58 protein-coding genes, 1 other RNA gene and 1 pseudogene (2 of these 60 cut by a window edge) are annotated in these 54,799 nt (G+C 70.0%); 24 read left to right on the forward strand and 36 right to left on the reverse strand.

All coding sequences use genetic code 11. From position 1 onward, the window contains the following. On the reverse strand, window positions 1–391 hold the 5' portion of the coding sequence (locus ACP56T_RS02095) for a WD40 repeat domain-containing protein (protein ID WP_430910440.1). 620 nt of this gene lie to the left of the window's left edge; only the first 391 of its 1,011 coding nucleotides appear in the window; its start codon is at window positions 389–391; the stop codon falls past the left edge of the window. Between the two features lie 33 nt (window positions 392–424). Further along, window positions 425–1,093, reverse strand: coding sequence for a YoaK family protein (locus ACP56T_RS02100; protein ID WP_430910441.1), 669 nt, complete (start codon window positions 1,091–1,093; stop codon window positions 425–427). A 207-nt stretch (window positions 1,094–1,300) separates the two neighbouring features. Here ACP56T_RS02100 and ACP56T_RS02105 point away from each other — a divergent pair, with 207 nt between their 5' ends. The 3 genes from ACP56T_RS02105 to ACP56T_RS02115 all read left to right on the forward strand — a co-directional run bounded on the left by ACP56T_RS02105 (window position 1,301) and on the right by ACP56T_RS02115 (window position 3,315). Then, window positions 1,301–1,723, forward strand: a complete 423-nt coding sequence (locus ACP56T_RS02105; protein WP_430910442.1) for a response regulator — start codon at window positions 1,301–1,303, stop codon at window positions 1,721–1,723. Between the two features lie 94 nt (window positions 1,724–1,817). Continuing rightward, window positions 1,818–2,177: a photosystem reaction center subunit H gene (locus ACP56T_RS02110; protein WP_430910443.1), complete on the forward strand. Its 360-nt coding sequence runs from the start codon at window positions 1,818–1,820 to the stop codon at window positions 2,175–2,177. Window positions 2,178–2,223: 46 nt separating this feature from the next. Beyond that, entirely contained in the window at window positions 2,224–3,315 is a 1,092-nt protein-coding gene (locus ACP56T_RS02115; protein WP_430910444.1) for an ROK family protein, read from the forward strand. Here the strand turns inward: ACP56T_RS02115 and ACP56T_RS02120 are convergent. The 20 genes and pseudogenes from ACP56T_RS02120 to ACP56T_RS02215 form a co-directional block, all read right to left on the reverse strand. Further along, complete coding sequence (locus ACP56T_RS02120) at window positions 3,273–3,929, reverse strand: DUF2939 domain-containing protein (RefSeq protein ID WP_430910445.1); 657 nt, start codon at window positions 3,927–3,929, stop codon at window positions 3,273–3,275. The two genes, ACP56T_RS02115 and ACP56T_RS02120, sit on opposite strands and share 43 nt — an antisense overlap. Before the next feature lie 29 nt (window positions 3,930–3,958). Then, window positions 3,959–4,504, reverse strand: coding sequence for an RNA pyrophosphohydrolase (locus tag ACP56T_RS02125; protein ID WP_430910446.1), 546 nt, complete (start codon window positions 4,502–4,504; stop codon window positions 3,959–3,961). A 42-nt stretch (window positions 4,505–4,546) separates the two neighbouring features. Beyond that, window positions 4,547–5,791: a divergent polysaccharide deacetylase family protein gene (locus tag ACP56T_RS02130; RefSeq protein ID WP_430910447.1), complete on the reverse strand. Its 1,245-nt coding sequence runs from the start codon at window positions 5,789–5,791 to the stop codon at window positions 4,547–4,549. A gap of 181 nt (window positions 5,792–5,972) precedes the next feature. Continuing rightward, on the reverse strand, window positions 5,973–7,295 hold the full coding sequence (locus tag ACP56T_RS02135; protein WP_430910448.1) for a S41 family peptidase: 1,323 nt from the start codon (window positions 7,293–7,295) through the stop codon (window positions 5,973–5,975). Then, window positions 7,295–8,590 (reverse strand): murein hydrolase activator EnvC family protein, encoded by a 1,296-nt coding sequence (locus ACP56T_RS02140; RefSeq protein ID WP_430910449.1) that lies wholly within the window; start codon window positions 8,588–8,590, stop codon window positions 7,295–7,297. The genes ACP56T_RS02135 and ACP56T_RS02140 overlap by 1 nt, the downstream gene beginning before the upstream one ends. Window positions 8,591–8,694: 104 nt before the next feature. Further along, window positions 8,695–9,204: a 23S rRNA (pseudouridine(1915)-N(3))-methyltransferase RlmH gene (gene rlmH / locus ACP56T_RS02145; RefSeq protein ID WP_430910450.1), complete on the reverse strand. Its 510-nt coding sequence runs from the start codon at window positions 9,202–9,204 to the stop codon at window positions 8,695–8,697. A gap of 19 nt (window positions 9,205–9,223) precedes the next feature. After that, window positions 9,224–9,712 carry a ribosome silencing factor gene (rsfS, locus tag ACP56T_RS02150; protein ID WP_430910451.1) on the reverse strand — a complete coding sequence of 163 codons (489 nt, stop codon included), beginning with the start codon at window positions 9,710–9,712 and terminating at the stop codon, window positions 9,224–9,226. A 4-nt stretch (window positions 9,713–9,716) separates the two neighbouring features. After that, entirely contained in the window at window positions 9,717–10,316 is a 600-nt protein-coding gene (locus ACP56T_RS02155) for a nicotinate-nucleotide adenylyltransferase (protein ID WP_430910452.1), read from the reverse strand. Between the two features lie 27 nt (window positions 10,317–10,343). Further along, complete coding sequence (locus ACP56T_RS02160; protein WP_430910453.1) at window positions 10,344–11,642, reverse strand: glutamate-5-semialdehyde dehydrogenase; 1,299 nt, start codon at window positions 11,640–11,642, stop codon at window positions 10,344–10,346. 109 nt (window positions 11,643–11,751) lie between these two features. Beyond that, window positions 11,752–12,873, reverse strand: coding sequence for a glutamate 5-kinase (gene proB, locus ACP56T_RS02165; protein WP_430910454.1), 1,122 nt, complete (start codon window positions 12,871–12,873; stop codon window positions 11,752–11,754). Next, on the reverse strand, window positions 12,870–13,274 hold the full coding sequence (locus tag ACP56T_RS02170; RefSeq protein ID WP_430910455.1) for a type II toxin-antitoxin system VapC family toxin: 405 nt from the start codon (window positions 13,272–13,274) through the stop codon (window positions 12,870–12,872). Before ACP56T_RS02170 ends, proB begins: the two co-directional genes overlap by 4 nt. Next, a complete protein-coding gene (locus ACP56T_RS02175) occupies window positions 13,271–13,540 on the reverse strand; it encodes a type II toxin-antitoxin system VapB family antitoxin (protein ID WP_430910456.1) in 270 nt (89 codons plus the stop codon). Before ACP56T_RS02175 ends, ACP56T_RS02170 begins: the two co-directional genes overlap by 4 nt. Window positions 13,541–13,601: 61 nt before the next feature. Beyond that, the gene (gene obgE / locus ACP56T_RS02180) at window positions 13,602–14,636 is read right to left on the reverse strand and encodes a GTPase ObgE (RefSeq protein WP_430910457.1); all 1,035 of its coding nucleotides are present in this window, start codon (window positions 14,634–14,636) and stop codon (window positions 13,602–13,604) included. Window positions 14,637–14,655: 19 nt separating this feature from the next. Further along, window positions 14,656–15,159: a hypothetical protein gene (locus ACP56T_RS02185; protein ID WP_430910458.1), complete on the reverse strand. Its 504-nt coding sequence runs from the start codon at window positions 15,157–15,159 to the stop codon at window positions 14,656–14,658. A gap of 73 nt (window positions 15,160–15,232) precedes the next feature. Beyond that, complete coding sequence (locus tag ACP56T_RS02190; protein ID WP_430910459.1) at window positions 15,233–15,841, reverse strand: GNAT family N-acetyltransferase; 609 nt, start codon at window positions 15,839–15,841, stop codon at window positions 15,233–15,235. A 207-nt stretch (window positions 15,842–16,048) separates the two neighbouring features. Next, window positions 16,049–16,315, reverse strand: coding sequence for a 50S ribosomal protein L27 (rpmA, locus tag ACP56T_RS02195; RefSeq protein ID WP_430910460.1), 267 nt, complete (start codon window positions 16,313–16,315; stop codon window positions 16,049–16,051). 140 nt (window positions 16,316–16,455) lie between these two features. Continuing rightward, window positions 16,456–16,767 (reverse strand): annotated as a pseudogene (gene rplU / locus ACP56T_RS02200) (50S ribosomal protein L21); the annotation flags it as partial. A 238-nt stretch (window positions 16,768–17,005) separates the two neighbouring features. After that, window positions 17,006–17,527: a GDSL-type esterase/lipase family protein gene (locus ACP56T_RS02205; protein ID WP_430910461.1), complete on the reverse strand. Its 522-nt coding sequence runs from the start codon at window positions 17,525–17,527 to the stop codon at window positions 17,006–17,008. Between the two features lie 36 nt (window positions 17,528–17,563). Next, entirely contained in the window at window positions 17,564–18,313 is a 750-nt protein-coding gene (locus tag ACP56T_RS02210) for a Stf0 family sulfotransferase (protein WP_430910462.1), read from the reverse strand. A gap of 14 nt (window positions 18,314–18,327) precedes the next feature. Beyond that, window positions 18,328–19,875 carry a helicase HerA-like domain-containing protein gene (locus ACP56T_RS02215; RefSeq protein WP_430910463.1) on the reverse strand — a complete coding sequence of 516 codons (1,548 nt, stop codon included), beginning with the start codon at window positions 19,873–19,875 and terminating at the stop codon, window positions 18,328–18,330. A gap of 139 nt (window positions 19,876–20,014) precedes the next feature. Here ACP56T_RS02215 and ACP56T_RS02220 point away from each other — a divergent pair, with 139 nt between their 5' ends. The 4 genes from ACP56T_RS02220 to ACP56T_RS02235 all read left to right on the forward strand — a co-directional run bounded on the left by ACP56T_RS02220 (window position 20,015) and on the right by ACP56T_RS02235 (window position 23,987). Further along, window positions 20,015–20,401 carry a DUF2780 domain-containing protein gene (locus ACP56T_RS02220; protein ID WP_430910464.1) on the forward strand — a complete coding sequence of 129 codons (387 nt, stop codon included), beginning with the start codon at window positions 20,015–20,017 and terminating at the stop codon, window positions 20,399–20,401. A gap of 189 nt (window positions 20,402–20,590) precedes the next feature. After that, the gene (olsB, locus tag ACP56T_RS02225) at window positions 20,591–21,610 is read left to right on the forward strand and encodes a l-ornithine N(alpha)-acyltransferase (RefSeq protein ID WP_430910465.1); all 1,020 of its coding nucleotides are present in this window, start codon (window positions 20,591–20,593) and stop codon (window positions 21,608–21,610) included. A 98-nt stretch (window positions 21,611–21,708) separates the two neighbouring features. Next, a complete protein-coding gene (locus ACP56T_RS02230) occupies window positions 21,709–22,848 on the forward strand; it encodes an acyltransferase family protein (RefSeq protein ID WP_430910466.1) in 1,140 nt (379 codons plus the stop codon). A 68-nt stretch (window positions 22,849–22,916) separates the two neighbouring features. Next, on the forward strand, window positions 22,917–23,987 hold the full coding sequence (locus ACP56T_RS02235; protein WP_430910467.1) for a RelA/SpoT domain-containing protein: 1,071 nt from the start codon (window positions 22,917–22,919) through the stop codon (window positions 23,985–23,987). A gap of 12 nt (window positions 23,988–23,999) precedes the next feature. On the opposite strand, the gene ACP56T_RS02240 is transcribed toward ACP56T_RS02235, so the two are convergent. From ACP56T_RS02240 to ACP56T_RS02250, 3 genes are read right to left on the reverse strand one after another with little or no spacing between them, the layout of a single operon-like run. Further along, window positions 24,000–24,866 (reverse strand): SDR family oxidoreductase, encoded by an 867-nt coding sequence (locus ACP56T_RS02240; RefSeq protein ID WP_430910468.1) that lies wholly within the window; start codon window positions 24,864–24,866, stop codon window positions 24,000–24,002. Beyond that, window positions 24,863–26,029, reverse strand: a complete 1,167-nt coding sequence (gene queG, locus ACP56T_RS02245) for a tRNA epoxyqueuosine(34) reductase QueG (protein ID WP_430910536.1) — start codon at window positions 26,027–26,029, stop codon at window positions 24,863–24,865. Before queG ends, ACP56T_RS02240 begins: the two co-directional genes overlap by 4 nt. Then, entirely contained in the window at window positions 26,026–26,718 is a 693-nt protein-coding gene (locus tag ACP56T_RS02250; RefSeq protein WP_430910469.1) for a glutathione S-transferase family protein, read from the reverse strand. Before ACP56T_RS02250 ends, queG begins: the two co-directional genes overlap by 4 nt. Window positions 26,719–26,943: 225 nt before the next feature. On the opposite strand from ACP56T_RS02250, the gene ACP56T_RS02255 reads away from it, so the two are divergent. The 5 genes from ACP56T_RS02255 (at window position 26,944) to ACP56T_RS02275 (ending at window position 31,532) form a co-directional block, all read left to right on the forward strand. Beyond that, window positions 26,944–27,747 carry an undecaprenyl-diphosphate phosphatase gene (locus ACP56T_RS02255; RefSeq protein ID WP_430910537.1) on the forward strand — a complete coding sequence of 268 codons (804 nt, stop codon included), beginning with the start codon at window positions 26,944–26,946 and terminating at the stop codon, window positions 27,745–27,747. A gap of 106 nt (window positions 27,748–27,853) precedes the next feature. After that, window positions 27,854–29,713, forward strand: a complete 1,860-nt coding sequence (locus ACP56T_RS02260; protein WP_430910470.1) for a methylmalonyl-CoA mutase family protein — start codon at window positions 27,854–27,856, stop codon at window positions 29,711–29,713. A 91-nt stretch (window positions 29,714–29,804) separates the two neighbouring features. Further along, window positions 29,805–30,179: a hypothetical protein gene (locus ACP56T_RS02265; protein ID WP_430910471.1), complete on the forward strand. Its 375-nt coding sequence runs from the start codon at window positions 29,805–29,807 to the stop codon at window positions 30,177–30,179. Window positions 30,180–30,316: 137 nt separating this feature from the next. After that, window positions 30,317–30,748, forward strand: a complete 432-nt coding sequence (locus ACP56T_RS02270; RefSeq protein WP_430910472.1) for a hypothetical protein — start codon at window positions 30,317–30,319, stop codon at window positions 30,746–30,748. Window positions 30,749–30,812: 64 nt separating this feature from the next. After that, window positions 30,813–31,532, forward strand: a complete 720-nt coding sequence (locus tag ACP56T_RS02275) for a glutathione S-transferase (RefSeq protein WP_430910473.1) — start codon at window positions 30,813–30,815, stop codon at window positions 31,530–31,532. A gap of 1 nt (window position 31,533) precedes the next feature. On the opposite strand, the gene ACP56T_RS02280 is transcribed toward ACP56T_RS02275, so the two are convergent. After that, window positions 31,534–33,072 carry a YifB family Mg chelatase-like AAA ATPase gene (locus ACP56T_RS02280; protein WP_430910474.1) on the reverse strand — a complete coding sequence of 513 codons (1,539 nt, stop codon included), beginning with the start codon at window positions 33,070–33,072 and terminating at the stop codon, window positions 31,534–31,536. Between the two features lie 132 nt (window positions 33,073–33,204). Here ACP56T_RS02280 and ACP56T_RS02285 point away from each other — a divergent pair, with 132 nt between their 5' ends. From ACP56T_RS02285 to ACP56T_RS02305, 5 genes are all read left to right on the forward strand, one after another. Further along, window positions 33,205–33,465 (forward strand): PepSY domain-containing protein, encoded by a 261-nt coding sequence (locus ACP56T_RS02285; RefSeq protein WP_430910475.1) that lies wholly within the window; start codon window positions 33,205–33,207, stop codon window positions 33,463–33,465. Window positions 33,466–33,522: 57 nt separating this feature from the next. Then, window positions 33,523–33,619: signal recognition particle sRNA small type (gene ffs, locus ACP56T_RS02290), an RNA gene on the forward strand. A 56-nt stretch (window positions 33,620–33,675) separates the two neighbouring features. Next, window positions 33,676–35,499 (forward strand): DNA polymerase III subunit gamma/tau, encoded by a 1,824-nt coding sequence (locus ACP56T_RS02295; RefSeq protein ID WP_430910476.1) that lies wholly within the window; start codon window positions 33,676–33,678, stop codon window positions 35,497–35,499. Between the two features lie 87 nt (window positions 35,500–35,586). Then, on the forward strand, window positions 35,587–35,910 hold the full coding sequence (locus tag ACP56T_RS02300; RefSeq protein WP_430910477.1) for a YbaB/EbfC family nucleoid-associated protein: 324 nt from the start codon (window positions 35,587–35,589) through the stop codon (window positions 35,908–35,910). A gap of 192 nt (window positions 35,911–36,102) precedes the next feature. Continuing rightward, a complete protein-coding gene (locus ACP56T_RS02305) occupies window positions 36,103–38,004 on the forward strand; it encodes a CHASE3 domain-containing protein (RefSeq protein WP_430910478.1) in 1,902 nt (633 codons plus the stop codon). A gap of 24 nt (window positions 38,005–38,028) precedes the next feature. Here the strand turns inward: ACP56T_RS02305 and ACP56T_RS02310 are convergent, their stop codons facing one another. Then, a complete protein-coding gene (locus tag ACP56T_RS02310) occupies window positions 38,029–39,645 on the reverse strand; it encodes a phosphoenolpyruvate carboxykinase (RefSeq protein ID WP_430910479.1) in 1,617 nt (538 codons plus the stop codon). A 413-nt stretch (window positions 39,646–40,058) separates the two neighbouring features. Here ACP56T_RS02310 and recR point away from each other — a divergent pair, with 413 nt between their 5' ends. Beyond that, window positions 40,059–40,664, forward strand: a complete 606-nt coding sequence (recR, locus tag ACP56T_RS02315) for a recombination mediator RecR (RefSeq protein ID WP_430910480.1) — start codon at window positions 40,059–40,061, stop codon at window positions 40,662–40,664. 5 nt (window positions 40,665–40,669) lie between these two features. Here recR and ACP56T_RS02320 read toward each other — a convergent pair whose 3' ends face one another. Next, a complete protein-coding gene (locus tag ACP56T_RS02320) occupies window positions 40,670–41,122 on the reverse strand; it encodes a GAF domain-containing protein (RefSeq protein ID WP_430910481.1) in 453 nt (150 codons plus the stop codon). Window positions 41,123–41,391: 269 nt separating this feature from the next. Between ACP56T_RS02320 and ACP56T_RS02325 the strand changes: the two genes are divergently transcribed. Genes ACP56T_RS02325 through truA form a run of 3 tightly spaced genes read left to right on the forward strand, consistent with a single transcriptional unit; the run spans window position 41,392 to window position 43,645 of the window. Continuing rightward, window positions 41,392–41,910, forward strand: coding sequence for a peptide deformylase (locus tag ACP56T_RS02325; protein WP_430910482.1), 519 nt, complete (start codon window positions 41,392–41,394; stop codon window positions 41,908–41,910). Between the two features lie 35 nt (window positions 41,911–41,945). Beyond that, on the forward strand, window positions 41,946–42,878 hold the full coding sequence (gene fmt, locus ACP56T_RS02330) for a methionyl-tRNA formyltransferase (protein ID WP_430910483.1): 933 nt from the start codon (window positions 41,946–41,948) through the stop codon (window positions 42,876–42,878). After that, on the forward strand, window positions 42,878–43,645 hold the full coding sequence (gene truA, locus ACP56T_RS02335) for a tRNA pseudouridine(38-40) synthase TruA (RefSeq protein WP_430910484.1): 768 nt from the start codon (window positions 42,878–42,880) through the stop codon (window positions 43,643–43,645). The genes fmt and truA overlap by 1 nt, the downstream gene beginning before the upstream one ends. Here truA and dapE read toward each other — a convergent pair. Further along, on the reverse strand, window positions 43,621–44,793 hold the full coding sequence (gene dapE / locus ACP56T_RS02340) for a succinyl-diaminopimelate desuccinylase (RefSeq protein ID WP_430910485.1): 1,173 nt from the start codon (window positions 44,791–44,793) through the stop codon (window positions 43,621–43,623). The genes truA and dapE overlap by 25 nt on opposite strands. 104 nt (window positions 44,794–44,897) lie before the next feature. Between dapE and ACP56T_RS02345 the strand changes: the two genes are divergently transcribed. Further along, complete coding sequence (locus ACP56T_RS02345; RefSeq protein WP_430910486.1) at window positions 44,898–45,677, forward strand: HesA/MoeB/ThiF family protein; 780 nt, start codon at window positions 44,898–44,900, stop codon at window positions 45,675–45,677. Between the two features lie 15 nt (window positions 45,678–45,692). On the opposite strand, the gene ACP56T_RS02350 is transcribed toward ACP56T_RS02345, so the two are convergent. The 7 genes from ACP56T_RS02350 to rpmI all read right to left on the reverse strand — a co-directional run bounded on the left by ACP56T_RS02350 (window position 45,693) and on the right by rpmI (window position 51,663). Further along, window positions 45,693–46,532, reverse strand: a complete 840-nt coding sequence (locus ACP56T_RS02350; RefSeq protein ID WP_430910487.1) for a DUF1186 domain-containing protein — start codon at window positions 46,530–46,532, stop codon at window positions 45,693–45,695. After that, window positions 46,529–48,949 carry a phenylalanine--tRNA ligase subunit beta gene (pheT, locus tag ACP56T_RS02355; protein ID WP_430910488.1) on the reverse strand — a complete coding sequence of 807 codons (2,421 nt, stop codon included), beginning with the start codon at window positions 48,947–48,949 and terminating at the stop codon, window positions 46,529–46,531. The genes ACP56T_RS02350 and pheT overlap by 4 nt, the downstream gene beginning before the upstream one ends. A gap of 17 nt (window positions 48,950–48,966) precedes the next feature. Then, window positions 48,967–49,431, reverse strand: a complete 465-nt coding sequence (locus tag ACP56T_RS02360; RefSeq protein WP_430910489.1) for a hypothetical protein — start codon at window positions 49,429–49,431, stop codon at window positions 48,967–48,969. Further along, a complete protein-coding gene (locus ACP56T_RS02365) occupies window positions 49,432–49,728 on the reverse strand; it encodes a hypothetical protein (protein WP_430910490.1) in 297 nt (98 codons plus the stop codon). Window positions 49,729–49,765: 37 nt separating this feature from the next. Next, window positions 49,766–50,848, reverse strand: a complete 1,083-nt coding sequence (gene pheS / locus ACP56T_RS02370; protein ID WP_430910491.1) for a phenylalanine--tRNA ligase subunit alpha — start codon at window positions 50,846–50,848, stop codon at window positions 49,766–49,768. Between the two features lie 188 nt (window positions 50,849–51,036). Then, window positions 51,037–51,408 carry a 50S ribosomal protein L20 gene (gene rplT, locus ACP56T_RS02375; RefSeq protein ID WP_430910492.1) on the reverse strand — a complete coding sequence of 124 codons (372 nt, stop codon included), beginning with the start codon at window positions 51,406–51,408 and terminating at the stop codon, window positions 51,037–51,039. 51 nt (window positions 51,409–51,459) lie between these two features. Next, window positions 51,460–51,663, reverse strand: coding sequence for a 50S ribosomal protein L35 (gene rpmI / locus ACP56T_RS02380; protein WP_056244427.1), 204 nt, complete (start codon window positions 51,661–51,663; stop codon window positions 51,460–51,462). Window positions 51,664–52,049: 386 nt separating this feature from the next. Between rpmI and ACP56T_RS02385 the strand changes: the two genes are divergently transcribed. After that, a complete protein-coding gene (locus ACP56T_RS02385; RefSeq protein ID WP_430910493.1) occupies window positions 52,050–53,186 on the forward strand; it encodes a glycosyltransferase family 4 protein in 1,137 nt (378 codons plus the stop codon). 159 nt (window positions 53,187–53,345) lie between these two features. Continuing rightward, window positions 53,346–54,799: the 5' portion of an amylo-alpha-1,6-glucosidase gene (locus ACP56T_RS02390; protein WP_430910494.1), read on the forward strand. 886 nt of this gene lie beyond the right edge of the window; the window shows 1,454 of its 2,340 coding nt (coding positions 1–1,454); its start codon is at window positions 53,346–53,348; the stop codon falls past the right edge of the window.

Here is a 54,799-nt window from a genome sequence, read left to right on the forward strand (position 1 = left end):
GCACCCGCTCGCGGCCCTTGGCGTCGTGCGCGACGACGTTGCGACCGGCGGAGAAGGCGAAGCCGCCATCCGGGTGGACGGCCAGCGCGTCGATCCAGGCGCCCCCCTTGGCGGCGGCGAGCTCGGTCGCGGTGCCGTCGGCCGCCACGGAGACCACGCGCCCGTCGTCGCCCCCAGTGACGATGCGGGTGCCGTCGCCGGCGGCCACGAGGATGCCCGCCTCCGGGTGGGCCGCCACGCGCAGCGGCGGGGCGGCGTCGCGGGACAGCACCACGCTGCCGTCGCCGAGCGCCAGGGCCAGGACCCCGCCCATCCAGTGGGCGGCCGTCACATGCGCGCCCGCCTCCAGCGGCGCGACATGCTGGGTGAGGGAGGGCTGGCTCGAACTCATGCGGACTTGCCTTCGTAACGCTCTAAGCCGGACTCACGGCGTGCTCGACAGGACGGGCCGGTCGACCGCCGCGAAGACGCCCGCGACCACCGCGAGGATCGCGGCCAGCACGGCCGGCCCGACCAGGGCATAGAGCGCGAAGGCCCCATAGGCCAATGCCCCGAGGAAGGCGCCGACCGTCAGCGCGAGCCAGACGGCGCCGTCGCCGACCCAGCCGTAGGCCGACCCGCGCCCGGCGAGCGCCTGGGCGAATTTCTGGCCGAAGCTGAACAGCGCTCCGGTGACGAAGGTGGCGCCCGCGCGAAACCCCTGCACCTGCGCGAGGACCGCGTTCTGCATCCCCATCGCCAGCGCCATGAACAGCGAGGCGACGGCGTGGTCGGGCGCCGACAGGCCCATGCTGAGCGCGGCGAGGAGAAGCAGGGTCTCGAAGGCGAGCAGCGTCATGGTCTTGAAGCGCGGGGGCGTCAGCGCCGAGAGCCCCCCGCCGAGGATGGCGCCCAGCGCGAAGGTGAGCAGCAGCGTTCCAGGCAGCACCGCGTGCGCGAAGGCCCCCTGCCCCAGCGCGACGGAGAGCTGGGTCGTGTTGCCGCTCATGAACGACGTGTACAGGCCGCCGAGCCTGATGAAGCCCAGCGCGTCGACGTATCCGGCAAGCCCCGTGAGCGCGAGGCCGAAGGCCAACTGCCAGCGCCGGTTCATGAAATCGCAATGCCGCCGGCCGGCGCTAACGCTTCGTTAACCATTCCTGGCGCTCCGTTCATCCCGGATGGGCAGGGTTAAGGCTTCGCTCACCAAACCCGAGCAATTCGAATGAACCAGGGCGAACACCGGCACGAGCGGCCCCGTTGGTCGAGCGATCCGGCATCGGGACCGTCGTCCCCCGCCGGGTGTGTTGGAGTTGCGTCCATGACCGCGTCCGCCTTCGCCCTCGCCTATCCCGCCTTTCTCGATCGCTGCGAAACCGTCCTCGTCGTCGAGGACGAGAGCTTCGTCTGCGAGCTCGCCGCCGAGGCCCTGCTCGACGAGGGCTACCGGGTCCTCACCGCCGCCGACGCCGAGGAGGCCGAGGCCATCCTCGACCGAGAGAGCGTCGACCTGCTGTTCACCGATATCGACCTCGCCCGGAACACCAACGGCATCGCGCTGGCCCGCGTCGCGCGCCGCCGCCTGCCCGACCTGCCCGTGGTCTACACCTCCGGGGGCCGTGCCGCCCTTTCGGGCGAGGACGCGGTCTCGCGCTCGGTCTTCGTGCCGAAGCCCTACCGCCCGAGCGAGCTCGTCGACCTCACGAACGATCTCCTGCGCCGCAGCCATCCCCACCACGCCTGAATCCCCGCTCCCTGCGTTGTCGTCGCGCGGAGCGGAATCCCCTCCGCTCGAACCCGCCTGACGCGGCCGCATCGGGCCGCCGGAGAGTCTCGCCATGCGCGTCATCCTGCCGATCCTCTGCGCCCTCGTCCTCGCCTCCCCCGCAACGGCCGCCTGCGACGTGACAGGCGCCGGCCTCGAGGAGGCCATCGCCGCCAAGGGAGAGCTGCGCGAGAGCGCCAATGCACAGACCGTGCGCGATCTGCGGACGCTCCGCGACGCGGCCATCGTGCTCGACGCCTACAAGCACGAGCCCGAATGCGAGCGCCTCATGGCCATCGTGAAGGGGCTCGTCGCCAACCCGGACAAGGCCATCGAGCAGGGCGGCGACACCGACGAGGACAAGGCCGAGAGCGTCGCCCGCGCCCGCGAGCCCAAGCCCCCGGTGCCGAGCGCCGCCCCCTCCCCTAAGTAGCCGGGCAGGGCGCGCTCCCGCGCCTCCGGGAAAGGATCCCTCGCAGATGGCGGACGGCAACGGCAACGGGCAGAATCCCATCGTCCACGCGGGGCGCGAGCTGCCCTCCGTCACCGTCGACGACTACAATGTCGAATTGTCGAACGAGGACGGCTTCATCGGGGACCGGGTCTCGAAGGGCGCCTTCCGCGACCTCCTGGAGGACGGGCGCGAGAAGCTGCGCCAGCTCGGCGACGATCCCCTGGGCGATGCCCCGAGCCGCGACCTCGGCAAGAAGCGCCTCGACCGCTTCATGCTTTCCGACGATCCGCTGGCCTCCGGGGTGGTGCTCGGCGCGGTGGAGGAGTTCGCGCAGGAGCTCGCCACCGTGGTGCGCCGCTTCCTGCGCCAGAAGGAGTGGAAGGAGACCCGCGCCATCGTCGTCGGCGGCGGCTTCAGCGACAGCAAGGCGGGCCGCTTCGCCATCGGCCGCGCCTCGGTGATCCTGCGGGCGAACGGCCTCGACGTGACCTTGCGCCCGATCCGCAACCACCCCGACGAGGCCGGGCTGATCGGCGCCGCGCATCTGGCGCCCGCCTGGATATTTGCCGGCTACGACAGCCTGCTCGCCGTGGATATCGGCGGCAGCAACATCCGCGCCGGGGTGCTCGTGACCAACCGCAAGCGCGCGCCCGACCTCTCGCGGGCCACCGTCTGGCGCTCGCAGCTCTGGCGGCACCGCAACGAGGAGCCGGCGCCTTCCCGCGACGAGGCGGTGGAGCGCCTCGCCCGGATGCTGCGCGAGCTGATCGAGCGGGCCGAGCGCTCGCGGCTCAAGCTCGCGCCCTTCATCGGGGTCGGCTGCCCTGGCGTCATCGAGAGCGACGGCTCCATCGCGCGCGGCGGCCAGAACCTGCCGGGCAACTGGGAAAGCAGCCGCTTCCACCTGCCGACGAGCCTCGCCGAGGCGATCCCGAGCATCGGCGGCCACGAGACCATGGTGCTGATGCACAACGACGCGGTGGTGCAGGGCCTCAGCGAAGTGCCCAACATGGGCGACTACGAGAGCTGGGGGGTGCTCACCATCGGCACCGGGCTCGGCAACGCCCGCTTCAGCTACCGGGAGCCGCCCAAGGATTCACCCAAGTCCGGGGGCTGAGCGCGGTCGCCGCCGCGGACCCTGGCCAGCGCCTTGGCGAGCTTCTGGGCGACGCGCTCGCGCAGGGCCTCCGTCACCTCGATGTCGATCAGCCGCCAGACCGAGCCGCGCAGCCGCATGCGGACGCGGAGCTGGTCGGCCCGCGCCGCGTCCGGCGGCACGATCATCACGACGGTGCGGAAGCCCCGCATCTCGGAGGCGAGATAATAGGCGAGCAGCCGCCCGAGACCGTCGATCCTCAAGCCCCCGCGCCCGGCCTTGTCCGGTTTGGCGCCTTCCACCCCTTGCGGCCAGCCGTCGTCGAGGAGATCGGTCACGGTCTTGGGCGTCACCATCGATTCGGCCAGCGCGAGCGAGATGCCGAGGGCCGCGTCGTTCAGGCGCTGACGCTCGCGGGAATCGAGGCTCGGATCGGCGGCGATGGCGCTGCGGGCGGTCGCCGTCATCTGGCGGACGATGGACAGGCGCAGCGTGCGGAAATTGACCCGCCGGTCCACCGCCTCGACGTCATGCGCCTGCACCGCGCGGGCGAGGTCGTAGAGCGCGTAGAACGGCGTCAGCGTGTAGACGAACCAGCCTAGGATCGCGAGGACGGGCAGGGTCCACCAGCGCATCGTCCGGCCTCAGGCGCGCAGGAGCGCGCTCACGCGCCGCCCCGCCAGGATGCGAAGGGGGCGAACGCCGTCACCACCGCCTCGTAGACGGGCCGCTTGAAGGGCACGATCAGCCGGCTAAGCCCCTCGAAGGGCTCCCAGCGCCACGCCTCGAACTCGGACTTGTGGGCACCCCCGCCCGGCCGGACCACGTCGATCTCGTCGTCGGAGCCCAGGAAGCCGAAGGCGAACCATTTCTGCTCCTGGCCCCGGTAGCGGCCCTTCCAGGCCTGCTTGATGATCTCGGGCGGCAGGTCGTAGGCGAGCCAGCCGGGGGTCTCGCCGAGGAAGCGCAGCGAGCCCTCCGCGACGTTCGTCTCCTCGTAGAGCTCGCGGATGGCGGCCCGGCGCGGGTCCTCGCCAGGGTCGATCCCCCCCTGCGGCATCTGCCAGGAATAGGGCCCGGCGACATGCTCGGGACCCGCCTCCCGCCGCCGCCGGCCGACGAAGACGCGGCCCGCGCGGTCGACCAAGGTTATCCCGACGCAGGGCCGATAGGGCAGGCCGGAATCGGCGGGCGGGGTCTGGTTCGTCATCGGGCGCGACCATAGGGAGCGGGTCGCCCCGCCGCAACGGCACTACTCGGCCTTGGAGAGGCGCCCCAGCGGCTGCTTGCGCAGGACCGCGCTGGCGGGGACGAGGCGCACGCCCCGCGCATCGAGATCCTTCGCCCAGCGGTTGATGCGGTCGACGGTGAGCGGCAGCGCGCTGGCCGAGGCCAGAACGAATCCCTTCGCGCGCGCCATCGCCTCCAGCCGCGCCAGCTCGCGATCGATGCTGTCCGGGCGCGGCACCGCGTCGAGCACGATCTCGGCGCGGGCGGCGGGAGTCTTGGTGCGGGCGGCCAGCGCCACCGCCTGGGAGCGCGGCGTTGTGCCGTCGTCGATGAAGCCGAGGCCCCGCGCGCCGATCTCGCGCATCACCGGCTCGAGCGCGCCGGGATCGCTCATCAGCTTGCCCCCCATGAAGTTCACGATGCCGGTGAAGCCGGGAAACCGGCTCATCAGCCAGCCGAGGCGGTCGATGTTCTCGGGGGGCCTGAGACCGCTCAGCAGGGTCTGCGGGCCGGGGTCGCTGTCGGGATAGTCGAAGGGCTCCATCGGGGCCTGGAGCATCACCTCGTGTCCGGCCTCGCGGGCGCGGGCGGCGGCGCGCTCCACATCGGCGCCGTAGGGGGCGAAGGCCAGCGTCACGGCCGGCGGCAGGGCAATGGCCCGCGCGGTCGCGGCCTGCCCGATCCCGACGCCGGAAACGACGATGGCGATGCGCGGGCCGGTCCCGTCCTCCTCGGGCCGGGCATAGATGTCGAGGGGGCGGATACGGCCCTCGCCCATCTTCGGGATCGCGCCATGGCGTCCGCGTTCGGTCAGGCGCGCATCGGGGGCGGCGGCAAGGCGCAGGGGCGCGCTCGGCACGCGGATGACCACCGCCTCGCTCGGCGCGGTGGTGCCGGTCGGGCGCACCACGGTCACGCCGGAGGCGGTCTCGACCTCCTCGGCGCTGCGCTGGGCCGATGGCGCCTCCGCCGCGGGCGCGCCCTCGGCCGCCGCAGGAGCCTCCGCGACCGTCTCGCGCGGAGCCGCCGCCGGCGCGGTCTCGCGCAGGGTGACGGCGACGACGACGCGCGGTTCGCCGCCCTGCGGATCGCCGAGCAGGAACAGGAGGGCGATGGACAGGACGAGCGCGCCGGCGATGGCGCCCGCCTGCGCGCGCGGCTGGGCCGCGATCCGGCGCAGGCGCGCGATCCGTCCCTTCAGGCCGGGTTCCGGGGGGGGCGCCACTCCGAGGGGGCGCGTCAGGATGTCGTCGGCGGGCTCGCTCACCGCGTCCTCGGTCGGCGGGCCGACCCGAGGCGCGAGATCGCGCGGCCGCCCGTGACGCCATTGCGGGCCGTCATGGTTAATCTTTCGCTAAGATCGGCGCGGGATGTCCCGAAACGGGAAGCCCCCGCCGGTCGGGGACCGGCGGGGGCTTCGCTTCGAGCGCGCGAACGGTCCGAAAGGGCTAGTTCGGGACGCTCGGCTTCTGCTGGTTGGCGGCGCCCTTCTGGATGCCGTGCAGGAAGTCGACGGCGGCGATGAGCTGCTTGTCCTTGGCCGGGTCCGGCGGGACATAGGCGGAGGAACCGCCGCGCTCCTCGACGTCCTTCTGCTTGAGGTGGCCCTTCAGGCCGGCCTCGCCCTTGGTCTCGTCCTTGCCCTTCAGCTCGTCGGGCACGTCCTGCACCACCTCGATGTCCGGCTCGATGCCCTTGGCCTGGATCGAGCGGCCCGACGGCGTGTAGTAGCGCGCCGTCGTCAGCCGCAGGGCGCCCGAGCCGCCGAGCGGGATGATCGACTGCACGGAGCCCTTGCCGAAGGAGCGCGTGCCGAGCACGGTCGCGCGCTTGTGATCCTGAAGGGCGCCGGCGACGATCTCGGAGGCCGAGGCCGAACCGCCGTTGACGAGCACCACCACGGGCTTGCCCTTGGTGATGTCGCCGGATTTCGCCGAGAAGCGCTGGGTCTCGTCCGGGTTGCGGCCCCGCGTCGAGACGATCTCGCCCCGGTCGAGGAATGCGTCCGAGACCAGCACAGCCTGGTCGAGCAGGCCGCCGGGGTTGTTGCGCAGGTCGACCACGTAGCCCTTGATCTTGTCGTTGCCGATCTCGTTCGAGAGCTTGTCGACGGCGGTGCGCAGGCCGTCGAAGGTCTGCTCGTTGAACTGGGTCAGCCGGACATAGCCGATGTCGCCGCTCTCGGTGCGGGAGCGGACCGGCTTGATCTTGATGACGTCGCGGTTGAGCGTGACCTCGATCGGGTCCTTCGCCTCCTTGCGGCTGATCTTCAGCTTCACCGGCGAGTTCACGGGTCCGCGCATCTTGTCGACGGCCTGGTTGAGGGTCAGGCCCTGCACCTGGTCGTCGTCGATCTGGGTGATGATGTCGTTGGCGAGCAGGCCCGCCTTCGAGGCAGGGGTGTCGTCGATGGGCGTCACCACCTTGATGAGGCCGTCCTCCATCGTGACCTCGATGCCGAGACCGCCGAACTCACCGCGCGTGGTCGTCTGCATGTCGCGGAACGCCTTCGCGTCCATGTAGCTCGAATGCGGATCGAGGGAGGTCAGCATGCCGTTCACGGCCGCCTCGATCAGCTTCGATTCGTCGGGCTTCTCGACATAGTCGGTGCGGACCTTCTCGAAGACGTCGCCGAACAGGCTGAGCTGGCGGTAGGTCTCGGGGGAAGCCGCGACGGCGCTCGGGCCGGACAGAAATTGGGTCTGGGTCGCCACGATCGAGGTGCCGGCGCCGAGGAACGCGCCGAGCAGGATGAGGGACGTCTTGCGCATTATCCGCGAACCTTCTCGCTCGGGGCCTTCGCCCACCATGGCTCCGGATCGATGGAGCCGCCGTCCTTCTTGAACTCGACATACAGCACGGGGTCGGCACGGTCCGCATCGGCGGCGGCGCCGGGCCCTCCCCCGTCGCCCATGTTGCCGACCGGCTCGCCCGCGAGCACGAACTGGCCGACCTCGACGTTGATCTGATCCATCCCGGCCAACAACAGATAGTAGCCGTCGCCCGCATTGATGATCAAGAGACGCCCGTAGGACCGGAACGGCCCGGCGAAGGACACCCAGCCGTCCGCCGGGGACGACACCACCGCCTTCGGACGGGTGGCGAAGGAGAGGCCGCGGCTGGTGCCGCCGTTGCCGTCGGGCTGGTTGTAGCCGCGCATCAGGCGCCCGGCGACGGGGCGCGGCAGGTCGCCGCGCGCCTCCGCGAACCGCACCTTCGGGGCGAGCTTGGCCGGATCGCGCACGCCTGCGGCGGCGAAGCGCTGCTGCGTCTCGCGCAGCTCCTTCAGCTCGGCGTTGCGGGCGTCCTGCTCGGCCCGGCGGGCGCTGGCGACCTCGCCCTCCATGCGGTCGACGAGGTCCTTGAGGGTCTTGGCCTGCGAGGCGAGGTCGGCGGCACGGGCGCGCTCGGCGCCGAGCCCGCTCTCGACCTCGGCGAGACGCGCGCGCCGCGCCGCGACGAGGCCGTTCAGCCGCTGCTGCTCCCTGGCCCAGCCGGCGAGGTCCGTCTGGAGCCCCTGCCGGTCGGAGGCGATCTGCCCGCGCAGGCGCACGAGTTCCTGGAGGTCGCTCGCGAGCGTCTCGGCCTCGCCGCGCAGCTCCGGCACCACGGCCCCGAGCAGCATCGAGGTGCGGATCACGGCGAGCATGTCCTCGGGCTGGACCAGCACGGCGGGCGGCGGGCGGCGGCCCATGCGCTGAAGTGCGGCGAGGATCTCGGCGATGACGCCCCGGCGGGCATTGAGGGACTTGCGGATCGCCGCCTCGCTGTCGTCGAGAGTCTTCAGGCGCTCCTCGAGCCGGCTCATGCGGGTCTCGGTGGCCTGCGACTGCCGGCCGGCATCGAGCAGCGCGGCATCGAGCTTCGCCCGATCCTTGCCGATGGAGGCGAGCTCCGACTCGAACTGGGAGCGGGCGCCCCCGCTGGCGGCCAGCGCCTCCTCGATGCGCTTCAGGTTCTCGGCGCGGCGGTTGCGCTCCTCCACCGCCCGGCGGATGCGGTCCTGATCGGCGGAAGGCTGCTCCGTGGCGGGCGTCTTCGCCGCATCCTGCGCGGATGCCGGCATCGCGCATCCGAGGATGGTGGCGCAAAGGGCGAGGACGCTCCATGCCTGTCTCGCGCAGGAGCGTCCGAACAATCCAAAAAAAACGCCGGGGGGCGGGAGCGGCATCAGGATCCCGAAAGGCCGGCCGGATCGCCCCGGTGATAAGGGTGCCCGGCGAGGATCGTGAGGGAGCGGTAGACCTGCTCCAAGGCGAGAATGCGCACGATCGCGTGCGGCAAGGTGGCGGCGCCGAAGGAGAGCGTGAGGTCGGCCCGCTCGCGGATTCGTGAATCGAGACCGTCCGCGCCGCCGATCACGATCGCGAGGGCGGGCTTGCCCGCGTCCCGCCAGCCGGCGACGCGCGCCGCGATCTCGTCGCTCGACAGGTTCGCCCGCCCGCGCTCGTCATAGGCGATCAGCGCGGCGCCCTCGGGCAGGACGGCGAGCAGCGCGGTGGCCTCCTCGGCGCAGCGGTCGGGAGCGCGGCGCGCCCGGCTCTCGATGATCTCGGCAACGTCGCAGGCGGTCACGCCGAGGCCGCGCCCGATCTGGCCGGCGCGCTCGCGGTATCGCTCCGCGAGGTCGCGCTCGGGCCCCTTCTTCAGGCGCCCGATGGCGGCGAGCACGATGCGCAAGGCGCGGGGAAGCGTCGCGTCAGCCGGCGAGCAGCCCGACCGGGCGGTCGGCGCCCCACATCTTCTCGAGGTTGTAGAAGCCGCGCACCTCCGGTCGGAAGATGTGGACGATGATGTCGCCCGCATCGATCAGCACCCAGTCGCAGGCGGGCATGCCCTCGACGCGGGCGGTGCCGAAGCCGTTGGTCTTCATGTCCTGGATGATCTTGTCGGCGATGGCGCCGACATGGCGCTGCGAGCGGCCGGAGGCGATGATCATCGTATCGGCGAGCGAGGTCTTGCCGGCAAGATCGATAGCGATCGTCTCCTCGGCCTTCATCTCGTCGAGGCACCCGAGCGCGAGGCTCCGCAGGTCTCCGACCTTGGCGAGGGCGGCGGCGTCGGAACTCTCGGTTCCCGGTTTGGCGGTGTCGGACAGCGTCGAATTCCTGGTGGTTACGATGGTCCGCTCGGACTCATCTTGCGAGGCGCGCTCGCGTTCTAGCGCAGATTGGCCTCTTCGGCGCATGTTTTCAATACGCCCGCGCCCTGCGTAGCGCCGTGGAGGACAGCGGAGAGCGCGGCCCGTGCAGGAAAACCCAGGCCGGAGGGGCGAGATCGGCCAGGATCGGCGCGTCGCTCTCGTCGATGCGCCAGTCCGCCAGCGCCCGCGCCGCGCGGCCCGCAGGCGCGGTCAGGGTGAATCCCGGCCTGTCGATGACGGCGACGGGCATGCTCCGCGCGATCTCGCGGAAGCCCTGCCAGCGATGAAATGTCGCGAGGCTGTCGGCCCCCATGATCCAGACGAACCTCACCCCCGGCCTGCGCTGCCTGAGGTAGCGCAGGGTCTGCCGGGTGTAGCGGGCGCCGATATCGGTCTCGAAGGTGGTCACGGCGATGCGCGGATGGGCCGCCACGCCCCTCGCCCAGCCCGCGCGCTCCTCGACCGGGGCGAGCTCGCTGCGCGACTTCAGCGGATTGCCGGGCGTCACCAGCCACCAGACCCGGTCGAGCCGCAGTCGCCGCAGCGCGGTGACGCTCACATGGCGGTGGCCTTCGTGCGCCGGGTTGAACGAGCCGCCGTAGAGGCCGATCCGCATGCCGGGAGCGGTCGGCGGAAGCCGCGCGGGCAAAGGCCGTCCCTCAGCCGGCGGAGAGGGTCACGGACGGGTCTGTCCGCTGCCGTGGACCCGGTACTTGAAGGTGGTGAGCTGCTCCACGCCCACGGGACCGCGCGCGTGCATCCGGCCGGTGGCGATGCCGATCTCGGCGCCGAAGCCGAACTCGCCGCCATCGGCGAACTGGGTCGAGGCGTTGTGGGTCACGATGGCCGAATCGACCTCCGCCAGGAAGCGCGCCGCCTCCTCCGCATCGCCGGTGACGATGGCGTCGGTGTGATGCGAGCCGTTGGTCTCGATATGCTCGATGGCCGCGTCGAGCCCGTCGACCACGCGGGCCGAGATGATCGCGTCGAGATACTCGGTGCGCCAGTCCTGCTCGCTGGCGGGGGTGACGCGGGGATCGACGGCCAGCACGTCGGCGTCGCCGCGCACGGCGCAGCCGGCATCGAGCAGCGCGGTGACGAGGGGGGCCAGATGCGTCGACGCGCAGGCGCGGTCCACCAGCAGCGTCTCGGCCGCGCCGCAGATGCCGGTGCGGCGCAGCTTGCTGTTGAGGAGGAGGGTACGCGCCATGTCGAGATCGGCGCCCTTGGCGACGTAGACGTGGCAGATGCCGTCGAGATGGGCGAAGACGGGCACCTTCGCCTCCGCCTGCACCCGCTCGACGAGGCTGCGGCCGCCGCGCGGCACGATCACGTCGATGCCGCCATCGAGCCCCGCCAGCATGAGGCCCACGGCCGCGCGGTCGCGGGTCGGGACGATCTGGATCGCGTCGGCGGGGAGCCCGCTCGCGGAGAGCCCCTCGCTCATGGCCTCGGCGATGGCCTGCGCGCTGCGGAAGCTGTCGGAGCCGGCCCGCAGGATCGCGGCGTTGCCGGCCTTCAGACAGAGCGCCCCGGCATCGGCGGTGACATTGGGGCGGCTCTCGAAGATGACGCCGATGACGCCGAGCGGCACGGCGATGCGCTCGATGAGGAGGCCGTTCGGCCGCTCGAAGGCCGCGATCTGACGGCCCACGGGATCGGACAGCGCGCCGATCTTCTCCACCGCGTCCGCGATGCCCGCGAGGCGCTTGTCGTCGAGGGTGAGGCGGTCGATCAGCGCCTGCGTCTGGCCGGCGCTCCTGGCGGCGGCGACGTCGCGGGCGTTCTCGCGCAGGATATGCGCGGCGTTGGCCCGGATGCGGTCGGCGATGGCGCGCAGCGCCACGTCCTTGGTCTGGGCGGAGGCGAGCGCCATCTTGCGGGCGGCGGCGCGGGCGCGCCGGCCGATCCCGCGCATCTGCTCGGCGAGGTCGTCCGCCTCGGCGAAGCCGGACTTGAGATTGAGGACGGGCACGGTCGCGTTTCCCCGAAGGCCCTGTCTCCGGCGGGCCGCCTGTGTCTTCCTGCGATCGTATGTGCCTCCCTTCGCGCCCCGATACAAGCGCGGGAGGTGCGCCGGCGCACTATTCGGCGAACAACGCAAGGTCGTCGCGATGCACCATCTCGGATCGGCCGGGATGGGTCAGCAGATCGGCGATATGGCTGCTCGGCCGCCCGATGATGAGCGCCGCCTCCGCGCTGTCGTAGGCCACGAGCCCGCGCCCGAGGGGGCGCCCCTCGAGGGAGCGGATCAGCACCGCGTCGCCCCGCCCGAAGCTGCCCTCGATGCCGCGCACGCCCACCGGCAGCAGGCTGGCGCCGCCCTGGAGCGCGCGCACGGCGCCGTCGTCGATGACGAGGCTGCCGCGCGGCTCCAGCGAGCCGGCGATCCAGGTTTTTCTGGCGGCGACGGGGGTCGAGCCGGAGAGGAACCAGGTGCAGCGCCCGCCCTCCACGATGGCGCGGAGCGGGTTCTTCTCGCGCCCGTCGGCGATGATCATGTGGGTGCCGCCGCCGGCCGCGATCTTGGCCGCCTCGATCTTGGTGCGCATGCCCCCGCGCGACAATTCGGAGGCCGGACCGCCCGCCATCGCCTCGATCTCCGGCGTCACCCGCTCGACCACGGGCAGGTGCTCGGCGCTCGGGTCCTGATGCGGGGGGGCCGTGTAGAGCCCGTCGATGTCGGAGAACAGCACCAGCACCTCGGCGCCGATCATGGTGGCGACGCGGGCGGCGAGGCGGTCGTTGTCGCCGTAGCGGATCTCGCTGGTGGCCACCGTATCGTTCTCGTTGACCACCGGCACGGCGCGGACGTCGAGCAGCTTCAGCACGGTGGCCCGCGCGTTGAGGTAGCGGCGGCGCTCCTCGGTATCGCGCGGCGTCACCAGGATCTGGCCGGCGACGATGCCGTGATGGCCGAGCGCCTCGGCCCAGTGCCGGGCGAGCGCGATCTGCCCGACGGAGGCCGCCGCCTGGCTCTCCTCCAGCCGCAGGGCACCGGGCGGGAAGCCAAGCACGGTGCGCCCCAGCGCGATGCTGCCCGAGGACACCACCAGCACGTCGACGCCGCGCGCATGCAGGTCGGCGATGTCCTCGGCCAGCGCCGCGAGCCACGCATGCCGCAGCCGCCCGCGCGCCCGGTCGACGAGCAGCGCCGAGCCGACCTTGATGACGACGCGGCGGAAATCCTGAAGGGAGGGGGTCATGAGCTGGCGGTGTAGGCGGGGACGACATCCGTGTGAACGAAGTCGTCGCCCTTGAACAAGAGGGGCAGGGAACGGGTCTTCGCGACCGCGTAGGACAGGCAGTCGCCGAAATTGAGCCTCGCCGGATGACCCCGGCCCCTGCCGAACCGGGCGAAGGCCTCCGCCGCGACGGCGTACATCTCATGGGTGAAGGCGGCGGACCGGACGCTTTCGCGCGCGAGCAAGCCGGCGAGGAAGTCGTCGGCGAAGCTCGGGATCAGCGAGCCGAGAACCATGCGCGCCTCGAGCAGGGTCGGCGTACCGACGATCGCGCCCCGTTCGACGATGATCGTATCGAACACTTCGCCTTCCGCTTCCTTGGCGGCGATCGCGATGATCGCCGAGGTATCGAGAGCGATCATACGGGCAGGCCATCCTCGTCGTAGAGGTGGCCGTGGTCGCTGCCGACGCCTGGAACCCGATGCTTCTGGGCTTCCCGAACCAATGCGCGGATGGCGTCGAGATCGGCCTTCTGCGTCGGGTTGAGGCCCTTGTCCGAGGGCATGCGCTGGCCGAGTTCGCGCAACGCGCGGAGCACCGTCTCGCTCACCGGCTCGCCGAGCCGTCCGGCGATCTCGTGGGCGAGCGCATAGGCCTCGTCGTTCCGGACATTCAGTTGCTTCGTCATCGCTCGTCCGTCCCTGTCGGTAGGGGCGGCTGAATGCTAGCCCGCGCCGGCCGGCCCGTCATCACGGCTGCCAGGGGGCCGCCGGCTGCGCCTCGGCCTCGGCGGCCTTCGCTCCCTCGATCTCTGCGAGGATGGCCCGCAGCGCCTCCGGCACCCCGCGCCCCGAGGCGGAGGAGAGCACCAGCGGCGTGCGCTTGGCGGCGCGCTTGAGGCGGGCGACCTGGTTCTTCAGCGTGTCGGGATCGAGCGCGTCGACCTTCGACAGGGCGACGATCTCGGGCTTCTCGGACAGGCCGTGGCCGTAGGCCTCGATCTCGCCGCGCACGAGCTTGTAGGACTTGCCGGCATGCTCGCTGGTGCCGTCCACGAGATGCAGCAGCACCCGGCAGCGCTCCACATGCGCCAGGAACTTGTCGCCGAGCCCGACGCCCTCGTGCGCGCCCTCGATCAGGCCGGGGATGTCGGCGAGCACGAACTCGCGGGCATCCGAGCGCACGACGCCGAGGCCGGGATGCAGCGTGGTGAAAGGATAGTCGGCAATCTTCGGCCTCGCCGCCGTCACGGTGGCAAGGAAGGTGGACTTGCCGGCGTTCGGCAGGCCGACGAGCCCGGCATCGGCGATAAGCTTGAGGCGCAGCCAGATCCACATCTCCTGGCCTTCGAGGCCGGGATTGGCGTGCTTGGGCGCCCGGTTCGTGGAGGTGGTGAAATAGGCGTTGCCGAAGCCGCCGTTGCCGCCCCTGGCGAGGCGCACGCGCTGGCCGACCTCGGTCATGTCGGCGATGATCCGCTCGCCGTCCTCGGCGAGGATCTCGGTTCCGGCCGGCACCTTGAGCACCACGTCCGCCCCATTGGCGCCGTGGCAGTTCGAGCCCATGCCGTGCTCGCCCTTCTTGGCCTTGAAATGCTGCTGGTAGCGGTAGTCGATGAGGGTGTTCAGCCCCTCGACGCACTCCACCCAGACATCGCCGCCGCGCCCGCCGTCGCCCCCGTTGGGGCCGCCGAACTCGATGAATTTCTCGCGCCGGAACGCGACGCAGCCGGGGCCGCCGTCACCCGAGCGGACATAGACCTTGGCTTCGTCGAGGAACTTCACTGGATGTCTCGCTCGATTGTCAGGCGGCGCTGCGCCGGCATTTCCCGTCGAGGTTCAGGTACTGCACGCTACGCAGCCCCGCCTCGAACCATGTGGTGCCCGCCACGGGTTTGTACCCGTAGAGGTTGATCTGGATCGCCTGGTCCGGCGAGCGCAAGGTCGCCGGGCTGTCCGATCCGTCGAAGGCCCATTCGGGACGGGACGCGCCATCCGTTCCGAAATCCGTCTGCGCGCCGTCGCCCTCCCTCTGGAAGACCTGCTCGTAGGCCGGCGACACCCCCTCGTGCGCGATGGTGAAATAGAACCCCACCTTCGGCTTGCGGCCGACGAAGTTGTAGAACTCGCAATACAGCGTCGGCTGCCTGGGCGCGGCCGGCGCCCCCGGCCCGACAGGAACGGCGGAGCCCGCGGTCTCGCGCGCGCCCTGCCGGAACATGCTTGCGAGCACGCCGCCACCGAGAACGAGAGCCGCGACGACGACGGCCGGCAACACGAGCCCCCTGCTTCGGTCCCGACCCGCCATGCGCCCGCGCCGTCCTCTCGTCCGTCAGCGACCGGACAGGGGGCCGCCGGGGCATCCCCCGCCGGCCGATGAATCAGACATGGACCGCGACGAGCCCAGCCGCGGCGTGGGCTCCCCGGCGCTCCCAGACGCGGCGGTCGAGGCGGAAGCGCTCGGTGGGCAGATCGCCCCCGCGCGCCGGGAACGGTCTCAGCGCCGTCCCTTCCGAGGCGAAGCCCAGCTTGGCCAGCACACGCCGCGAGGCCGCGTTCTCGATCCGCGCGGCGGAGGTGAGCACGGTGCCCGGCGTGTAGGCGAAATACGCCTCCACCATCGCCCCGACCGCTTCCGTCGCCAAGCCCCTGCCCCAATGGGGCGTGCCGAGCCAGTAGCCGAGATGCGGGCCGGCCGCGTCAGCGTCGGGAGCGATGCCGACGATGCCGATCAGCGTCTGCGGACGGCTGCGCGCGGCGACCGCCATGGTCAGCGAGCGACCCTCGATGGCGTCCCGCCGGGCGCCGAGGATGAAGCCGTCGACGGTGCCGCGATCAAGCGGATGCGGAATCGCCGCCGTCATCCCGGCCACCGCCTCGTCGCCCGCGAGCTGAACGATGGCGTCGGCGTCCTTGGCGCAGGGCCAGCGCAGCCACAGCCGCCGCGTCTCGATGCGGAAGACGTCGTCTCGGGTCAGGTCGGGGAACATCGTCCTGTCGCTCCGCTTCGGCCCCCGGCGGCGTGCCGCCGGGCGCATCGGGGATTGAGACGAAGAGGGGGGAGGACGGTGCCCCGTCCTCCCCCGCGTTCCGAGCGATCCTTCGCGCCCCCGGAGGGAGCAAACGAGAGAGCTTCAGACGCCGGTTCGGTGTGGGACACCGGCGGGAAGCTCCTTCGTCGGAGAACTTGTCCGCCGTTACTCGGCCGCTTCTTGCAGCGGTACGACCGTCACGAAGGCGCGGCCGCGATGGGTGGCGAACTGCACCTTGCCCTCGACGAGCGCGAACAGGGTGTGGTCCTTGCCCATGCCGACATTGGTGCCGGGATGCCATTTCGTGCCGCGCTGGCGCACGATGATGTTGCCGGGAATGACGGCTTCCGAGCCAAACTTCTTGACGCCGAGGCGCCGGCCTTCCGAGTCGCGACCGTTGCGGGACGAGCCGCCTGCTTTCTTGTGGGCCATCGGGCTACTCCAAATCTCTCAAATGCGTCGGGGGCTGGCGATCAGGCTTCGGCCGAGGCGGTGGCCGGGAGGGCATCCGCCTTCGGGGCCGATGCCGACGACTTGGCCTTGCGCTCGGGAGCCTTGGACGACTTGCCGCCCGCGCTGATCTCGGTGATGCGCACCACGGTGTGATGCTGGCGATGGCCGCGCTTGCGGCGCGAGTTCTGCCGGCGGCGCTTCTTGAAGGCGATGACCTTCTTGTCGCGACCGTGCTCGACGATCTCGCCCGCGACGGTGATGCCTGTGAGCAGCGGCGCGCCGATCTGGGTCTCGCCCTCGCCGTCGGCGAACAGGAGCACGTCGCCGAAGGTGACGGCGGAGCCCTCTTCACCCTCGAGGGTGGCGATGGTGATGGTGTCGTTGGCGGCGACGCGGTACTGCTTGCCGCCCGTCTTGATGACTGCGAACATCGTTCTCTCTCGTGTTCTCGAACGGCCTCCGGGATGGGTTTCATCCGTGGGCCGGCTTCTTGTTTCATGTCATCCGGCCGCTTGGCGGCGCGAACGCAGAACGCGCGGACTTCACCGGGAAGCCGCGCGCCGTGGCCGGTGGATAAGGTCGGGGGCCCCGGCTTGTCAATGGCGAAGGGCTCTCGGCGGTGTCTCGGCGGAAGGCCGAGGGCTGCCGGATTTCACCTCTGCCGGGGTTTCACCGATGAATGGCGCGCTCGACCAGCGGAAGAAGGCGGGCGGCCAGGATCCGATATCCCTCGGCCGTCAGATGGTGCCCGTCGGCCTGCGAATATCCGGCCCTCAGATCGCGCATCAGGCTCGTCTTGAACGGGACGACCTCGATCGACCGCGCCCGCAGGCGATCGACGATCGCCGCGATGTTCTCGTCGTGGCCGTCTTCACGCGCGTCGTTCGTTCCCGTTTGGAGGATGACGAGATCGGTGCCGTCGGGCACGTCGGCGTCCAGGCGTGCGAGCATTCCGGCGCTGGTATCGCCGTTGATGCCGGCATTGACGATCCGAATCGCGTAGCCGCGCGCCGCGAGCATCTGTTGCAACTGCGCGGGATAGGTCGCCTCCGGGGCGACTCCCTTGCCTGCCGTGCTGCTGGCCCCGAGCGCCACGACGCGCGTCTCGGCGGCCCTCGCCGAGACGCCGCCGGCGAGCAGGCATGCCGCCGAGACCATGAGCGCGCATGCCAGCCTGGAAGGATGCTTCAATTCGCCTCTCATCGACGACCGCCCCCCACCCATGGCTCAGACCGGGTCCACGAAGTTCGGATCGCCCTGCTCGGCCACGAATCGCGCGCGCCAGGCGGCGTTGACGTCGTCCCGCTGCATGCGGAACCGCGACTGCGCGATGTCGACATGCAGGTCGCCCGGCAGGTCGAGCCAGCGCGCCACGCCGTTCACCCCCGCATCCGGGTCATCGAGGAAGGTCTCGTAGACGATCTCGATGGCGGGCAGTCCGGTCCGGGCGAAGAACATGTCCCAGCGCGCGCCGCGCTGGCAGATCTGGCGGACGCGAAGGCCGATGGCCTCGGCGTCGTAGACCGGCTCGCCGTGGCCGGGATCGGTGATGCGGAAGCGCTGGGTCTGGGCGGCGCGCACCCAGGAGATCGCCTGTCCGAGGATGTCCCGGCGGCGGAAGCGCACGAATTTCAGGTTCGGCAGCACCTCCGTCCAGCGCAGATGCGGCGCCACCACGTCGTGCAGGCCGGGGAAGATCTTGAGCGCGTAGATGCCGTTCGGCGTCGCCCCCATGGTGAGGATACGGGCGATCTGCTCGTGAGGATCGTCCGGGTAGGTCGGGTCGTCGTAGCCCCGGCGCGCCACGCCGTTGAAATACTCGCGCGGATGCCCGAGCACGCCCGTGCTGCCGAGGACATCGCAGAAGAAGTTGCTGCCCGAGCGCGGCAGCGTGCACACGGCATAGCCGCGCAAGTCCGGTTTGCTCGGCTGCACGGCAGGCGTCGGCCGGCGCAGCAGCCGGGAGAGGAAGGTCATGCCGGCTCCCGCCCTCAGCGCTTCATCAGACCGCCGAGCACGTTCCGCAGGATCGCATGGCCGACCTGGGTGCCCACGGAGCGCGCCATCGAGCGGGCGGCCTGGGTGACGACCTGCTCGGTGAGGCTCTTCGGCGGGCGGCGACCGCCCTTGCCCTGCGGAGCGGGCGACGAGCCGCCGAACAGGCCGCCGAGGCTGCCCAGCAAGCCGCCGAGTCCGCCCTCGCTCTGCTGCGCGGCTTCCGCCGGCGCCGAATCGAGGTTCTTGCGCTTGGCGAGCATCTCGTAGGCGCTCTCGTTGTCGACCGCCGTGTCGTACTTGCCGCGAATCGGGCTCTGGGCGATCAGCGCCGCGCGCTCCTCCGGCTTGAGCGGCCCGACGCGGCCGGCGGGCGGGGCGATCAGCGCGCGTTCGACCACCGAGGGCGTGCCCTTCTCCTCCAGGAAGCTCACCAGCGCCTCGCCGACGCCGAGCTCGGTGATCGCTGATGCGACGTCGAAGCCGGGGTTCTGCCGGAAGGTCTCGGCGGCGGCCTTCACGGCGCGCTGGTCGCGCGGGGTGAAGGCGCGCAGCGCGTGCTGCGCCCGGTTGCCGAGCTGGCCGAGCACGGTCTCGGGCACGTCGAGGGGGTTCTGGGTGACGAAATAGACGCCGACGCCCTTCGAGCGGATCAGGCGCACCACCTGCTCCACGGCGTCGAGCAGCGCCTTCGGCGCATCGTTGAACAGCAGGTGCGCCTCGTCGAAGAAGAACACCAGCTTCGGCTTGTCGAGATCGCCGACCTCGGGAAGGTGCTCGAACAGCTCGGAGAGCATCCAGAGCAGGAACGAGGCGTAGAGCCTCGGCTTCTGCATCAGCTTGTCGGCGGCGAGGATGTTGACGATACCGCGCCCCTCGCGGTCGGTGCGCATGAAGTCGTTGAGGTCGAGCGCCGGCTCGCCGAAGAACTTGTCGGCGCCCTGGTTCTCCAGCATCAGGAGCTGGCGCTGGATCGCGCCCACCGAGGCGCCCGAGACGTTGCCGTACTTTCCCGAGATCTCCTTGAGGTTCTCCGAGCAGAAGGCCAGCAGCGCGCGCAGGTCCTTCAGGTCGATGACCGGCCACTGGTTCTCGTCGGCGACGCGGAAGGCGATGTTGAGCACGCCCTCCTGGGTGTCGTTGAGTTCGAGGAGGCGCGCCAGCAGCAGCGGCCCCATCTCCGTGACGGTGCAGCGGATGGGATGGCCCTGCTCGCCGAACAGGTCCCAGAAGATCGTCGGGAAGCGGTCCGGCTCGTAGGTGAGCCCCAGTTCCTCGGCACGCTTGACGAAGACCGGCTTGCCCTCGCCGTTGGCGGCGAGGCCCGAGAGGTCGCCCTTGATGTCGGCGGCGAAGACCGGGACGCCCGCGTTGGAGAAGCCTTCCGCCATCACCTGCAACGTCACCGTCTTGCCGGTGCCGGTGGCCCCGGCGACGAGGCCGTGGCGGTTGGCGAGCTTGAGGTTGAGCAGTTCCGGCTTGCCGCCCTTCGGCGCGCCCGTGCCCATGCTCTTGCCGACCAGGATCGTGCCGTCGCCCGCCATTTGCCTGCATCCCCGCTTCGCGTCCCGAACGCTTATGCAGGCGGCAGGCCCTGTTAGCCAGCCGGACGCGGCGCGCTTGATTTCCCTGCCGCGAGGCCCGATGCACGGCCATCAGACCCCCGCGAGGAGCCCGCGACCGATGGAAGAACTGATTGCCCGCGTCACCAACCGCACCGGACTCGACGCGGCGACCGCGCAGACCGCCGTCGGGCACATCCTCGCCTTCCTCCAGAAGGAAGGCCCGGCCACCGAGGTGAGCCAGCTCCTGGCGGCCCTGCCGGGCGCCGACACGCTCGTCGCCGAATCAAACGCGGCCGAGGGCGGCGGCGGCCTCATGGGCATGCTCGGCGGCATGATGGGCGGCGGCGTCATGGCGCTCGGCCAGAAGCTGATGTCGGCCGGCGTCCCCATGGGCCAGATGCAGGCGCTCGGCCAGGAGCTCTTCGCGGTCGGCCGCGAGAAGGCCGGCGAGGACGTGATGGGCCCGATCATCGGCGCCATCCCCGGCCTGAACCAGTTCGTCTGAGCGCCTCGGTTAGCCGGCTCGGCACATCCGGGCCGGCGACCGACGATTTCCTTTCCCGGCCGAAGAATCCGGCCGGGCGATGCGCGAAGTGTCATAAAAGCGTGCCCGCTTCGTGATGTTGTCCCAGGATCGCGAGCGGGAGCCGGCTATCCGAGGGATGCGCCGGCCCGCCGCCAGGGACAGGCACCAATGGTCGCCAATTTCGCGCGCGGCGCTTCAGCGGCATGGCTCAGCGGCTGGGAGAAGGGCGTCAACGCCCCCATCGCCAAGCTGAAGCGCAAGTCGGCCGAGGTGGGCCTGCCGGGCTTCGGCGGCCGCACGCTGGTGCCGCCGGGCGCGACCCCGATCCGCTTCGGCGAGCGCTTCCGGATGCCCCTGGCGACGCCCGGCCTCGACCCGAGCCTCGGCCGCATCGGCAATCTCGAGGTGCGGCTCGCCACCAAGAAGTCCGAGGTGCGCCGCGCCCAGCGCCTGCGCTTCCGCGTGTTCTACGAGGAGATGTCGGCGATCCCGACCGGGATGGCGGTGCTCTCGCGCCGCGACGTCGACGAGTACGACGCGGTCTGCGACCATCTCCTCGTCATCGACCATGCCGCGACCGAGGCGAAGCCGTTCCGCAAGGCGCGCCCGAAGGTGGTCGGCACCTACCGGCTCCTGCGCCAGGACGCGGCCGACCGGCATTCCGGCTTCTACACCGCCGGCGAGTACGACATCGCCCCGGTGCTGGCGGCCAATCCCGGCAAGCGCTTTCTCGAGCTCGGCCGCTCCTGCGTGCTCAAGCCCTACCGCACCAAGCGGACGGTGGAGCTGCTCTGGCACGGCATCTACGCCTATGTGCTGCACCACCGGATCGACGCGCTGCTCGGCTGCGCCAGCCTCGAAGGCACGGACCCCGACCGGCTGGCCCTGCCCCTGAGCTTCCTCCACCACCACGCCCGCGCCCCCGACGGCTGGCGCGCCCGCGCCCTGCCCGAGCGCTACGTCTCGATGGACCGCCTCGCGCCCGAGGCCGTCGACCCGAAGGCGGCGCTCCAGGCCCTGCCGCCGCTCATCAAGGGCTATCTGCGCGTCGGCGCCACCTTCGGCGACGGCGCCGTGATCGACCGTCAGTTCGGCACCACGGACGTCTTCGTGGTGCTGCCGGTGACGGCCATTGCCGCGCGCTATCTCGGCCATTTCGGCCCGGCCGCGAACAAGCGGGCCGCCTGACGTCCTCCGTCGCGCTGCCGCCCCAATCGCCGGGCAGAGCGGCGCCGCGCGGCGCCCGATCCTGATCCCGGACGCCGTGGGTGCGGGGAACGGGCGCCATGCGCGGCTATCGGTACGAGGCTCTCGACGGGGTGCGCGCTCTCGCGGCGCAGACCGTGCTCGTGAGCCACGGCCTCGGCATGGCGTATTTCCTCGAGCACAGCCCCGGCGCGGCGGCGGCGGAGTGGTTCGGCCGCCTCTCGGTGATGGTGTTCTTCTCGCTCTCGGGATTCGTCATCGCCACCAGCCTGTCGCGCCTCGTGGCGAGCGAGGGCCACCGCTTCGCGGTGCCCTATGCGGTGCATCGCATCGCCCGGATCTGGCCGCCCCTGGCGCTCGCCATCCTCGTGACCTTCGCGGTCGGCTGGCTCGGCCACAACGGCCTGCCGCTGCTGACCAAGACGGGTGATGCGTACCGGCTCGACCTCGTCGCCTTCCTGCGCGGGCTGACGCTGACCTTCGCGCCGGGGGACGCCACCTTCGTCATCGACCGGGCGCTGTGGTCCCTGCGCCAGGAGGTCTATCTCTATGCCGTCGCCGCCTTCGCGGCATGGGCGATCGTAGGCCGGGGCGTGAGGCGCGGGCTCGGCGCGCTGGCCGTGCTGGCGCTCGTCGGCGTGACGGCCGACCGGTTCTTCTACCTGCAATCCCTGGCGCTGTTCTCGGCCGGCGCGGCGGCGGCGCTCTACGGCACCGCGAACCTGCGCCTGCGCGCCGTCGCGGCCTCGCCCGTCCTGCCGCCGGTGACGCTGCTCCTGCTCGCCGCGCCGCTGGCCTTCGTCGGGGATCCCGGCTTCATCGACGCCATGAGCGAAGGAAAGGTCTTCCTCGCCTATCAGGCGGCGCTCGGCGTACCCGTGGCGCTGTGCCTGCTGCGCCTCGCAACGAGCGAGGGCCCGGCGAGCCGGTTCTTCATGCGCCTGAGCGGCGCGGCGGCCTTCTCCTACACGCTCTACGTGATCCACGTTCCGGTGATGACGCTGGTCTTCTCCCTGCGCGCGCATCTCGGGGTCGCGCCGGGGCTCGCCGGCACCACGGCGACGCTGGTCGCGGCGCTTCTCGCGGCGGAGGCCGCGTCCTGGGCCGCCGCGCTTCTGGTGGAGCGGCCGCGTTTCTTCCGAAAGCTGCTGTTTCGGCTGCTCGGCGCCACGGGCCTCGCCAGGCAAGAAACAAGGTTTCGATCAGCTTCTTCTGTATAAGATTCGCTTGATTTAAATTGCGATTAATCTGATTTTTAGATTTTAGTCTATGTTAATGGAAATTCGAAATGGCATCTCAAAATGAAAAAAAGTATCCGGGAGGATCTAAAGAGCGAGTTCGACGAGCAGGGAATGCGGTCAGGGAAAACAAAGCCACAATAGAAGATTATAACGTAATCGAAGAATGGCGGGCCGCGCACCGAGCTGTGCTAAATACATTTCAGGCAATTTTACGCACTAGAACACGCGGAACTGGGATTGTTGTCGCACAACGACACAAAAGACGAAATACCATATTTGGAAAATTACATCGCCACAAGACAATGCAGCTTCATCGCATGGATGATGTGGCGGGTTGCCGGTTAATTTTTGAAGATATTAAAAAATTATATGAATTTAGAGAAAAATTTCATAAGGCAAAATTTCGTCACAAGCTGCGCAATGAAATTGATAAATATGATTACATAAAAATCCCCAAAGTTGATACTGGATATCGCGGAGTTCACGATGTATACGAATATGACGTAAATTCTCAATATGGTGAGAATTTTAAAGGACTTTATATTGAAATTCAGTACAGAACACGGTATCAGCACGCTTGGGCAACATGCGTTGAAGTAATAGGATTTATCACAGAAAATCAGCCAAAGTTTAATTCTGGCGACAAGCGTTATCAAAAAATACTTGAAATATCTAGCGAAATAATTGCACGTTCTTTTGAAGATAGAACTTCATCTATGGCGGAAGTTAAAGATGACGAATTAATTAAAAATTTCTTGGCGTTAGACAAAGAGTTGGGTTTTATGAACCTTTTGCGAGGACTAAATTCTCAAGAAAAGGAAGTCTCTGAATACAAAAATATGATTTTGATCTTTTCTGAAGGCAGAGCTTTGAATGTAAAACATTTTCGAGATGCTACGGATGCATTGCGAGCACTTTTCGATCTGGAGCGCGAAAATCCTGGACAAGACATTGTGCTAGTGAGAGCTGATACAACTGAAGAAATTCGGATTGCGTTCAAAAATTACTTTTCTGATGCGCAAGATTTTATCCATCTTATTGACGCTGGGTGTGAAAAATTGTCGCATAAAAAGGTTATGCGACCAGCCAAACGTCAAAAACTTGGCAAAGCAATGTAACTTTCTGTTTTATTAATCAGCACCATCCGCGAGCGCCGCCAGCCCCTCGCGATAGGTCGGGTAGGCGAGCGCCACGCCGAGCTCCTCGCGGATCAGCCGGTTCCGCACGCGCTTGTTCTCGCCGTAGAAGCTGCGCGCCATCGGGCTCAGGTCCGCCGTCTCGAAATCGATCTCCGGCGGCACCGGCAGACCGGCGATCCGGGCGGCATGCTCCGTCACCACCTGGGGCGGGGCGGGCTCGTCGTCGGTGACGTTGTAGACCGCGCCGGCACGCGGGCGGTCCAGCGAGGCGGCGAGCGTCGCGGCGATGTCATCCACATGGATGCGGTTGAAGACTTGGCCCGCCTTCACGATGCGCTGGGCCTTGCCGTCGCGCACCTTCACGATGGGGTTGCGGCCGGGGCCGTAGATGCCGGACAGTCGAAAGACCTGCACGGCCTTGCCCGTCTCCGCGCCGAGGGACAGCCATGCCTGCTCGGCGGCGACGCGCTCCTGGGAGCGGGCGCTCTTGGGGGTCGGCGGCGTCTCCTCGTCGATCCAGGCGCCCTGGTGGTCGCCATAGACGCCGATGGTCGAAAGGTAGCCGATCCAGCGGATGCGGCTCTCCCGGATCGCATCGCCATGGCGGGCGAGCACCGTATCGCCGTCGCGGCCGGGAGGGGCCGAGACCAGCAGCATGTCGGTGTCGGCGAGGTCGGCGGCGATGCGGGGATCGTCCGTCTCCGGCCCGAAGGCGCGCATCGCGAAGCCGGTCTCGGAAGCCAGGGATTCCGCCCGTGCCGGCTCGGTGACGGTGGCGCGGACGGTGGCGAACCGGCTCCGCTCACGCTCGGCGAAGCGGCGGCCAGTGAAGCCTAAGCCGAAGACGAACAGGTTCATGCAGGGTCTGTCTCCGTTGCCGGGAAGAGCGCGGCGCGCCATTCGGCGGCGACATGGGCGTCGGTCTCGGTGGCGCCGTGGCGCCCGTACAGCGCGGCGATCTCGGCATCCGTCCGCAGACGCGACGTAGCCCATACCGCCATGCCGCGCACCAGCGGCGACGCATCGGACAGGGCGCGCTCGGCCTCCTCGCCGAGTTCGCGGCTGCCCGAATTGCCGATGGCGACGAGGACGTTGCGCAGGAAGCGGTCGCGGCCGGTGCGCTTCACAGGCGTGCCGGCGAAGAAGGATCGGAAGCCCGCATCGTCGAGCCGCGCGAGGTCTTGCAGGCGCGGCGCTGCGAATTCGGCCTGCGCCATCAGCCGCGTCTCGCTCGCGGCCGCCGCGAAACGGTTCCAGGGGCAGACGGCGAGGCAGTCGTCGCAGCCGAAGACCCGGTTGCCGATCGCCTCCCGGAATTCCAGCGGGATCGGCCCTTCGTGCTCGATGGTGAGATAGGAGATGCAGCGGCGCGCATCGAGCCGGTAGGGCGCCGGGAAGGCGTCGGTCGGGCAGATGTCGAGGCAGCGCCGGCAGGTGCCGCAACGGTCGACGGCCGGCGCGTCGGGCACCAACTCGGCCGAGGTGTAGATCGCGCCGAGGAAGAGCCAGTTGCCGTGCTCGCGCGAGACCAGCACCGTGTGCTTGCCCTGCCAGCCGATGCCGGCAGCCTCCGCCAGCGGCTTCTCCATCACCGGCGCGGTATCGACGAAGACCTTCACCCGGCAGGCGCCCTTGGCCGAGAGGTAGCCGCCGAGTTCCTTGAGCTTGCCCTTCACGACCTCGTGATAATCGCGTCTTTGCGCGTAGACCGCGATGGCCGCGCGGTCGCGAAGCGCCAGCGTGGCGAGGGGGTTCGTCTCCGGCCCGTAATTCATGCCGAGCGTGACGACGCTGCGCACCTCGGGCCAAAGCGTCGCCGGATCGGCGCGCTGGTCGGCGCGGTCCGCCATCCAGACCATGTCGCCATGCTCGCCGGCATCGAGCCAGGATGTCAGGCGCTCAGGCAGCGCCGGCACCGCGTCGGGTCGCGTCACCCGCACGAGATCGAAGCCGAGCTTTTCGGCACGCGCGTCGAGGGCCGCGCGGAGCGTGGCGCCGGAGAGGACTTTGCGGGGCGTCAGAAATCCAGGTCCGCGTAATGGTCGGCCGGGGCCATGCCCGGCACCCGGTCCGCGAGGAGCGCGCGGAAGGACGGGCGCGATTTCATCCGCGCGTACCAGTCCCTCGCGATCTCGTCCTCGTCCCACGGCACGTCACCGAGATAGTCCACGCAGCTCAGATGGGCGGCGGCGGCGAGATCGGCATAGGTCAGATGGTCGCCCGCGATCCAGCGGCGCCGGGCGATCAGATAGCCGATATATTTGAGATGGTAGCGCACGTTGGTGCGCGCGGCGCGGATGGCGTTCATGTCCGGCGGGCCGCCGCCCTCGGAGCTGGTCATGAAGCGCTTCGAGATCTTCTCCGTGACGAGATAGCCCGTCACCTCCGATTCGAACTTCACCAGGAACCAGTCGAGCAGGCGGCGCACCTCGACGCGGTCCGCCGTGGCCTCCGGCAGCAGACGGCGCCCGGAGAGGCCGAGGCCGCGCGTCTCGTCGAGATACTCGGCGATGAGCCCGGCGCCGGGCACGACGAGGCCGCCCTGCTCCAGCAGCACGGGAGTGGTGCCGGCCGGGTTGACCAGCAGGAACTCGTCGCGCCTGTCCCAGGGCCGCTCCTCCACGAGGATCGGCTCCATGCCCATCTCGGCCAGCACGAGCCGGACGAAGCGGGAGTTGGCGCAGAAGGGAAAGTGGTAGAGCGTCGCCATCGAGGCCGTGAGCGGACGGGCGGGGCCGTTTGCCGTTGCGGTGCGGCGCGCGAAAAGAACCCCGGATTTCGCGAGCGGGCGTGGGTTTAGCGTTATTGCCCGATCGTTGCCGCCTCATTAACACGCCGGGCGGATTGCGGTAACCGCCCGTCAACCCCGATCGGCGAAGCCTGCCTCCGGGCTCACTCCCCCCGACGACCATCGACACGAGGAAGCGACGCGATGATGGATGCGATGAGCGTCGCCAAGGCGGTCGTGCTCGCCGTGGTCGAGGGCGCCACGGAGTTCATCCCGGTCTCCTCGACGGGCCATCAGCTCCTCGTCGGGCATTTCATCGGCTTCGAGTCGCCCAACAACACCTTCGAGGTGCTGATCCAGCTCGGCGCGATCCTGGCGATCCTGGCGGTGTATTTCCGGCGGCTGCTCGGCATCGCCACGGCGCTTCCGAGCGACCCGAAGGCGCGCCGCTTCGTGATCGGCATCCTCGTCGCCTTCCTGCCGGCGGCGATCGTCGGCGGCCTCTTCTCGAAGCTGATCAAGGCGTACCTGTTCAACCCGTGGATCGTCTGCGCGACGCTCGTCGCGGGCGGGCTCGTGCTCCTCGTCCTCGACGACACCGATCTCGAGGTGAAGAAGACCGACGTCTACGACTTCACCCTGCCGATGGATCTCAAGATCGGCCTGTTCCAGTGCCTGGCCATGATCCCCGGCGTGTCGCGCTCTGGCGCCACCATCGTCGGCGCCATGCTGATGGGCGCCGACAAGCGCTCGGCCACGGAGTTCTCGTTCTACCTCGCCATGCCGACCATGGCCGGCGCCTTCGCCAAGGACCTCTACGACAACTACAAGCACCTGAAGGCCGACGATGTTGGGCTGATCGTCATCGGCTTCATCGTGGCCTTCGTCTCGGCGCTGATCGTGGTGCGGACCGTGCTCGACTACGTGTCGCGGCACGGGTTCTGGCTGTTCGCGTGGTGGCGCATCATCGTCGGCTCGCTGGGCTTCGCCGGGCTCATCATCCTCGGCTGAGGAGGGTCCGCTTCCACGAGCGGATTGCCACGCCCGGCGGCTCGTGCCAGGGCTGCGCCCCGATGGGGCGGGCACCGGGAAGCCTGCCCGAGCCGGGGCCGATCCGATGGAAGACAGACCGCTCGCCGACCTTTTCGATGAGCCGACCCGCGAGCGCTGGCTCGCCCTCGTGGACGGCGCCCTGAAGGGCGGCGACTTCGAGAAGCGGCTGGTCTCGAAGACGGCGGACGGCATCCGCATCGAGCCCCTCTACGAGGCGGCCGCGCCCGCGACCCAGCCGGTCCGCGCCCCCGGCCCCTGGAAGGTCTCCCAGCGCGTCGACCACCCGGACCTCGAGGTCGCCCACGAGCTGGCGCTCTCCGACCTCGAAGGGGGCGCCGACGCGCTGACCCTGGTCTTCTCCGGCGCGCCGGCCGCGCGCGGCTACGGGCTCACCGCCCGCACCGTGGACGAGCTCGACGCGGCCCTGAACGGCGTGATGCTGCCGCTGATCTCGCTCCGGCTCGATGCCGGCGGCGCGGGTCTGGAGGCGGCGGCCCTCGTCAAGGCGCTTGCCGAAAAGCGCGGCGACGCGCTGGCCGATCTCGACCTCGATCTCGGGATCGACCCGATCGGGACGCTCGCCGCCACCGGCAGCCTGGGAGCGGTCTGGTCCGAGATCGCGCCGAAGCTCGGCGCGCTGCTCTCCGAGTTCGACGCCGCCGGATTCGCGGGTCGCGCGCTGCTCGCCGACGGGCGTCCCTATCACGAGGCCGGCGCGGGCGAGGCGGCCGAGCTCGGCGCGGTGCTCGCGACGGCCGTCGCCTATCTGCGCGCCCTCGAATCCGCCGGGCACGACCTCGCCCGCGCCCGCGACGCGGTGGGCGTCCTGCTGGTGGCGGATTCCGACGAGTTCCTGACCGTCGCCAAGTTCCGCGCCATGCGCCGGCTCTGGGCGCGGATGGAGGCCGCCTGCGGGCTCGACCCGAGGCCGCTGCGCCTCCATGCCGAGACCGCCTGGCGCCCGATGACCAGGCGCGATCCCTTCGTGAACATCCTGCGCGCCACCATGGCGGCCTGCTCGGCGGGGCTCGGGGGCGCCGACGGCGTCACCGCCCTGCCCTACACCCAGACGCTCGGCCTGCCGGACGCCTTCGCCCGCCGCGTGGCGAGGAACAGCCAGATCGTGCTCATCGAGGAATCGAACCTCGCCCGCGTCAGCGACCCGGCCGCCGGGGCCGGCGGTTTCGAGGCGCTGACCGAGCAGCTCGCGGAGGCCGGCTGGGCCGCCTTCCAGGCCATCGAGGCCGAGGGCGGCATCGTGTCGAGCCTCAGCGTCGGCAAGCTCCAGCGCCGCATCGCGGATACCCGCGAGACCCGCGCGCGCAACCTCGCCACCCGCCGGGAGGCGCTCACGGGCGCCACGGAGTTCCCGTTCCTCGCCGAGAAGCCGGTGACGGTGCTCGACGTGGCGCCCATCGGCGACACCTCGGTCTCGGGTTTCGGCTCGGGAGCGGCGGTGGCCTGCGATCCCCTGCCCTCGCAGCGTCTGGCCGTGCCTTTCGAGGCCCTGCGCGACGCTTCCGACGCCTTCCTGGCGAAGGCGGGCAGGCGTCCGCAGGTGTTCCTCGCCAATCTCGGGCCGATGGCCGCCTTCAACACCCGCGCCACCTTCGCCGCCAACGCCTTCGCCGCCGGCGGCATCGAGGCGCTGTCGAACGAGGGGTTTTCCGACGCGGAGGCGGTCGCGCGAGCCTTCACGGCATCGGGCGCGCCGCTCGCCTGCCTGTGCTCGTCGGACGCGGTCTACGAGACCCATGGGGCCGATGCTGCCAGGGCGCTGAAGGCGGCCGGTGCCGGGACGGTCTACCTCGCCGGCAGGCCGTCAGATGCGCTCAAGGAGGCCGGCGTCGACACCTTCCTGTATGCGGGTTGCGACCTGCTGGCGCTGCTCAAGGACGCCCTGCTGCGCGCGACGAAGGGCTGAGTGCGCAACCGAACATCGGTCCCGCGAGTTCTCGGCCAAGCCGGAGCTTCGCCGGCCCCCTGCCGGACAACCCACGGGAAGCGATCCATCGATGAAAACCGCGATCCTCGCCGCCGCCACCCTCTCCCTCGCCTGCCTCGGCACGGCGGAGGCGGCGCAAAAGAAGGTCAACGTGCCCAACGCCTATGACGGCAACTGGAGCATCGAGGTCATCACCACCGCCGGCACCTGCGACCGCGCCTACCGCTACGGCGTGCGCATCGCCAACGGCGAGGCGAGCTATCCGGGCTCGGACTTCACCATCGCCGGGCGCGTCGCCGCCAACGGCGCGGTCCGAGCGACGATCTCGCGCGGCTCGACCAGCGCCAACGTGGTCGGCCGCCTCGGGCGCGAGGGCTTCGGCAACGGCACCTGGAAGGCCGACGGCGGGTGCAGCGGCAACTGGAACGCCGAACGCCGGAGCTGAGATCACGTCCTTGTGATCGGCGGGCGGGGAACCGTTCCGCCGCAGCATGGTGCGGCGCGGCGCGATTCGCCCTCAAGCGGTCGCAATCGTCGGGGAAATTCCAGGGGTCGCCCGGACCTCGCTGGAAGCCCCCTCCGATGAAGGCACTGACCGCCGCTCTTCTCGCCGTCGCCGTCCTGACCACGCTCCCCGCCGAGGCGCGCCGCTCCGTGCGTCCCGATCCGGCCGCCGCCGAGCGCGAGATGGCCCCGCTGCGCGCCGCCGCCACGGATTGCTTCGCCGACACGGTGATGGCGAACCCGGCGGCCATGCGCCATGCCCGCGCCGGCGAGTGGTACGCCGCCGCCGGGGTCATCGGCTTCCTCTGCCGCCCGGAGGTCGACGCGATGGTGCAGACCCATGACCGCCTGTTCGGGCGCGGTACCGGCCAGCGCTACTTCAAGGCGGCCTACGCCAAGCATCTCGACCACGCCCTCGCCGAGCGGTTGCAGCCGCTGCTGGAGCGCAAGGCCGTCGCCAGCGCCGAGCCCCCGGCCGAGAAGACGGCCACGGAAGAGCCGGCGAACTGAGGTCTCTTCGGAGCGAACGAGCGCGGCCGGCCGGCTTTTCCTCGCGGATGACGGAGAGCCGGCGATGGCCTACGAGCTTCTCTACTGGCCGATGATCCAGGGGCGCGGCGAGTTCGTCCGTCTCGCGCTCGAAGCGGCCGGAGCCGCATATGTCGATGTCGCACGCCTGCCCGAAACCGAGGGCGGCGGCGTCCCCGCCCTGAGGCTCTTCCTCGACGACCCGGCGCGACCCCGGCCGCCCTTTGCCTGTCCCGTCCTGAAGGACGGGGACCTCGTGATCGGGCAGACGGCGGCGATCCTCCTGCATCTCGGCGCCCGGCACGGCCTCGACGGCGGCGAGCGCGACCGGCTCTGGACGCATCAGATCCAGCTCACCATCGCCGACATGGTGGCCGAGGCCCACGACACCCACCATCCGGTCGCGGTCGCGCTCACCTACGAGGAGCAGAAGCCGGAGGCCGCGCGGCGGGCGCTGCATTTCCGCGGCGAGCGCATCCCCGCCTATCTCGCCTGGTTCGAGCGGGTGCTCGACGGGAACGGCGGTGGCCATCTCGTCGGCAACGGCCCGACCTATGCCGATCTCTCGCTGTTCCAGCTCGTCGAGGGCCTCTCCCATGCCTTCCCGAAGGCGACGGGGCGGGCGCTCGCCGCGAATCCGAAGATCGCGGCCTTGCGCGACAGGGTCGGCGCGCTGCCGCGCATCGCGGCCTATCTCGCCAGCGAGCGGCGCATCCCGTTCAACGAGCAGGGCATCTTCCGCCGCTACCCGGAGCTCGACGGCTGACTCAGGCCGCCGCCGCCGGAGCGTCCCCGCGCCCGCGATAGGACAGCGCCTCGGCGAGATGGAGCCGGCGCACGCGCGCCTCGCCGTCGAGATCGGCGAGCGTGCGGGCGACGCGCAGGGTCCGGTGGAAGCCGCGCGCGGAGAGCCGCATGCTCTCGGCGGCCGAGCGGATCAGCGCCGCGCCCTCCGCGTCCGGCGCGGCCTCCTCCTCGATCACCGGCGCCGGGCAGGTGGCGTTCGTGGTCGCGGGGGGCAGGCCGCGCGCGGAGAACCGCGCCGTCTGCAACGCCCGCGCCGCCGCCACCCGCGCCGCGACCTCGCGCGAGCCTTCCGCCGGCGGCGGCAGGATCAGGTCGGCGGCCGTCACGGCGGGCACCTCGATGCGCAGGTCCACCCGGTCGAGGAGCGGGCCGGAGATGCGGGCGCCGTATTGCGCCATGCAGCGCTCGTTGGGCCCGCGCCGGCAGGCATAGCCCGGCTCCAGCGCCTGCCCGCAGCGGCAGGGATTCATCGCGGCGACGAGCTGGAAACGGGCCGGATAGGTGACGCGGTGGTTCGCCCGCGCGATCAGCACCTCGCCGGTCTCCATGGGCTGACGCAGGGAATCGAGCACCTGCGGGGCGAACTCAGGCAACTCGTCGAGGAACAGCACGCCCCCATGCGCCAGGGAGACCTCGCCGGGCCGCGCGTTGATGCCGCCCCCGACGAGGGCCGCCATGGAGGCCGAGTGGTGCGGCTGGCGGAACGGCCTGCGGTTCGAGAGCCGCCCGTCCCGCAGCGCCCCGGCGACGGACTGGATCATAGAGACGTCGAGAAGCTCGCGCGGGGTCAGAGGCGGCAGGATCGAGGGCAGGCGCGACGCCAGCATCGACTTGCCCGCGCCGGGAGGCCCGTTCATCAACAGGTTGTGGCCCCCGGCCGCCGCGATCTCGAGGGCGCGCTTGGCGCCCTCCTGGCCCTTGATGTCGGAGAGGTCGGGCATCTCGGCGCCGGGCGCCGCGATCGCCGCCACCGGCCGCGCCATCACCTGGCTGCCCTTGAAGTGGTTGGCGAGCTGGATCAGCGAGCGCGGCGCCAGCACGTCGAGATCGCCCCCGGCCCAGGCGGCCTCCGGGCCGGTGGCGGCGGGGCAGATCAGGCCGAGGCCCCGCGCGCTCGCCGCCATGGCCGCCGGCAGCACGCCGTTCACCGCCGTGATGGAGCCGTCCAGCGCCAGTTCGCCGAGGACGCAGTATCCGGCGAGCGCGTCCGCCGGGATCGCGCCGATGGCCGCCATCACGCCGAGCGCGATGGGCAGGTCGTAATGCGAGCCCTCCTTCGGCAGGTCGGCCGGGGCGAGATTCACGGTGATGCGCTTGGCCGGCAGGGCGAGGCCGGAGGCGATCAGCGCGCCGCGCACCCGCTCGCGCGATTCCGCCACCGCCTTGTCGGCGAGCCCGACCACGTTGAAATGCACCGCGCCGGGGATGATCTGCACCTGCACGTCCACGGCGCGCGCCTCGATCCCCTCGAAGGCGACGGTGGCGACGCGGGTGACCATGGGCGGCGTCCTCGGGGGCATCCGGCGGGTGAACGGCCGAGCCTAGGGCCCCGCTTCGCCGGTTACAATCGCGGAACCGGGATCGGAACCCGTCCGTTCACCGGCCGCCAACACCAGAAGAAGGACACCGCCATGCGCATCGTCACGGCCGCCCTCGCGCTCGCCCTCGCCACCTCGCTCGCCGGCGCGGCCCAGGCCGACCAGAAGCTGCCCGCCGACCAGCAGGCCAAGGTCGAGGAGAAGCTGAAGGCCGAGGGCTTCACCAAGTGGAAGAAGATCGAGCTCGACGACGGGCATATCGAGGTGGACGACGCCATCGATGCCAGCGGCAAGCAGTTCGACCTGCACCTCGACAAGACCACCCTGGCCATCACCAAGCGCAAGCCCGAGTAGCGGCGCGCATGGCCGGCTCGCCTTGCGTTCGCGGGCGGGCCCGGCCATATAGGCGGCGGGAGGTTGGCGAGGGACGTTTCACTCGCCAACCGGGTCAGGTCCGGAAGGAAGCAGCCCTAACGAGACCGAGCGGGTCTTTGTCCAGCCTCCCACCTCTCGCAAGCGCCCGAAAGGGCCCCTTCCCGAGCCGCGAAGGCCGACCGCGACGGCATGGACCCGACCTCCGGCACGCCTGACGACGAGCCGGGATTTCCGGGCCTCTCGCCCTCCGCGGCACCCGCCACGACGCCCTACCGGGTGTTGGCGCGAAAGTACCGCCCGCAGACCTTCGACGATCTGATCGGCCAGGGCGCCATGGTGCGCACCCTGGCGAATGCTTTCGCCAGCAACCGCATCCCGCAGGCCTGGATGCTCACCGGCGTGCGCGGGGTCGGCAAGACCACCACGGCGCGCATCCTCGCGCGCGGCCTCAACTACGCGCTGCCCGACAATCCCGATGCCGGGCCGACCATCACGATGCCGGAACTCGGCGTGCATTGCCGCGCCATCATGGAATCGCGCCATCTCGACGTGATGGAGATGGACGCCGCCTCGCATACCGGCATCGAGGACGTCCGCCAGATCATCGACGGCATCCGCTACGCGCCGGTCTCGGCCCGCTACAAGGTCTATATCGTGGACGAGGTCCACATGCTCTCGGAGAAGGCGTTCAACGCCTTCCTGAAGACCCTCGAGGAGCCGCCGCCCCACGCGAAGTTCGTCTTCGCCACCACCGAGATCAGGAAGGTGCCCGTCACCATCCTGTCGCGCTGCCAGCGCTTCGACCTGCGCCGGGTCGAGGCCGAGACGCTTGCCGCGCATCTGGAGAAGATCTGCCGGGCCGAGCGCGTGGAGGCGGATGCCGAGGCGCTGGCGGCCATCGTGCGCGCCGCCGAGGGCTCGGTGCGCGACGCGCTCTCGCTGCTCGACCAGGCCATCGCCCACGGGGCCGGCGCGGTGACGGCCGAGGGTGTGCGCGACATGCTCGGGCTCGCCGACCGTGCCCGCATCGTCGACCTGTTCGAGGCGGTGATGCGCGGGGACGTGCCGGCCTCCTTCGCCGAGTTGCGCAGCCAGTACGACGCGGGCGCCGACCCGGCGGTGGTGCTCTCGGACCTCGCCGCCTTCACCCATCTCGTCACCCGGCTGAAGCTGGTGCCGGAGGCGGCCGCCGCCGATCCGTCGCTCACCGAGGTCGAGCGCGTGCGCGGCGCGGCCTTCGCCGGCAAGCTCTCCGTGCGCGCCCTGTCGCGGGCCTGGCAGATCCTGCTTAAGGCGATCCCCGAGGTCTCCGCCGCCACCCGCGCGCTGGCCGCCGCCGAGATGGCCCTCGTCCGCCTCGCCTACGCCGCCGACCTGCCCACCCCGGACGAGGCCCTGCGGCGGCTGAAGGCCGAGGCGCTCGACGCGCCCCCGTCCCCGCCGGCGAGCCCGTCCGATCCCGGACCGCGCCCCTCCTTGGCGCAGCGTGCCGGCGCGACGCTCTCGGCCGTCGCCGCGGCGCCCGCCCCGGCCGCACTGCCGCGCGCGGCGGTCGCGGTCGCCGGGCCACGGCTCGGCCGCTTCGAGGACGTGGTGGCGCTCGCCGACGAGAAGCGCGACATCGGCCTGAAGATGGCGCTGGAGCGCGACGTGCATCTCGTGCGCTTCGAGAACGGGCGCATCGAGTTCCGCCTGGCAGAGGGCGGCCGCCCCTCGCTCGCCAACGACCTCGCCCGCGCCCTCGACGCCTGGACGGACCGGCGCTGGATCGTCGCCATCTCGAAGGAGGAAGGCGGCCCGACGCTTGCCGCCATGGCCAGCTCGGCGGCCGCCTCCCGCCACGAGAACGCCGCGAGCCATCCGCTCGTGCGTGAGGTGCTCGCCCGCTTCCCCGGCGCGCAGATCGTCGACGTGCGCGACAAGGCCACCGAGGAGCCGGCGGCGGCCGTCGCCCCCCTACCGCCCGATGCCGAGGGCGGCGGCGCGGATTCCCTGGACGACGACGACGCTTGAGGCGTCGATTTTGTCTCGCCGCCACGACGGCGGCGATCTAGATCACGGCATCGAGCGGCCGATTCTCCTCCAACCGGGACGTGACCCATGCGCGATATCGCCGGCATCATGAAGCAGGCCCAGGCCATGCAGGAACGCATGGCCAACCTTCAGAACGAGCTCGACGACGTCGAGGTCTCGGGCGCCTCGGGCGGGGGCGCCGTGCGCGTCACCATGACCGCGAAGGGGCTGGTGAAGGCCGTCTCCATCGATCCGACCCTGATGGTCGCCGACGAGCGCGAGATCCTCGAGGATCTCGTCCTCGCCGCCGTGAACGACGCGCGGAGCAAGGCCGAGGCGGCGGCCCAGGAGAAGATGGCCGAGCTGACCAAGGGCCTGCCCCTGCCGCCGGGCATGAAGCTTCCTTTCTGATAAACCGGCCGAGCCTCCGGTTCCCACCTCTCGCCCCCGTCCCGAGAGGCTGCGCGGCAGCCTCGGGATGAGGATGGGAGGATGCAGCGAGAGTTGTCGGCCGGACTCTCGGGATGAGGCCAGGGCAGCGCGTGTATTCATTGTCCGCGAACGGTCGAGCCGCTAGGCTCGCGCGGCCCACGCTTGGTCTCCATGCCCGATCTGCCGGACGTCCCGATCTTTCCCGTCTCGGAACCGCGACGCCTCCGCAGCCTCGCGCCGCTCGTCGCCGGGTTCCTGCTGCTCGTCGCGGTCGTCGCCGCGACCGGGGGCATCGTCGGCATGCAGCGCCGCGCGGCGATCGACGTCAGGCACGCCTTCGAGCAGCGCAACGAGATCGCGAACCTGCTTTCCGCGCTTCAGGACGCCGAGACCGGCCAGCGCGGCTTCATGCTGGCGGGCGAGGACGCCTATCTGCGGCCCTACGAGAGGGCGGTGGGGCAGATCGAGGCCGGGCTGCACACCCTCGGCGACGTGTTCGCCGCAGAGCCGGCGATGGTGGAGGCGATCACCCGCCTGCGCTCCGTGACCGCCGAGAAGCTCGCCGAGCTGCGCGACACGATCGCCCTGCGCAAGGAGGGCCGGAACGAGGAGGCGATGGAGCTTGTCCGCTCGGACAAGGGCCGGCGCCTGATGGAGGAGGCCCGCGCCGTCATCGGCCAGCTCGGCGCCTCCGTCGCGGACCGGCTGAGGATCCGCCAGGCCCGGATGGGCACCATGGCCAACCGTCTCCAGTTCGCGGTCTCCGGGGCGGTGCTGCTCGCCGTGCTGCTCGCCGCCTATGCCATCTTCGACGCACGGTCCCGCAGCCGCCGGCTGGCGCGCGCGCATTCGGACCTGCGCCGGACCCATGCCGCGCTCGTCTCCGCCAACGCCACCCGCGAGCGGCTGGAGGAGCAGCTGCGCCAGTCGCAGAAGATGGAGGCGATGGGCCAGCTCACAGGCGGGCTCGCCCACGACTTCAACAACATGCTCGCGATCATCATGGGCAACCTGCATCTGCTCAAGCGGCGTCTCGGCGGCGAGAACGCGCAGGTGCAGGGCTATGCCGACCAGGCGCTCGACGCGGGCGTGCGGGCGGCGACGCTGACGCAGCGGCTCCTGGCCTTCGCCCGCAAGCAGCCCCTGACGCCCGAGCCCATCGACTGCAACCGCCTGCTCGCCGACATGTCGGAGCTGCTGCGCCGCAGCCTCGGCGAGTCGGTGCGGGTCGAGACGGTGCTCGCCGGCGGCCTCTGGCGCACGGAGGCCGACGCCAACCAGCTCGAGAACGCGATCCTGAACCTCGCGGTGAATGCCCGCGATGCCATGCGGGGCGTCGGGCGCATCACGGTCGAGACGGCGAACGCCCATCTCGACGACCGCTACGCGGCGGAGAATCTCGGCGTGCCGCCGGGCCAGTACGTGATGATCGCCGTGAGCGATACCGGGGCCGGCATGTCCCCCGAGGTCGCGGCCCGCGCCTTCGATCCGTTCTTCACCACGAAGGAGGTCGGGCAGGGCACCGGGCTGGGGCTCAGCCAGGTGCACGGCTTCGTCAAGCAGTCGGGCGGGCATGTGAAGATCTATTCCGAGCCGGGCAACGGCACGGCCGTGAAGATCTACCTGCCGCGACGGCGCGGCGACGGGACCGAGGCCCCGGTCCGCACGGCGGATACCGGGCCGGTCCCGGAGGGGAACGCCGGCGAGATCATCCTGGTGGTGGAGGACGACGCGGGCGTGCGGCGCATGGCGGTAGAGGCCCTGCGCGACCTGCGCTACACCGTCATCCACGCCGACGGCGCCGAGCGGGCGCTGCAACTGATCGAGGGCAATCCCGGCATCGCGCTGCTCTTCACCGACGTCGTCATGCCGGAGACGAGCGGCAAGCAGCTCGCCGACGCCGCCCGGCAGCGCAAGCCCGCCCTGCGGGTGCTCTACACCACCGGATATACCCGCAACGCCATCGTCCATAACGGCATCGTCGATGCCGACGTCCAGCTTCTCGGCAAGCCCTACACCCTGGAGCAGCTCGCCCGGAAGGTGCGTCAGGTCATCTCCTCGGAGGCGGCCTGACGCATTGTTCTTCCGTCGCGGCGATCAGGCCGCGATGGCCTGGGTCGGCTCGGCGGCGCGCACGTCCGCGTCGACATGGGCCTCGAAGCGCTTGAAGTTGTCCTTGAACATCGTGACGAGCCGCGTCGCCGTCTCGGCGAAGAGGGCCGCGTTGGCCCAGGTCTTCACCGGCTGGAGGATATGCGGCTCGACCCCCGGCACCGAGGTCGGCACCGCGAAGCCGAAATAGGGGTCGCGGCGGAAATCGGCATGGGCCAGCGAGCCGTCCAGCGCCGCGCCGAGCAGGCGGCGCGTGACCCGGATCGGCATGCGCCGGCCGGTGCCGACGCCGCCCCCCGTCCAGCCGGTGTTGACCAGCCAGCAGTCGACGTCGTGCTTGGCGATCAGCTCGCGCAGCAGGTTGCCGTAGACGCTCGGGTGGCGCGGCATGAAGGGCGCGCCGAAGCAGGTGGAGAAGGTCGCCTCCGGCCCGGTCAGCCCGCGCTCCGTGCCGGCGACCTTGGCGGTGTAGCCGGAGATGAAGTGGTACATCGCCTCAGCGCCCGTCAGCTTGGCGATCGGCGGCATCACCCCAAAGGCGTCGCAGGTGAGCATGACGATGTTCTTCGGGTGCCCGGCCCGGCCGGTGGCGCTGGCATTGGCGATGAAGTCGAGCGGGTAGGCGCAGCGCGTGTTCTCGGTGAGCGAGGCGTCGTCGAAATCGGGCACGCGGCTGAGCGGGTCGATGACCACGTTCTCCATCACCGTGCCGAAGCGCTCGGTGGTGGCGTAGATCTCGGGCTCGGCGTTGCGCGACAGGCGGATGGTCTTGGCGTAGCAGCCGCCCTCGAAATTGAAGATGCCCTCGCTCGACCAGCCGTGCTCGTCGTCGCCGAGCAGCATGCGCGAGGAATCGTTCGAGAGCGTCGTCTTGCCGGTGCCGGAGAGGCCGAAGAAGATCGCCGAGCCGCCGTCGGCGTCCAGCGCCGCGTTGGCCGAGCAGTGCATCGGCATGACGCCCGCGCCGGGCAGCACGTAGTTGAGATAGGTGAAGACCGACTTCTTCATCTCGCCGGCATAGGCCGAGCCGCCGACGAGCACGATCTTGCGCGTCAGGTCCATGGCGATGACCGTCTTCGAGCGGCAGCCGTGGCGGGCCGGGTCGGCCTGGAAGCTCGGCAGGTCGATGATGGTGAGGTCGGGCACGTAGCCCGCGAGATCCGAGCGGTCGGGCCGGATCAGCAGGTTGCGGATGAAGAGCGAGTGCCAGGCGAGCTCGCCGAAGACGCGCGCGCGGACGCGGTGGGCCGGATCGGCTCCGCCGTAGAGATCCTGCGCGAACAGCTCCTTGCCCTCGGCATGGGCGATGAAGTCCTGGAGCAGGGTGTCGAACTGGTCCGGCGTGATCGCGCCGTTGTTCTCCCACCAGACCTCGTTCTCGGTATTGGCGTCGCGCACGACGAACTTGTCCTTGGGCGAGCGGCCCGTATGCGAGCCGGTGGTCGCCACGAGGGCGCCGCCGCGGGCGAGCTTCGCCTCGTTCCGGCGCAGGGCCTCCTCGTAGAGGACGGGGGCCTCGAGGTTCCAGTACACGGCCTTCAGGTTGCGCAGGCCGATCGCCTCCGCGCCGTGCCCCGCGTTGAACTCGCCGATATTCGTCACTCTGGTCTCTCCCGAGGCACCTGATCGCGCCGCACGATTTTTAAGAGGACGCGTCCGCGCGGTCGGTCAGGGCCGCCGCGCGCAGGATCGCCGCGCCTCGAACCCCTATCGTGGATAGGTGGCAAAGGGCGGCGTCAATCCAACTCCCGGTCATTCCCGAGACGTGGCGCGGCGATTGTCAGTCTCTCCCCCGCGACGACGACGCCATGTCGCGGTTCAACGAGTATCGTTTTGAACAATGTATTCGATGACTGGCGATATGCTGTGCTGCGACGCCAGGATTATTGTGCGGCGCATCATAAGCGTGCTCCGCGACGGCGCCGGCCTCGCCCGGTTTCCTGCCCGCGCGTTTGGCGGCTATGGCATGTCGGCACGCCGCCCTGTTCAGGCCCCTTCCAGCCCACGGAAACCCGATGCCGCAAGCCGTCGCCGGTCCCGAGATCGAGCGCCTGATCCAGCTTCTCGCCCGGATGCCGGGGCTGGGGCCGCGCTCGGCGCGCCGTGCCGCCCTCCAGCTCATCAAGAAGCGCGACACCCTGCTCGGGCCCCTGGCGGAGGCGATGCGGATCGCCAACGAGCGCATCGTCACCTGCGGGACCTGCGGCAATGTCGACACCAGCGACCCCTGCACGGTCTGCCGCGATCCCGCGCGCGATCCCGCGACCCTCGTCGTCGTGGAGGACGTCTCCGACCTGTGGGCGCTCGAACGCTCCGGGGCGGTGCAGGCGCGCTACCATGTGCTCGGCGGCGTGCTCTCGGCCCTCGACGGGGTGCGCCCGGAACATCTGAACATCGCGCGCCTGGTGGAGCGGGCCGCCGAACCCGGCGTGACCGAGATCATCCTCGCGCTCAACGCCACCGTCGACGGCCAGACCACCGCCCATTACGTCATCGACTGCCTGAGCCACCTGAACCGCAGGGTGACGCGGCTCGCCCACGGCGTCCCGGTGGGCGGGGAGCTCGACTATCTCGACGAGGGCACCCTCTCGGCGGCCATCCGCAGCCGCACGACCTTCTGAACGGCTCAGGCCGGATAGAGCGCGTGCAGGCTGCTCTCGATGAGGTCGCGCATGAGTTCCAGCACCTCCCGGTCGTGGCGCGAATAGGCGCGCTCGCCGCGCTGGAGCACGCAGAGGGTTCCGAAGGTCGCGCCGTCCGGCCAGCGGATCGGAAAGCCGAGATACGAGGACAGGCCGTGCCGCTCGAAGCAGGGATTGCCGGCCCAGGCCGCCGCCTCCGCATGCGCATTCGCCACGCACAGCATCCCGCCTGTCGCCAGGACGCGCTCGCAATACATGCCCGAGCCGGCGAGCGACGCGCGCTCGCCCACCGCGTGCGGGTTGCGCTCGTCCCCGTTGGCGACGAGGACCTCGATCTCCGGACCGACCACCCGCATGATCAGCCCGACCGGCACGCCGAGCCGCTCCGTCACCGCGTCGACGATGTACTGCCAGCCCGACACGGTCTCATCGGGCACGTCGGGACGGCACGACCGCGCCGGGCCGGCATCTGCGTCGGGATGCGCGACAAGCTCCAGGACGCTCTCCTCTCCCCCGGCTCCGCCATCGGACATGGAGGCAGGAGTCATGGCGACAATCTGAGATTGTATCCGCCGCCGTGCAAGATCGGAAGGCTCCGAGATTTCGATCATTTGACCGCTCCCGCGCCGCATCCTATCTGCTCGAAGGATCGAGCGGCCGGAGACACAGACCGGCGCGCCGACGCCCGGTTCCGTTCCCGAAGCCCATGACCATCCGTCCTCTCGTCATCCTCCCCGATACGCGCCTGCGGCTCCTCTCCGAGCCGGTCGGCCCCGTGACGGACGAGATCCGCGCGCTCGCCGCCGACATGCTGGAAACGATGTACGACGCCCCCGGCGTCGGTCTCGCCGCGATCCAGATCGGGGTGCCCAAGCGCGTCGTCACCATCGATACGTCGAAGGACGAGAACGCCCGCGAGCCGCGCGTGTTCCTCGACCCCGAGGTGGTCTGGTCGTCGGAGGAGAAGCGCGTCTACGACGAGGGCTGCCTGTCGATCCCGGAATTCTACGGCGAGGTCGAGCGGCCGGACCGGGTGCGGGTGCGCTTCCGCGACCTCGACGGGCAGGAGCGCGAGATCGAGGCCGAGGGCCTGCTCGCGACCTGCATCCAGCACGAGATCGATCACCTCAACGGGGTGCTCTTCATCGACCACCTGTCGAAGCTCAAGCGCGACCGGGTGGTCAAGAAATTCGCCAAGGCGGCCAAGCGCGGCGAGGCCGCCTGATCCGGCCGGATCGCGGGCGAACGGGATCGGGCATCATGCGCGTCGTCTTCATGGGCACGCCGGATTTCGCCGTGCCGACGCTCTCGCGCCTCGCGGGGGACGGGCATGAGATCGCCGCCGTCTATACCCGCGCCCCGGCGAGGGCCGGACGCGGTATGGGCCTGCGCCCCTCCCCCGTCCAGGCCCGCGCCGAGGCCCTGGGCCTGCCGGTGCTGACGCCGGCCACCCTGAAGGGCGAGGAGGCGTCCGCGACCTTCAGCGCCCACGAGGCGGACGTGGCGGTGGTCGTAGCCTACGGACTGCTGCTGCCGCAGGCCGTCCTCGACGCGCCGAGGCACGGCTGCCTCAACCTGCACGGCTCGCTGCTGCCGCGCTGGCGCGGCGCAGCGCCGATCCAGCGGGCGGTGATGGCGGGCGACGCCGAGAGCGGCGTCGGAATCATGCGCATGGAAGCGGGGCTCGACACGGGGCCGGTCGCCCTGGAGGCGCGCCTGCCGATCGCCCCCGGCATGACCGCCGGCGATCTCCACGACGCGCTGATGCCGCTCGGCGCCGACCTGATGGGCCGGGCGCTGACGGAGCTCGGCAAGGCCGGCCTGACCTTCACGCCCCAGCTGGCCGAGGGCGTGCTCTACGCCCACAAGATCACCAACGAGGAGGCGCGGATCGACTGGGCGCGTCCGGCCGCCGAGGTCGCGGCGCACGTCAACGGGCTCTCGCCCTTCCCCGGCGCCTTCTTCGAGGCCGATCTCGGCAAGGGGCCGGAGCGGGTGAAGGTGCTGCGCGCCGCGCTCGCGGACGGATCGGGCCCGCCCGGCACGCTCCTCGACGCGGACGCCGCCGTCGCCTGCGCGGAGGGCGCCGTGCGGCTCCTCGAGCTGCGCCGAGCCGGCAAGGGCGGCAGCGCCTCGGGGGCCGAGTTCCTGCGCGGCGCGCGACTCGCCCCCGGCGCGGTGCTGTCGGCCTGATGCCGCGCTACAAGCTCGTCGTCGAATACGATGGGGCGCCCTTCCGCGGCTGGCAGCGGCAGGCCGAGGACCTCACCGTTCAGGGCGCCATCGAGGACGCGGTGACGCGGTTCTCGGGCGAGGAGGCGCGCCTCACCTGCGCCGGCCGCACCGATGCCGGGGTCCACGCCACGCATCAGGTCGCCCATCTCGACCTCGGCAAGGCATGGCGCACCGACACCGTGCGCGACGCCCTGAACGCGCATCTGCGGCCGCTCCCGGTGGCGATCCTGTCGGCGGAGGTGGTCGGGCCGGAATTCGACGCGCGCCACTCGGCGGTGCGGCGGCACTACCGCTACCGCATCCTCAACCGGCGCAGCCCCCCGGCCCTGATCCGCGCCCATGTCTGGCACGTCCCCTGGCCGCTGGACGCCGGCCTGATGCACGACGCCGGGCAGCGCCTGCTCGGCCGGCACGATTTCTCCGCCTTCCGCGCCGCCGAGTGCCAGGCGAACAGCCCCGTGCGCACCCTCGACCGTCTCGACGTGCGGCGCGAGCGGGTCGGCCTGTTCGAGGAGATCGTGATCGAGACGAACGCCCGCTCGTTCCTGCACCATCAGGTGCGCAGCATGGTGGGCACGCTGATGCTCGCCGGCTGCCGGCGCCTCACCGCCGACGCCATCGCCGACATCCTCGCCGCCAAAGACCGGAGCCGCTGCGGGCCAATGGCGCCGGCCAGCGGGCTGACTTTGGTGGGCGTGGACTACGCCGACGCGGCCGGGAAGTAGACGTCCAGCACCCTTCGATAGATCGCCGTCAGCCGGTCGAGATCGGCCACCGCCACGCATTCGTCGGTCTGGTGCATGGTCTCGCCGACGAGACCGAACTCGATCACCGGGCAGGCATCCTTGATGAAGCGGGCGTCGGAGGTGCCGCCCGTGGTGGAGAGCGCCGGACGCGAGCCGGTCTCGGCCTCCACCGCCGCCGAGACGAGATCGACGAAGGCGTCGGGCCGCGTCAGGAAGGCCGGCGAGTTCGAAGGCCGGAGATCGAGGCTGAAGCGCACGGCGTTTCCGGCGGCCTCCTCCAGCCGGCGGCGGATCTCGGCGCCGAGGGTCTCGGCGGTCCAGTCGTCGTTGAAGCGGATGTTGAACACCGCCTTCGCCTGCGCCGGGATCACGTTGGTGGCCGGGTTGCCGACATCGAGGGTGGTGAATTCGAGGTTCGAGGCGTCGAAATGCGCCGTGCCGGCATCGAGCGGCGCGGCGAGCAGCGCCGAGGCGAGGCGCAGCATGCCGGGAATCGGGTTCTCGGCCCGGTGCGGATAGGCGACATGGCCCTGGCGGCCATGCACGGTAAGCGTGCCCGTCAGCGAGCCGCGCCGGCCGATCTTGATCATCTCGCCGAGCCGGCTCGGGTTGGTCGGCTCGCCGAGCAGGCAGTGGTCGAAGCGCTCAGCCCGCGCCCTCGCCCAGTCGAGGAGCTTCACGGTGCCGTTCAGCGCCGGCCCCTCCTCGTCGCCGGTGACGAGGAAGGCGATGCCGCCACCGAAATCCGGCCCCCGCTCGGCGAGGAAGCCGAGGGTCGCGGCGAGCATGCAGGCGATGCCGCCCTTCATGTCGACGGCGCCGCGCCCGTAGAGCATCCCGTCCGCGACGACGCCCTCGAACGGCCCGTGCCGCCAGGCGCCCGCCTCCCCCGGCGGCACCACGTCGGTATGGCCGGCGAAGAGCAGGCAGCGCCCCGAGCCGATGCGCGCGAAGAGGTTTTCGATGTCGGGCGTGCCGGGCTCGGAAAAGACCGGCCGCTCCACCGCGAAGCCGGCGCTCCGCAGCACGCCCTCGAGAAGGGCGAGCGCCCCGCCCTCCTCCGGCGTGACCGAGGGGCAGCGGATCAGGGCCTGCGCGAGCGCGAGGGGCGAGACGTCGACAGGCACGCGGCGGGCTCCGGTAAAATTACCGGATGGGTCATGCCCTTCCCGACCCCTACCCTGCAAGCAAAGCCCTTTCGCCGCCAAACGCTCCGGCCTATCTCCGCCGCATGGCCCTCTCCTCCGACGAAGTCGAACGCTACGCCCGCCACCTCGTGCTGCCCGAGGTGGGCGGGCCCGGACAGAACCGTCTGAAGGCCGCGCGCGTTCTCGTGGTGGGGGCCGGCGGGCTCGGGGCGCCGCTGATCCAGTATCTCGCCGCCGCCGGCATCGGCACCATCGGCATCGCCGACGACGACACGGTCTCGCTCTCGAACCTCCAGCGACAGGTCATCCACGGCACGCCCGATCTCGGACGGCCCAAGGTGGAGAGCGCGACGGAGGCGGTGGCGCGCCTCAACCCGCATGTCGCGGTGACGGCGCATCCGCTTCGCCTGACGGCGGAGAACGCCGTGGGGATCGTCGCCGGCTACGACATCGTCGCGGACGGCTCCGATAACTTCGCCACGCGCTATGCCGTCTCGGATGCCTGCTTCCACGCCGGGCGCCCGCTGGTGACGGCCGCACTCGGGCGCTTCGACGGCTCGCTCACCACACTCCGCCCCCATGAGCGCGGGGCGGACGGCCTGCCGAACCCGACCTATCGCTGCCTCTTCCCGAGCCCGCCGCCGCCGGGCAGCGTGCCGCCCTGCGCAGAGGCCGGGGTGCTCGGTGCGCTCGCCGGCGTCATGGGCGCGCTGATGGCCATGGAGGTGATCCGCGCCGTCACCGGCTTCGGCGAGCCCCTCGTCGGGCGGCTGCTGATGGTGGACGCGCGCTCCATGCGATTCGAGACGCTGCACTACGCCTGGGACGAGACGAACCCGCTGAGCGGCGCCGCCTCGGCCTGAGATGGAAGAGGCCGCTCAGGCTACCTTGTCCAAGCAGCACTTCTTGAACTTCCGGCCGCTGCCGCAGGGGCAAGGATCGTTGCGGCCGACATCCTTGAAGGGGTTGCGCACCGGCTCGCCCGCGCCCTCCGCCGTCCAGGCCAGCGCCGCCACGGGATCCTCGAGGGGGCCGATGCCGCGCTCCTCGAAATCGCGCGGCGAATCGGGCCTGGCCTCCGCCCGGCGCAGCGTCGCCTTGAAGGCGTCCGGGTCGCTGAAATCGTCCGTGAGCCGCCCGTCGCGGCGGGCCGCGTCCACGCGGGGCGCGAGATCGCGAAACCCGAGGAGCGCGATCGCCTCCTCCCAGCCGAGCCAGCCAATCTCCCCCTCGACGGCGACGCGCTTGTCGTCGAAACGGATCAGCAGCTCGTGCACGGCCTCGCGCCCGATCCGACCCCGATGGGCGAGGAAGGCGGCGGCGGTGAGCACCTCGTTGCGGACGGTGTCGTCCACTGTGCTGTCCAGCGCGAGGGCGAAGAGCCCCTCCGTCCCGCCGTCGTGGAGGCTGACGAGCATTGGCGCCAGCGTCGTGGTGAGCGCATCGCCGAGCAGGCCGTCGAGGGTATCGCCGTCCTGGCGCAGCAGGGACAGCAACGGGGTGAAGGCGCGGGTGTCGCGGGCGCCTGCCAGCACATGCAGGCCCCAGAAGAGCAGGTTCGCGTCCGCGTCTTCGATCTCGACGCCGGAGGCCGCCGCCTCGAGGACGCGCAAGGTCGGCGCGGCCACGGCGGCCGGATCGGCGACGGCGCGCGCCATCGCCTCGGCCGGCAGGTGCTTGGCGGCCGACAGTGCAGCGACGAGATCGACCTCGCTCATCCGCGCAGGCTCGCGCCGGTCTTGCGGCCCACCTCCGCGACGATGCGGGCGCTGACCGCGTCGATCTCGGCATCGGTGAGCGTCTTCTCGACGGGCTGGAGCGTCACCGCGATGGCGATGGACTTCGAGCCCTCGGGAATGCCCGTGCCCTCGTAGAGGTCGAACACGTCGATGCCGGCGATGAGCTTGCGCTCGGCGTTCTGCGCCGCCTTGACCAGATCCCCGGCCGCCACGTCGCGCGGGACCACGAAGGCGAAGTCGCGCGAGATCGGCTGGAAGTCGGACAGCGCCAGGGCCGGCTTGACCTTGGTCGGCCGGTGTTTCGGCGGCGGCAGCGCGTCGAGGACGATCTCGAAGGCGACGAGGGTGCCCTTGAGGCCCATCGCCTTCATCACGCGCGGATGCACCTCGCCGAAATGCCCGACCGGATTCTTCGGCCCGAACTGGAGCGTGCCCGAGCGGCCCGGATGCAGCCAGGCCGGGCCGCCGACCGCGATCTGGAGCCCGCCGGACGGGATGCCGAGCGCCGCGACCAGCGCCATGGCGTCGGCCTTGGCCTCGAAGGCGTCGACGGTCTCCGCCGCGCCGGTCCAGTGGCGCCCGGCGCCCCCATGGCCGGCGCTGCCGCGCCGCACCGCCGCCGCGCGGATGCTCTGGCCCTCGGGCTGATCGGAGGCAAAGCACTGGCCGACCTCGAACAACGCGCCATCGGGGTAGCCCCGGTCGGCGTTGCGCTGTGCCGCGCGCAGCAGCCCCGGCAGCAGGCTCGGACGCATGTCCGAGAGCTCGGCCGCGATGGGGTTGGCGAGCGCGAGATCCGCCCCGCCTCCGCCGAAGAGCAGCGCATCCTCGCGGGAGATGAAGGACCAGGTGACGGCCTCCATCAGGCCGTGCGTGGCGAGCGCGCGCTTGGCCGCGCGGGTGCGCTTCTGGATCAGCGTCAGCACCGGCTTTGCGACATGGGCCGGCCGTGAGAGCGGCTTCGGCTCGATGCGGTCGAGCCCGGCGATTCGCACGACCTCCTCCACGATGTCGGCCTTGTCCTCGATATCCGGCCGCCAGGACGGCGCCAGCACCTTCACCCGGTCGCCGGAGCCGGCGACGTGGAACCCGAGCGTCTCCAGCGTCACCTTCATCTCGGCGCGCGACAGCTCGATGCCGGCGAGCCGGCGCACCTCGGTCCAGGGGAAATCGACGATCCTGTCCGTCTCCGGCGGCTCGCCGGCGATCCTCGGCTCGGTCGGGCTGCCGCCGCAGAGGTCGAGGACGAGGCGGGTGGCGAGATCGAGGCCCGACACCGCGAAGGCCGGATCGACGCCGCGCTCGAAGCGGTAGCGCGCATCGGTGATGACGCCGAGCCTGCGACCCGTCTGGGCGATGTTGGCCGGGTGCCACAGGGCCGATTCGATCAGCACGTCGGTGGTGCCCTCGTCGCAGCCCGACGCGGCGCCGCCGACGATTCCCGCGAGCGATTCGACGCCGCCCGCGTCGGCGATCACCACCATCTCGTCGGTGAGCGCGTAGGTCTTGCCGTCGAGGGCAGCGAGGGTCTCCCCGTCGCGGGCGCGGCGGACGCTGAGGCCGCCCTTCACCTTGGCCGCGTCGAAGACGTGCAGCGGGCGGCCGCGATCGAAGGTGACGTAGTTGGTGATGTCGACGAGCGCGTTGATCGGGCGCAGGCCGATGGCGCGCAGTCGCGCCTGCATCCAGGCCGGCGACGGGCCGTTCCTGACGCCGCGCACCAGCCGCACGGCGAAGAGCGGGCAGAGATGGCGGTCCTGCGTATCGAGGGCGATTTCGATCCCGACCGGGCAGGCGCCCTCCCCGCGCACGGGCGGCAGCGGCTCGTTCTTGAGCACACCGATCCCCGTCGCCGCGAGATCGCGGGCGATGCCGTGGATGGAGGTGCAGTCGGGCCGGTTCGGCGTCAGGTTGATCTCGATGACCGGATCGTCGAGCCCGGCATAGATCGCGTAGGGCGTCCCGACCGGCGCCTCGGCGGGCAGATCGAGGATGCCGTCATGATCGTCGCCGAGGCCGAGCTCGGCGCCCGAGCACAGCATGCCCTTGCTCTCGACGCCGCGGATGGTGCCGACGGAGAGCGTGATGTTCTTGCCCGGCACGTAGGTGCCCGGCGGCGCGAACACCGAGAGCATGCCCGCCCGCGCGTTCGGCGCGCCGCAGACCACCTGGAGCGGCTGCCCGTCTCCGGCATCGACGGTGCAGACGCGCAGGCGATCCGCGTTCGGATGCTGCTCGGCGGTGAGCACCTTCGCGATCACGTAGGGCTTGAGCGCCGCCGCCTTGTCCTCGATGCGTTCGACCTCGAGCCCGATCCGCGTCAGCGTCTCGGCGATGGTCTCGAGCGTCGCCTCGGTGTCGAGGTGGTCCTTGAGCCAGGAGAGGGTGAATTTCATCGGCTGCTCCTAAGACTCTAAGACTTACGACCACGGCCGCCGATCAGCCGAGCGGTCAACTGTTTTCGGCTCACGCCATCAAGGCGATCCAATAGATCGATTGCTTCCTCGGCCCGGTCGATCAGATCGAGCACGGTGGGACGAGATGTGCTATATCCGACATCATAGTCGGCTGCATGGCGCTCTTGTTGCAAAGTGACAAACGCCTGCGCGACGATCTTTATATCGTTGACAACTCCGCGTTGTCTCAGCAATTCTTCGAAAATCACGCGAGCACGACCGTGATCGAGTGATCGATATACAAACCTGAAATCGTCCCAGTGCCTAACACCGATCGTTTGATGAGCCACGAACCACGCAAGCGCCCGAAAAAGAGCATAGTAAGCACTCGATACCGCTCTTGCGAGAGATGCCTTCTTCGGTGGGCCCACGCTGTCGCGAGCGGCAAGCTCGCGCGCAATGACTATCAGTTCGCGGTGCATTTATCCGTTTTCCGGCTCATGCTCGACCGCCGCTTCGGCATCCGGATAGCGCACCCGTAGATACGGGAAGCGCTCCTCACCCGCAGAGAGCAGAGATTGACTCAGTTCTCCATGCGCCGCTGACACGACCTTGCCTCCAACTGAAGACACTCCAGGCTTCATCATTGCTTCGACGATCAAGGTCGGAGTATCGGCAGCGTCGCGATCCAGGGTGACTTCAACGCGATCGAGTCCGAGCGGCGTCAACCGAGCGCTAAGCACGCGATCGGCAATTGCCTGTATCTCGACAGTCGTCATTCGTCGTCTCCACGTCTCTCTGTTCCGTGGCCAGCCCCTACCCCGTCAGCCCGCCCACCAGGCTCGGCACGTCGAGCGGGCGGAAGCCGTAATGCTCCAGCCAGCGCATGTCCGCCTCGAAGAACGGGCGCAGGTCCGGCATGCCGTATTTCAGCATGGCGATGCGGTCGATGCCGACGCCGAAGGCGAAGCCCTGGAACTCGTCCGGGTCGAGCCCGCAATTCCTGAGCACGTTCGGGTGGACCATGCCGCAGCCCAGGATCTCCAGCCAGTCGTCGCCCTCGCCGAAGCGGATCTCGCCGCCTTTCCGCGAGCACTGGATGTCGACCTCGGCCGAGGGTTCGGTGAAGGGGAAGAACGAGGGCCGGAAGCGCATCTTCACGCCCTCGACCTCGAAGAAGGCCCGGCAGAACTCCTCCAGCACCCATTTCAGGTTGGCGAAGTTGGCCGAGCGGTCGATCACCAGCCCCTCGACCTGATGGAACATCGGGGTGTGGGTCTGGTCGGAATCGTGCCGGTAGGTGCGGCCGGGGATGATCACCCGGATCGGCGGCTGCTGGGACCGCATGGTCCGGATCTGCACCGGCGAGGTGTGGGTGCGCAGCACCTTGCGCTTTCCGTCGCGGTCGGGAGCGAGGAAGAAGGTGTCGTGCATCTCGCGGGCCGGGTGGCCGGGCGGGAAGTTCAGCGCGGTGAAGTTCAGCTCGTCCGTCTCGATATCCGGCCCCTCGGCCACCGCAAACCCCATATCGGCGAAGATCGCGGTGATCTCGTCGATGACCTGGCTGATCGGATGGATGCGCCCGCGCGCCTCCGGCGCCTCGCGCACGGGAAGCGTCACGTCGACCCGCTCGGCGGCGAGCCGAGCCTCCAGCGCCGCCTCTTCCAGCGCCTCGCGCCTCCGGCCGAGGGCACCCTGCACGCGGTCGCGCAGGCCGTTGATGAGGGGGCCGCGCTCCTTGCGCTCGTCGGGCGTCATGGCGCCCAGGGTCTTCAGCAGGTCGGAGACGCTGCCCTTCTTGCCGAGCGCCGCGACGCGGACAGTCTCCAGGGCCGCCTCGTCGGGGGCGGCCTCGACCTGGGCGAGGAGGTCGCGCTCAAGGGTGTCGAGATCGGTCATCGGGCGGGGCGCAACATTCGGGCGAGGCGGCGGCTCGGGGGCCGGCTTCTGACATGGGCGCAGGGCCTTGTCGAGGAAACCGCCGACCTCCGGCGCTCGCGGGAAAACGCGTGGGGAAAAACGACGAGGCCGGCGACCCGCTGAGGGATCGCCGGCCTCGTTGAAGGCGCGTCCGGGCGTCGGGCGCTTCAGGCGGCCTTGGCGGCCGGCAGGGCGGACCGGGCCTTCTCGACCACGGCGGCGAAGCTCGCCGGCTCGTGGATCGCCAGCTCGGAGAGGGCCTTGCGGTCCACCTCGATGCCCGACTTCGCCAGCCCGTCGATGAAGCGCGAATAGGTCAGGCCGTGCTCGCGGACGGCGGCGTTGAGGCGCTGGATCCAGAGGGCGCGGAAGGTGCGCTTCTTGTTCTTACGGTCGCGGTAGGCGTACTGCATGCTCCGCTCGACCGCGGACTTCGCGGCGCGGATGGTGTTCTTGCGGCGACCGTAGAAGCCCTTGGCTGCCTTGATGACCTTCTTGTGCTTCGCGTGACTGGTCACGCCGCGCTTGACGCGGGCCATGGGAAATCTCCTGGATTAAAACGTTAGCAGAATCGGCTGAGTGCGAAGCTCTTACCGCTGGTTCGGCAGGAAGTACTTCTTCACGTTGGCGGCATCGCCCTCGAACAGGGTCGTGGTGCCGCGCAGGTTGCGGATCTGCTTCGTCGTCCGCTTGATCATCCCGTGGCGCTTGCCGGCCTGGGCGTACATCACCTTGCCGGTGCCGGTGATCTTGAAGCGCTTCTTGGCGCCCGACTTGGTCTTCAACTTGGGCATTTGGCTCTCCGCTTACGCAATACGCCGCCGGCCGGGTACGACCGGATCGTTTGCGCTCAAAGGATGCTTCTTGGAGCAACGCGAACCGCCACGGCAGCCCTATCGGCCGGGCGGTCCCACGCGGGGCGGCTTATGACAGAACCCGCGCGGCAGTTCAATGGCCCTCCGGCAGGTGAGCGGCCCGTTTCCTGCTAAGCGTCTTTATTCCGGTTTCATTGCCCGGCTGCGATCGAGGATCGCGGGGACATCTCCGAAACCTTGCCAAACACCCTGGACGAGGAGGCCCCCACCGGAACCATAACCTTGGCTGTCGGTTCTGTTCATGTCCCACTCAGGCCGGATCGGGTTAGCTCCCGGCAACACCAAGCCCTCACAGGAGCTGTTTCGTGCGCATTGCCCAGATCGCCCCGCTGTCGGAGGCCGTCCCCCCGAAGTTCTACGGCGGCACCGAGCGCGTCGTCTCGTGGATCACCGAGGAGCTCGTCCGCCAGGGACACGACGTCACCATCTTCGCCAGCGGCGACTCGCAGACTTCCGCCAAGCTCGCGGCCTGCACGCCGGAGGGCCTGCGCCTGCTCGGCTACCGCGATCATACCGCGAGCCACCTCGCCATGCTCCACCAGATCCGTCGCCGGGCGCATGAGTTCGACATCATCCACTTCCACATCGACCTGCTTCAGTATCCGCTGTTCGAGGACTTGAACCACAAGTGCCTCACGACGATGCACGGCCGGCTCGACGTGCCGGACTTCATGCCCGTCTACGGCACCTTCACCGGGATGCCGCTGGTGTCGATCTCCGATAACCAGCGCCTGCCGATGCCGCCGAACGTCAACTGGCTGTCGACGATCCATCACGGCCTGCCGAAGGAGAACTGCCCGTTCTACCCCGAGGCGAAGGGCGGCTACCTCGCCTTCCTCGGCCGCATCTCCCCGGAGAAGCGCCCCGACCGCGCCATCCGCATGGCGATCGAGTCCGGTACGCCGCTGAAGATCGCCGCCAAGGTCGACAAGGCCGACCAGGACTACTGGGACGACGTCATCGAGCCGATGACCCGTCATCCCCTGGTCGAGTATATCGGCGAGATCAACGAGGAGCAGAAGAAGGACTTCCTCGGCAACGCCCTGGCGCTCGCCTTCCCGATCGACTGGCCGGAGCCCTTCGGCCTCGTCATGATCGAGGCGATGTCGGCCGGCACCCCGGTGATCGCCTTCCGCAACGGCTCGGTCCCCGAGGTGATCAAGGACGGCGTCGGCGGCGTGCTCTGCGATACGATGGAGGACGCCATCGCGGCGGTGGCCAAGGTGAAGGCGATGCCCCGAGCCGGCGTGCGGGCCCATTTCGAGAGCCAGTTCACGGCCGAGAAGATGGTCCAGAAATACGTCGCGGCCTACGAGGAGCTGCTCTCGCGCCAGCCCGACGTCATCAAGCTGCCGACCGCCGCCGCCTTCGCCCCGCAATACGGCGACATGAACGGCTCGGCCCGCCCCTCGCTCTCCGCCGCCGCCATGCCGGCGGCCTGAGACAGGGGCGACGAAACCGCGATGACGGCCCTGGCCGTCGTCGCGGGGTCGCCTAACTGAACGGGTGAGACTAAGACGGTCGAGAGGGCCGCCGCATCGCACGTGAGCGATTCGGCGGCCCTCTCGATTCCGCGGACAGCGACACCCGGAGAAGCCTGCATGGCGGCGAACGAGACGACGGCGACGGCTCACCTGTCCTCGAACGCGGAGACGGACCCGAGACCCGCCCACGGCTTCCTCGACGCCGACGACGTCCTGCCGCAATACCATATCGAGGCGCAGACCTCCCTCGTCGACCGGCCGCTGCGCTCGCTGAAGTTCGGCGAGGCCTTCGCCGTCCTCGACACCTTCGGCGACATCGGCATGGCGCCGGGCCCGGAGGGGCTCTACTTCCAGGACACGCGCTACCTCTCGCGCCTGCACTTTACCATCGAGGGACAGCGCCCGCTGTTGCTCTCCTCGGTGATGCAGGACGACAACGGCGCGCTCAGCGTCGACATGACGACGCCCGACATCCGCATCGACGCGCATGACGAGACCTCGATCCCGCGCGAGGTGATCGCCATCGAGCGCACCAAGTTCCTGTTCCGGGGCGCCTGCTACGACCGGATCGGCCTGCGCTCCTACGATTCGCGGGCGCGCACCCTCAAGATCGCGATCACCTTCGACGCCGACTACCGCGACCTGTTCGAGGTGCGCGGCATGGACCGCGCGGTGCGCGGCAAGCGCTCCGTGCAGGTGGCGAGCGAGCGCGAGGTGCAGTTCCGCTATGTCGGCCTCGACGAGATGGTGCGCACCACCGCGCTGCATTTCGGGCCGACGCCGAAGCGTCTGGAGCCGGGCAAGGCCGAGTTCGAGGTGCATCTGGAGCCCGGCGAACGGGCCTCGCTATTCGTGCGCGTGGTCTGCGAATCGCACCGGGCCTTCACCAGCGCCCCGGCCGCCGAGAAGGTCGGCGAGGACGCCGCCGCCGGGCTCTCGGCGGCGGCCGGCAGCACCGCCGCCCGCCTGCCGAAGGGCCTCGCGGAAGGCGCCGCCTTCGCCCGCGCCTACCGCGACGCGCGGCGGGACCTGCGCGCCATGACGGCGGGCATCACCACGATCATCTCCTCGAACGATCAGTTCAACGAGGCCGCCTGCCGCGCCACCGCCGACCTCTACATGCTGGCGAGCCGCACGCCGGAGGGCATCTACCCCTTCGCCGGCATCCCCTGGTACTCCACCGTCTTCGGGCGCGACGGCATCATCACGGCGATGATGGTGCTGTGGATCGACCCGAACTTCGCCAAGGGCGTGCTGCGCTACCTCGCCTCGACTCAGGCGAAGGCCGTCGACCCCGCCGCCGACGCGCAGCCCGGTAAGGTGCTCCACGAGACCCGTCGCGGCGAGATGGCGATGCTCGGCGAGGTGCCCTTCCGGCACTATTACGGCACCATCGACGGCACGCCGCTCTTCGTGATGCTGGCCTGGGAATACTATTCCGTCACCGGCGACCGCGAGACCATCGCCCATGTCTGGCCGGCGCTCGAACTGGCGCTCGCCTGGATGAACCAATACGGCGACCGCGACGGCGACGGCTTCGTCGAATACGCCCGCGACACCGACAAGGGCCT

It is taken from the genome of Methylobacterium endophyticum (assembly GCF_050591105.1).
Lineage (GTDB): Bacteria > Pseudomonadota > Alphaproteobacteria > Rhizobiales > Beijerinckiaceae > Methylobacterium.

Bases quoted from the DNA above. Each gene is read 5' to 3' on its own strand.
- ACP56T_RS02170 (WP_430910455.1), bottom strand. From the start codon at position 13,274: ATGATCGCTCTCGATACCTCGGCGATCATCGCGATCGCCGCCAAGGAA.
- ACP56T_RS02185 (WP_430910458.1), bottom strand. From the start codon at position 15,159: ATGGCGGGTCGGGACCGAAGCAGGGGGCTCGTGTTGCCGGCCGTCGTC.
- ACP56T_RS02175 (WP_430910456.1), bottom strand. From the start codon at position 13,540: ATGACGAAGCAACTGAATGTCCGGAACGACGAGGCCTATGCGCTCGCC.
- recR (WP_430910480.1), top strand. From the start codon at position 40,059: ATGCCGCAAGCCGTCGCCGGTCCCGAGATCGAGCGCCTGATCCAGCTT.
- ACP56T_RS02240 (WP_430910468.1), bottom strand. From the start codon at position 24,866: ATGAACCTGTTCGTCTTCGGCTTAGGCTTCACTGGCCGCCGCTTCGCC.
- rpmI (WP_056244427.1), bottom strand. From the start codon at position 51,663: ATGCCCAAGTTGAAGACCAAGTCGGGCGCCAAGAAGCGCTTCAAGATC.
- ACP56T_RS02295 (WP_430910476.1), top strand. From the start codon at position 33,676: ATGGACCCGACCTCCGGCACGCCTGACGACGAGCCGGGATTTCCGGGC.
- ACP56T_RS02230 (WP_430910466.1), top strand. From the start codon at position 21,709: ATGCGCGGCTATCGGTACGAGGCTCTCGACGGGGTGCGCGCTCTCGCG.
- pheT (WP_430910488.1), bottom strand. From the start codon at position 48,949: ATGAAATTCACCCTCTCCTGGCTCAAGGACCACCTCGACACCGAGGCG.
- rplT (WP_430910492.1), bottom strand. From the start codon at position 51,408: ATGGCCCGCGTCAAGCGCGGCGTGACCAGTCACGCGAAGCACAAGAAG.
- ACP56T_RS02140 (WP_430910449.1), bottom strand. From the start codon at position 8,590: ATGCCGGCATCCGCGCAGGATGCGGCGAAGACGCCCGCCACGGAGCAG.
- ACP56T_RS02360 (WP_430910489.1), bottom strand. From the start codon at position 49,431: ATGCACCGCGAACTGATAGTCATTGCGCGCGAGCTTGCCGCTCGCGAC.
- ACP56T_RS02210 (WP_430910462.1), bottom strand. From the start codon at position 18,313: ATGACCTTCCTCTCCCGGCTGCTGCGCCGGCCGACGCCTGCCGTGCAG.
- ACP56T_RS02235 (WP_430910467.1), top strand. From the start codon at position 22,917: ATGGCATCTCAAAATGAAAAAAAGTATCCGGGAGGATCTAAAGAGCGA.
- ACP56T_RS02365 (WP_430910490.1), bottom strand. From the start codon at position 49,728: ATGACGACTGTCGAGATACAGGCAATTGCCGATCGCGTGCTTAGCGCT.
- ACP56T_RS02350 (WP_430910487.1), bottom strand. From the start codon at position 46,532: ATGAGCGAGGTCGATCTCGTCGCTGCACTGTCGGCCGCCAAGCACCTG.
- ACP56T_RS02305 (WP_430910478.1), top strand. From the start codon at position 36,103: ATGCCCGATCTGCCGGACGTCCCGATCTTTCCCGTCTCGGAACCGCGA.
- ACP56T_RS02325 (WP_430910482.1), top strand. From the start codon at position 41,392: ATGACCATCCGTCCTCTCGTCATCCTCCCCGATACGCGCCTGCGGCTC.
- ACP56T_RS02135 (WP_430910448.1), bottom strand. From the start codon at position 7,295: ATGCGCAAGACGTCCCTCATCCTGCTCGGCGCGTTCCTCGGCGCCGGC.
- ACP56T_RS02270 (WP_430910472.1), top strand. From the start codon at position 30,317: ATGAAGGCACTGACCGCCGCTCTTCTCGCCGTCGCCGTCCTGACCACG.
- ACP56T_RS02250 (WP_430910469.1), bottom strand. From the start codon at position 26,718: ATGGCGACGCTCTACCACTTTCCCTTCTGCGCCAACTCCCGCTTCGTC.
- ACP56T_RS02300 (WP_430910477.1), top strand. From the start codon at position 35,587: ATGCGCGATATCGCCGGCATCATGAAGCAGGCCCAGGCCATGCAGGAA.
- ACP56T_RS02100 (WP_430910441.1), bottom strand. From the start codon at position 1,093: ATGAACCGGCGCTGGCAGTTGGCCTTCGGCCTCGCGCTCACGGGGCTT.
- ACP56T_RS02345 (WP_430910486.1), top strand. From the start codon at position 44,898: ATGGCCCTCTCCTCCGACGAAGTCGAACGCTACGCCCGCCACCTCGTG.
- rsfS (WP_430910451.1), bottom strand. From the start codon at position 9,712: ATGCGCCGAAGAGGCCAATCTGCGCTAGAACGCGAGCGCGCCTCGCAA.
- ACP56T_RS02120 (WP_430910445.1), bottom strand. From the start codon at position 3,929: ATGCGCTGGTGGACCCTGCCCGTCCTCGCGATCCTAGGCTGGTTCGTC.
- ACP56T_RS02125 (WP_430910446.1), bottom strand. From the start codon at position 4,504: ATGACGAACCAGACCCCGCCCGCCGATTCCGGCCTGCCCTATCGGCCC.
- ACP56T_RS02105 (WP_430910442.1), top strand. From the start codon at position 1,301: ATGACCGCGTCCGCCTTCGCCCTCGCCTATCCCGCCTTTCTCGATCGC.
- ACP56T_RS02280 (WP_430910474.1), bottom strand. From the start codon at position 33,072: ATGGTCACCCGCGTCGCCACCGTCGCCTTCGAGGGGATCGAGGCGCGC.
- fmt (WP_430910483.1), top strand. From the start codon at position 41,946: ATGCGCGTCGTCTTCATGGGCACGCCGGATTTCGCCGTGCCGACGCTC.
- ACP56T_RS02285 (WP_430910475.1), top strand. From the start codon at position 33,205: ATGCGCATCGTCACGGCCGCCCTCGCGCTCGCCCTCGCCACCTCGCTC.
- ACP56T_RS02220 (WP_430910464.1), top strand. From the start codon at position 20,015: ATGGAAGAACTGATTGCCCGCGTCACCAACCGCACCGGACTCGACGCG.
- olsB (WP_430910465.1), top strand. From the start codon at position 20,591: ATGGTCGCCAATTTCGCGCGCGGCGCTTCAGCGGCATGGCTCAGCGGC.
- truA (WP_430910484.1), top strand. From the start codon at position 42,878: ATGCCGCGCTACAAGCTCGTCGTCGAATACGATGGGGCGCCCTTCCGC.
- rpmA (WP_430910460.1), bottom strand. From the start codon at position 16,315: ATGGCCCACAAGAAAGCAGGCGGCTCGTCCCGCAACGGTCGCGACTCG.
- ACP56T_RS02260 (WP_430910470.1), top strand. From the start codon at position 27,854: ATGGAAGACAGACCGCTCGCCGACCTTTTCGATGAGCCGACCCGCGAG.
- ACP56T_RS02190 (WP_430910459.1), bottom strand. From the start codon at position 15,841: ATGTTCCCCGACCTGACCCGAGACGACGTCTTCCGCATCGAGACGCGG.
- ACP56T_RS02215 (WP_430910463.1), bottom strand. From the start codon at position 19,875: ATGGCGGGCGACGGCACGATCCTGGTCGGCAAGAGCATGGGCACGGGC.
- ACP56T_RS02275 (WP_430910473.1), top strand. From the start codon at position 30,813: ATGGCCTACGAGCTTCTCTACTGGCCGATGATCCAGGGGCGCGGCGAG.
- pheS (WP_430910491.1), bottom strand. From the start codon at position 50,848: ATGACCGATCTCGACACCCTTGAGCGCGACCTCCTCGCCCAGGTCGAG.
- ACP56T_RS02265 (WP_430910471.1), top strand. From the start codon at position 29,805: ATGAAAACCGCGATCCTCGCCGCCGCCACCCTCTCCCTCGCCTGCCTC.
- ACP56T_RS02115 (WP_430910444.1), top strand. From the start codon at position 2,224: ATGGCGGACGGCAACGGCAACGGGCAGAATCCCATCGTCCACGCGGGG.
- ACP56T_RS02110 (WP_430910443.1), top strand. From the start codon at position 1,818: ATGCGCGTCATCCTGCCGATCCTCTGCGCCCTCGTCCTCGCCTCCCCC.
- proB (WP_430910454.1), bottom strand. From the start codon at position 12,873: ATGACCCCCTCCCTTCAGGATTTCCGCCGCGTCGTCATCAAGGTCGGC.
- ACP56T_RS02255 (WP_430910537.1), top strand. From the start codon at position 26,944: ATGGATGCGATGAGCGTCGCCAAGGCGGTCGTGCTCGCCGTGGTCGAG.